This is a genomic window from Rhodococcus sp. MEB032 (assembly GCF_030208925.1).
Classification (GTDB): Bacteria; Actinomycetota; Actinomycetes; order Mycobacteriales; family Mycobacteriaceae; genus Rhodococcus_F; species Rhodococcus_F qingshengii.
Genome location: NZ_JARVSY010000013.1, coordinates 1 through 57671 on the forward strand (window position 1 = coordinate 1; position 57671 = coordinate 57671).

A 57671-nucleotide genomic window follows, 5' to 3' on the forward strand; every position below is an offset into this window, starting at 1 on the left:
ACCCCATGACACTGGGTGGGCGGAGCCTCCACCCCATGACACTGGGTGGGCGGAGCCTCCACCCCATGACACTGGGTGGGCGGAGAGCGCTGTGTCCACCGATCGGGGGACAGCGATGTCGTCCAGCACTCGGACCCGTAGGTGGACAGACCCGAAGGGATTTCGGGGCCATAGTTGTCTCATCACAGAAACACACGGTCACCGAGACCGACAAATCGAGGAGAACATGATGAGCACCAACACAATTCGACCTGAAGCACTTTCCTTCTCCGGCCTCAGCATGGCAGCTCTGGTTGCCCGCTCCGCCGGTGCGAACACGGTGAAGTCGATGACCGACACATCCGTCACGACGGCGATGATCAGCAATTCGGGTCGCGGGGCCCTGTATCTGGTCCACGCGTCCAATCCGAACGGCGACTGGGTCGTCCCGCCGGCGGACTACATCCTCCCCAACATGAACGTGAACGTTGTGGCCACGAGCAAGAACCAGAACGACTTCCCCATCGTGCTCACGTACCGCTCCGACGACGGTGGGGTGTTTGTCTTCAGTGCTACCAACTCGAAGACCAGGGCGGATGCCGGAGGTACGTACGCCCCCGACAGCCACGACGTCACGGTGACGATGACCTCGGGTTACCCGGCCATGAACGTCACGTACGTGCTTCGGTGACGCTTGCTCACTCCAACAATCCCTGCCGCATTGCAGCGGCGACGGCGGCGCCTCGATCGTTGACTCCGAGTTTCTCGTAGAGGCGCTGCACGTGAGTTTTGACGGTGGAGGGCGCAAGAAAGAGTTGTGAGGCGATGACCGGGATGCTGGCGCCCTGCGCGATCAATCCGAGAACCTCACGTTCGCGGGCGCTGAGCGTCGGACCGGACGGTTCACTACGACGCCGAACCTCTCCTACCAATCCGGCGGCGATACTGGGCGGCAACACATCTCGTCCCGCAGCACAGTCGAGCACGGCACTCACGATCTCGGCGCGAGTGGATTCCTTCGGCAGGAATCCGGCAGCACCGGCTTGCAGGGCCTGGTACACGACAGACGATTCGTCGTGAGCGCTGAGCAGAAGCACACGCGTCGGAAGCTCGTCTCGAACGACTGCGGCGGCGACCTGAGTTCCATCCAGGTGCGGCATCCGGAAGTCGAGCAGCGCGACCTGCGGGCGTAGTTCGCGGATCATTGCGAGCGCTGCTGCGCCGTCGTCGGCCTCGCCCAGGACGTCGATGCCGTCACTGCCGGTCAGAGCCCGAACCACGCCCTCACGGAACAGTGGGTGATCGTCGCCGACCACCACGGAAACCTTGCCGGCCAGCGGCTTCGTGCCTTCGCGCATTGCTCACTTTCTCACGCCCGTACCAGCAATGCGAGCACTTACGCCTCCCCCGATCGGGGGACAAGAGATTCAACCCCGCCACGGCCCCGTCGGCGGACATACTGCAGCACTCATTCGCGACAAGATTGATTCATCGCCGAGAACGGCAACCACACACCATCCCAGGAGCAGACATCATGCGTACCAACACCACTCGCTTCGTAGCAGTCACCGCAATCGCCCTCGCTGTCGGCGGAACCGCACTGGGAACCGCAGCGATCGCCAACGCCGGCACCATGCCCACCGACGGCCCGACGGTTGCCATGACCATCACCAACAACACCGACAACCCGATGCTGCTGGACAGCGCGTCCAACCCCTACGGACAGTGGATCAACGGCCCCCGCTCCTACCTGGCCCCGCACACCACCGAGATCGTCACCGCCTACAGCAGCGATCCCCGCGGTATCGGTGTCGACGTCACCTACAACGTCGCCGACGGCGTCCAGACGGTCATGGCTGCCAACAACTACGCCGGCAACCCCACCCTCGACGGGACTCGCATCATCGGCGACCCGACGCACGTCATCCTCACCGACTACATGGCCACCGGCTACCCCACGATGAACGCCTCCTACGACGTCTTCACGCAGAACTGAACCAAGCGTTGATGCAACCACGAACTTGATCCGCTACGGCCCACGACCCGGTATCCGCATGGATGTCGGGACGTGGTGTGCGCTGACCAGCTCAGACGCGTTCGACCAACACGCAGCGGGCGCCACTGAAGATCGTGGGCATGCACTTGTTGCAGTGGATGCACAGTGATTGGGTATCGGATTCGGCCGCGATCCGATTGATCAGATCCGGTTCTCTGAGCAGCGCCCGTGCCATGGCGACGAACTCGAACCCTTCCGCCATTGCGGTATCCATGCCCGCTTTGTCCGTGACACCCCCGAGCAGCACGAGCGGCAACTTCACCGCAGCACGAATCTGCCGAGCCTCTTCCAGCATGAACAACGGCTTGTACGGATAGGTATGCAACATGCTCTTCCCCACCAACTGCACACCGAGTCGAACAGGTTGCGGCATCGCCGCGGCGAACTCGCGGATCGGCGCATCGCCCTTGAACAGGTACATCGGGTTGAGCAGTGAACTGCCCATCGTCAACTCGAGCGCGTCGACGCTTCCGGATGCTTCGAGCCACTGCGCCACCTGGATTGCTTCGTCCACCCAGAATCCGCCTGGCACACCGTCGTCCATGTTCAGCTTGGCCAAGATCGCGACCTTGTCACCGACGGCATCGCGCACACTGCGTGCAGTTTCGAGTACGACGCGAGCCCGGTTCTCCAGCGATCCGCCGTAGGAGTCCTTACGACGGTTGAGTTTCGGGCTCAGGAACGAGCTCGCGAAATAGTTGTGACCGAAGTGGATCTCGACGGCGTCGAATCCTGCCTCGACGGCAAGTCGCGCAGCGCTCCCGTGCGCGGCCGCAATTCTGGTGATGTCCGCTGTCGTGGCAGTGCGAATCATCCTCATGCTCAACGGATTGAACGAACTCGACGGTGCCAGCGCGGGCAGTCCGGTCGACTTCTGATTCGCCACGGGACCGGCATGGCCGAGCTGCGCCGACGCAGCAGCACCTTCGGCGTGAATGGCATCGGTGAGCCGCCGAAGCCCGGGGAGGGCATCGGGCCGCATCCAGAGCTGGCCGTATTCGGTGCGCCCTTCCGGTGCGACGGCGCAATACGCGACGGTGGACATCCCGACTCCGCCGGCGGCTGGGCGACGATGGAACTCGATCAGCTCGTCGGTGACCAGGGCGTCGGGAGTTTTGCCTTCGAATGTCGCGGACTTGATGATTCGATTTCGAAGGGTCACCGGGCCGAGCTTCGCCGGGGCGAGCACGTCGGGAGCAGTGGTCATCGAGTTTGCCTCTCGCGGGAGTTGTTTGCAGGACGGTAGATCGATGGCCCCGAGCCGGCTAGGGCCCGTGCCACGGAGCGGGAAACGGCTTCAGCCCGGCCGAGGTGGCCGGGCTGAAGCCGTCATTGCAGTTCAGACGCGTCCGAAATACGCATCCTTGAGCACTGCCAGGTCGTCGATGTCCTTGGCATCGGCGTCGAGAACCACCTTGCCGATGTCGAGGACCGTGACATGATCGGCGACGCTCATCGCGGCCTCGACTGCCTGCTCGACCAGTAGAACAGCCAGGCCGGTTTCCTTGAGTTGTTGGACGCGGTCCATCACCTCACCGACGATCACGGGAGCGAGACCGCCCGAAGGTTCGTCGAGAAGGAGCAACCTAGGCTGCGCCATCAGCGCTGCGCCGATCGCGAGCATCTGCTGCTGACCGCCCGACATGGAACCGGCGGGAAGCGAACGCTTCTCCCCCAGGATCGGAAACATCTCGTACATCGATTCGACGGATTCCATAAGCTCGCCGCGCTTTGCCTTGCGGGTGTACCCGCCCAGCAGGAGGTTCTGCTCGACGGTCTGCTTGTGGAAGACCCGCTTGCCCTCCTGCACGTACGCCATCCCCTGTCGTACCCGTTTGTGCGCGGGGACTCCGGTGATGTCGGCGCCGTCCATCTCGACGGTTCCGGAGGCCACCTTGTTGAGGCCGGACAGGGCACGGAGCGTGCTCGTCTTGCCTGCGCCGTTGCGTCCGAGCAGGGCGGTCACCTGACCGGGATAGACGTCGAACGAGACATCCCAGACGACGCGCAGATCGCCGTACCCGGTCTGCAAGTTTCGGACCTTCAGAATCGGTTCCATCACTTCACCTCACTGGTCTGATGGTCTACCGCGCCGATTTCTTCGAGAAGTGCTTCTTCGTCACCGGACTTGACTCCGAGGTACTCGCTCAAGACGCGTGGGTGATGTTCGATGGTTGCCCCATCGCCGGTGGCGATCACCTGCCCTTGCGCCAGCACGACTATCTCGTCGGCCAGCGAGAGGACGAGGCGGAAGTTGTGCTCCACCAACACCACTGTCGCCCCGGCATCTCGCAGTACCCGGATCAGATCTGCCAGGCGTTCGAGTTCGTCCTCGTCGAGGCCCGAGGCCACCTCGTCGAAGAGGACGACCCTCGGTTCGGCGATGACGGCGCGAGCAACCTCGAGCATGCGACGCATCCCCAGGGGCAGCGACGTCGCGATCTCGTTGCGCAAGTGCGACATCCCCACGAGTTCGAGGACACGCTCGGCCTCGACGATGTCGGCCTTCGCGATCCTGCGGAAGCTGGGCAGGCGAAGCACAGCCGACGCCATCGACGCTCGGTGCACCGAATAACGTCCGGATGCAACAGCTTCCAGAACCGTGATGTTTTCCGGAATCGTCGGAGTTTGGAAGGTGCGCGCCACACCCACGCGCGCCACCTTGTGCGGCGACGACTGCGAGACCACCGTGTCACCGATCGTGATCACGCCCGCATCTGCGGTGTAGAAGCCGCAGATCATGTTGAGCATGGTCGTCTTACCCGAACCGTTGGGCCCGATCAACGCGGTGACCTTACCGGCCTCTGCGGTCAGGGTTGCCGCATTGAGCGCCTGGTTGCCACCGAACGCTTTGGACACTCCGTCGACCACCAACCGTGCTCCGTTGATCGGCGCCAGTTCCGGTGTCCCACCGCTGTTTTCCTTTGCGGTGACTACGCCCAGGCCGGCCTTGCGATCGAGTTTCGAGACGATCGCTCGCCCGACCTTGGTCAAACCCCCGGAGAGAAGCACACCGCCGATGATCAGGAAGCCGCCGTAGAAGATCAGCGAATACTCCTGGAACGCCGTCGACTGGTTGGGACCGAGCTGCATGATCGCGGCACCGACCACGGCGCCGTACACACTTGCCGCACCGCCGAGGATCGACGCCGCCAGAACTGCTGTGGCAAAGGTGAACCCGAAGGCTTCCGGCGAGATGAACAGGTCGGTGTTGGCGAACAGCGCACCCGCCAGACCGGCGGGGAACGCACCGATGGCATAACCGAGCAGCTTCATCCGGAACACCGATACACCCTGCGACGACGCCAGAACCGGCGACTGCTTGAGCGTGCGGAACGCGATGCCGTGCCGCGAGACCACCAGGTTACGCATCACCGCGAACCAGAGCACGGTCACGACGACGACCACCATGTAGTACTGCTGGGTGTCTAGTTCGGAACCGAAGAACGTCGGCGGCTCCATACCGGTGAGGCCGTTTCGGCCGCCGGTCTTGCCACCGAAGATCGCCAGTACGTCCGGTACCAGCAGAACCAGGAAGAACGACGTCATCGCCAGGGACCAGTTGCCCAGGCGCAGACCGGGAACACCGGTCAGGATTCCGACCGCCAGTGCCACTGCTCCGGAGGCAGCAAGCTGAAGCAGAATGTCGGTGTGACCTGCCTGGGACATCAGACCCGCGGTGTAGGCACCGGCCGCGTACATCGCTGCCTGGCCGAGTGCCAGTTCACCGGCAAAGCCGAGGCTCAAGTTCAGGCCACTGACCACAAGTGCCAGGATGCAGGCCAATTGAATCTGACGTGATGTCGACAGGTCGAGTCCCATCACGGGCAGCAGCAGGATCACCACGGCCAGGACGAGTGGGATGATCCAGCTCGGTAGGGAACGGAAAGTCCGCCACGCACTTACCATCTCACACCACCCGTTCTCGGACATTGCCGAACAGTCCAGCCGGTTTGACCATCAAGATGACGATCAGCACCGTGAAGACGGCGATATTGCTGTACTGACTTCCCGCCCACAGGGCGGTGAACGATTCCACCAGGCCGACGGTCAGACCGCCGATCAAAGCGCCAGGCAGAGAGCCGAACCCGCCGATCGCCAACGCCACGAATCCCTTGAGGGCCAACGCTGCACCCAACGTCGCAACTGCAAACGTCTTGGGGCCGACGAAGAGTCCGAGGACACCGGCCAAGGCACCCGAGAAGGCAAACGCTCCCAGTGCCAACCGTCGTACGTTGACTCCTCGCAGCATCGCCGCTTCACGATCCTCGGAGATGCCGATCAGAGCCAGACCCGTCATCGTTTTCTTCGAGACGTAACTCAACCCGACGACCAGTGCGATCGCCGCAACCAGCAGAGCGATCTCGACCGGGTAGGTACGGCCGCCGAGCAGGGTGATCGGTTCGTTCGATCCGAAGAACGGAACCGTGAGAGGTTCACTACCCCAGATCAATTGAGTGGCGCCGTTGAGCAGAGTTGCGACACCCAACGTCGTGACCAACTGGTTCTGGTGATCGGCCACCGGTCTGATCGCGACGATCTCCTCGACCGAGGCGAGGAGCATCACGGTCACGGTAGCCATGACGGCCACCACGAGAACGGGGAGTTTCAGGGTCACCAGACCCGTGTAGGCGACAAAGGTGCCCACCATCATCAGCTGAGCTTGAGCGAAGTTGAATGTGTTGGAGGAAACGAAAACGATGTTGTACCCGATGGCAACCAGCACGTAGACCGCGCCGAGCGCCAACCCGGACCACAGAATGGTCATGACGCAGCCGGGTTTCCGAACTGACCGTTGAGGATCTTCGTCGGACTGATGAACTTCAGCTCGCTGGTGTCCGGGTTCGGGCCGTGGTTGTCGGAGCTGAAGTTGTAGCGCGAGAGGAATGCGGTCTTGGCATTCTCCTGGACCTCAGTGGTTTCCAGTGCTTCGGCGAGCTTCTTCGGATCGGTCGAACTGCCGACCTTCTCCGCTGCCGCCGCGACGAGGGGGAAAGCGTCGTAGTTGTCCGCGAGGATCAGCGTCGACGGGATGGAGCCCAGCGAAGCCATCGTGTCCACCATCGTGTTGACGAGTGCGTTGTTCGGATCGAATACCGTGCTGCTGAACACCTGCGTCACCAGGTTCTTCACCTGCGGGGTGCCGAGCACACCGGCCGGCGGATCATTCGCGATCAGGTTGGTGGCAGACACCGAGGTGTTTCCGACCAGCGGCACGTCCCAGCCGAGTCGCTCGAGGCTTTGCAACACGTATCCGAGAGGAGCGCCGTACGCATCCAAGGCGATTGCCGCGGCACCCGAATTCTTGAGCGACTGCAACTGCGCCGTCATGTCCAAAGCGGCGGCGTCGTACTCCTCGTTACCGGCGGCCTTCAGACCTGCGGATTGCAAAGCACTGGTCATTTCTTCGCCGAACAGCTCACCGTAAGCGGTGCTGCCGTACAAGACTCCGACGCTGCTGTAACCCTTGGACTTCGCGTACTCGGAAATTCCGCGAGCGGTATCGGTCGCACCCGGAGCCAGATCGAAGTTGAGCGGGAACTTCGAGGGGTCCGTCGAATCGGGCGAGGGAGCCATGCTCATCGAGAGAATGTTGTTCTGCTTGAGGATCGGCAGAACCGCAGCCGCGATCGACGACGGACCCGAGTTCAGGTAGAGGTCAGGCTTGTTCCCCGAATTGATGGCTTCGCGCAGCTTGGTGACGGCGATGGTTGCGTCACCCGCGTCGTCCACCGTAGTGAGCTCGATCTGACGGCCACCGATCCCCCCGGCTTCGTTCTGGACCTGAACGCCCGCCTTGGTGGCGAGCAGCGAGGTCTGCGAATTAGCCGCGAGGACTCCCTGTGCACTGATCCCGCCGGTCAGCAGCACACGGTAGGGCGAGTCCGCACCTCCGTCGGACTCCGAAGAACCACTGCACCCTGCAAGAGCCAGAGCCGTCACGGCAACTGCCGCAACAAGAATGGGCCGACGATTCATGTCTGCACTCCTAGAACACATGTATGCACCGAACGTCAGGCGAATACCTGACGAAAGAATGATCGGCCGGTGGACGTGCCTGATTTCGAGCACCAGCCAACCAAGCACCCGCTTGATGATCTAGCAAGCAGTTGCTTGGGATGGAGCATAGAATGTGATCTGGATAACGTCAAACGCTGAAAAGTGGAGTCATGGAAGCGGACGCTATGCACATTGAGGCGGCGTCGACAGATCTCTTCCCGCTGGGTGGAAACGCCGAAACGGCTCCACGCCCTGGCGGATTCGACGAAAGGAATCCGACAGGGCGTGGAGCCGTTTGTGTAAAGGTCCGACTATCGCTGGTTGCGGGGCTTCCAGACCACCAACGCGTTGTTGCGCGGAATCGGCACGAGATCCCGGCGATAGCCCGCATGGACTTTCGCGATCTCCTCGGCCAATTCGCGGACGCGATGCTGCAGAGCCTCGACCTGGTTGGTCAGTTCGATGATTCGTTTGATTCCGGCAAGGTTGACTCCCTCGTCCTGCGAAAGCCGTTGTACTTCACGAAGAAGCGCAACATCGCGCGGGGAGTAGCGTCGTCCGCCACCGGTGGTTCGATGCGGGGTGACCAACCCGAGTCGGTCGTAGTTACGCAAAGTCTGCGCGTGCATTCCGGCCAACTCGGCTGCCACCGAGATCACGAAGATCTGAGCGTCAGGATCGACCGTCGCATCCCATTGATTCTGCGGTCGCTCTGTCATCATGCACCGGCCCACCCGGCCCGTGGATCGAACCCGCTCGCCTTCTCGGCTTCGAGATAGGTTTTCAGCGCTTCGATCGCCGGGTCGTCCAACTTCTGCGGAACGGATACCTTGACCGTGACCAGAAGGTCACCGGCACCGTCCGGCCGCTTGGGGATACCGCGTCCGCGAACTCGCAGAATGCGTCCGTCCACCGTTCCAGCCGGAACCTTCACTCCGACACGGCCTTCCAAAGTCGGCACGGACAGTGTCGTTCCCAGCACCAGCTCGCCGTAGCTCACCGGAACCGTCAGTGTCAGGTCGTCGCCGTTGCGTCCGAAGACACTGTCCGGCTTGACGCGGATGTTGACGAACAGGTCGCCGGCCGGAGCGCCGCGGAGTCCCGCTTCGCCCTTGCCCTTGAGTCTGATCTTCTGACCGTCGCTCACACCGGCAGGCACGCGAACCGTGATGGTCCGTGTGCGATTGGTGACGCCGCTACCGTGGCAGTCTTCACACGGCGAGTCGATGATCGAGCCGGTTCCCCGGCAATCGTCACACGGCTCACTGAATCCGAAGGCGCCCTGGTTCCGGCTGACCACGCCGGTTCCGTTGCAATGTGGGCACACTCGCGGGCTGGTGCCTGGCTTTGCGCCGCTGCCGTGACACGTGGTGCACGACGTAGGGCTGGTCAGACGAAGAGGGACGGTGACACCGAGCGCTGCTTCACGGAAGGCGAGCGTCGTCTCGGTCTCGAGATCCTTGCCTCGACGCGGGCGGTTGGGCGCAGCTGTTCGCTGGCCCGCTCCCCCGCGGTTGAACAATCCGCCGAAGATGTCTCCGAGACCCGAGTCCTGCCCACCGGCCCCGCCGCCGAACAGGTCGTTGATGTCGAAACCACCAGCGCCGGGGTTGAATCCGCCGCCGCCCTGCGCGCGGGGGCCGAAGCCGCCGCTGGCAAAGAGGCGCCGAGCCTCGTCGTACTCCTTGCGCTTGTCCGGATCAGACAGAACGGCATGAGCTTCACTGACGGACTTGAAACGCTCTTCGGCCTTCGCATCGTCAGGGTTGGCGTCGGGATGAAGATCCCGAGCCAGCTTGCGATACGCCTTCTTGATTTCGTCGGCCGTCGCGGTGGACGAGACGCCCAGCTCCTTGTAGAAGTCCTTCTCGATCCACTCCCGTTGACTCACTGGGCGTCTCCTCCTCTCACTCTTACTTCGCTTCTTGTTCTGAACCGTCTGCAGGCTTGTCGCCTACCCGGTCCGTCACGGCCACCATTGCGGTCCGAAGGACCCGGTCGCCGAGCTTGTATCCCTTGCGCATGACCGTCCCGAGTACCGGGTCGTGGCCTTCGCCTTCATGCTGCACCGCTTCGTGGAGTGCGGGATCGAAATCGTCACCCTCGCTGCCGAAGTCGGTCAAACCCAGACCCGTCAGGGTCGTGTTGAGTTTGTCTGCGAGTGCACGCAGTGGACCCGATTCGAGGTCACCGTGTGCCCGAGCGCGATCCAGGTCGTCGAGAATTCCGATGAGCTCGGTGATGACCGAAGCCCGCGCGGTTTCCTTGATGACCTGCTTGTCACGCTCGACGCGACGACGGTAGTTGGTGAACTCCGCCTGAAGTCGCTGCAGATCCGCAGTCCGTTCGGCGAGCTGATCGGTGGCGGATGCTTCCTCCACGATCGACTCTGCTTCCTGAACTACCCCTGTGTCTTCCGAGTCGAGCGGCGGCAGGGATTCCCCCGCCGCCTCTCCCTGTGCACCGGTCTCGGGGTCGACCGGGTTGTTCTCGGGGTTGTCCGAGGTCACTTCTTGTCCGAGTCGGTGGGCTCGTCGACAACCTCGGCGTCGACGACGTCGTCGTCATTGCCTGCGCCGTCGGTGTTTCCGGCCTCGTTTGCAGCGGAAGCCTCGTAGATGGCCTGGCCCAGAGCCTGCGACTCGGTGCCCAGCTTCTCCACTGCGGTCTTCACTGCAGCGATGTCGGTGCCTGCCAGGGCGTCGTTGACGTCCTTGACCGCTGCCTCGACCTTGGTCAGGATCTCCTCAGAGACCTTGCCCGCGTTCTCACCTTCACGCTGCTCCTTGACGAACTTCTCCGTCTGGTGGACCAGCGACTCGGCCTGGTTGCGAACCTCTGCCTCTTCGCGACGGGCCTTGTCTTCCTCGGCGTGAGCCTCGGCGTCCTTGACCATGCGCTCGATCTCTTCCTTGGACAGACCGGAGCCGTCCTGGATCTTGATCGTGTTCTCCTTGCCGGTGCCCTTGTCCTTCGCCGTCACGTGCACGATGCCGTTGGCGTCGATGTCGAAGGTGACCTCGATCTGCGGAACGCCACGCGGGGCGGGCGGCAGATCGGTGAGCTCGAAGGAGCCGAGCAGCTTGTTGTGCGAAGCGATTTCGCGCTCACCCTGGAAGACCTGGATCTGCACCGAAGGCTGGTTGTCGTCAGCGGTGGTGAAGGTCTCGGAACGCTTCGTGGGGATCGTGGTGTTGCGCTCGATGAGCTTGGTCATCACGCCACCCTTGGTTTCGATGCCGAGGGAAAGCGGCGTGACGTCGAGGAGCAGAACATCCTTGACCTCACCCTTGAGCACACCGGCCTGGAGTGCGGCGCCGACGGCGACGACCTCGTCCGGGTTGACGCCCTTGTTGGGCTCACGGCCACCGGTCAGTTCACGAACCAGATCGGAGACGGCCGGCATACGGGTGGAGCCACCGACGAGCACGACATGGTCGATGTCCTTGACGGCGATTCCGCTGTCCTTGATCACTGCCTGGAACGGCGCACGGGTGCGATCGAGCAGGTCGGAGGTGATCTTCTGGAACTCGCTGCGGGAGAGCTGCTCGTCCAGGAAGAGCGGGTTCTTGTCCGCGTCGACCGTGATGTACGGGAGGTTGATGGAGGTGCTCTGCGAGCTGGAGAGCTCGATCTTCGCCTTCTCCGCAGCCTCACGCAGACGCTGCAGGGCCATCTTGTCCTTGGTCAGATCGATGCCGTTCTGAGCCTTGAACTTGTCGACCAGCCAAGCGACGACGCGCTCGTCCCAGTCGTCGCCACCGAGGTGGTTGTCACCGGAGGTTGCGCGAACCTCGACGACACCGTCGCCGATTTCGAGCAGGGAGACGTCGAAGGTGCCGCCACCGAGGTCGAAGACCAGAATGGTCTGCTCGGTGTCACCCTTGTCGAGTCCGTATGCCAGTGCAGCCGCGGTGGGCTCGTTGACGATACGAAGGACGTTGAGGCCGGCGATCTGGCCGGCTTCCTTGGTTGCCTGACGCTGTGCGTCCTCGAAGTACGCGGGGACGGTGATGACGGCGTCGGTGATGTCTTCGCCGAGGTAAGCCTCCGCGTCACGCTTGAGCTTCATGAGCGTGCGGGCGCTGATTTCCTGCGGCGTGTACTTCTTGCCGTCGATTTCCACGTTCCAGTCAGTGCCGATGTGGCGCTTGACGGAGCGGAGGGTGCGGTCGACGTTCGTGACTGCCTGGTTCTTCGCGGGCTGACCGACGAGAACCTCGCCGTTCTTGGCAAATGCGACCACCGAGGGGGTGGTACGTGAGCCTTCGGCGTTGGCGACCACTACGGGCTCGCCGCCCTCCAGCACTGCAACTACCGAGTTGGTCGTACCGAGATCGATACCGACTGCACGAGCCATAGTGTTCCTACCTTTCGTTCTGCGGTTCTCTGCCCGAGTGGTTGATCTCGAACATGACCGCGAGTTTTTCGCTTGGTGAGCGTCCTCCGCTCAAGTTTGCCTCCGACCGTGGCCGGGAGTCAACTTGAAGTTGAGCCGAGGGCGCTCAAGCTTGTCGAAATGGTCAACTACAGCCCACGTAGATTTGTTCCCGCCTTCCCCGAAAAGCCGGAAAAGTGCGCCACATCACTTCCGTATCTCTCCGAATGGCTACGATCGGCCGGTGACCGATCCCGACAATTCTCCCGCGCGACCTCCTCGCCCGTCACCTCCACGCCCGGCACCCGAGCGACCCGACGTCTCGGTTCGGCCGCTCCGACCTGCAGCGAGCGACGAGACACCCAAAGCCGTGACATTGTCCACCTCTGCCTGGATCGGCTCGTTCGTCGTCCTGGCCGGAATCGCCGGAGTGGTAGTCACCAGCCTCGACGACGTCCGGTCGGCTCTCGAAGAATCGACTGCGCGCGACAATCCCGGATACTCGTCCACCGACATCTCCGATGCCGTGACCGTCGTACTCGCCGGCAGCGGCGGCGGCGCTCTCGTCCTGGTCCTGCTCGCACTCATGAGCCTTCAACTCCTCCGCGCACGCAAGAACGCCGGGCGGGTGATGACGGCGATCGTGGGAGTCGTGAGCATCGCGGCCGGACTCGGCTTCATGTCTCTGGTCGACGGCGCAGCAGACATCGGCGCCGGAGTTCTGAGATGGGGTCCGATTCTCTACTGCGCCCTGGTCGCGGTGGCGGCGATCGCTCCGTTCGCTCCCGGTGTCAGCACCTGGCTGCGGGGACGCCGATGAAGGTTCACGTACAACTGGACTCCGCGCCGGGCGCGGGCGCTGCTCGTAGCCGTGAACTCGCGGAGACCGGCGCCGGTGGCCTGTTCACGTTCGAGGGACCACACGACGTGTTCTTCCCGCTCGTCGAAGCAGCATCGGCCGTCGACCTCGACCTGATGACCAACGTCGCCATCGCATTCCCCCGCAGTCCCATGCATCTGGCGCATTCGGCCAACGACCTGCAGTTGCTCAGTCGCGGCCACTTTCGACTGGGTCTCGGATCGCAGATCAAACCGCACATCGAAAAACGCTACAGCGCAACATGGTCGCGTCCGGCGGCCCGCATGAAGGAGACGGTCGCAGCGGTCAAGGCGATCTTCACTGCGTGGGAGAACACCTCGACGCTGAACTTCCGCGGCGAGTTCTTCACCCACACGTTGATGCCTCCGACGTTCGATCCCGGCCCCAACCCCTATGGGCCGCCGCCCATCCTGATGGGTGCGCTCGGACCGGTGATGACCAGGACGGCTGCCGAGGTGGCCGACGGACTACTGGTCATGCCGTTCCACACGCAACGTCATTTCCTCGAACGAACACTTCCGGCCGTCGATGCCGGTCTTCGCGAATCCGGCCGCACCCGAGACGAATTCACGATCATCCCGCAGGTCATCGTCGGCGTCGGCCGCGGCGAGGATCAACCTGCCGCGGCCGCCAGAGGCGTCCGAGCCCTGCTCTCGTTCTACGGTTCGACGCCCGCATACCGTCCGGTGCTCGACGTCGAAGGGTGGGGCGAGGTCCAACCGGAACTCAATGCCCTGTCGAAGCGAGGTGGCTACACCGAGATGGCGTCGCTGATCACCGATCCGATGCTGACCACACTCGCCGTCGTCGGCACTCCCGAAGAGTGCGCCACCGAGATTCGGCGGCGGTTCGGCGAACATGCCGACGAAGTGTGCTGCTATTTCCCCGGTTACGACGTAGAACCGTCAGACGTGGCGTCGATGATCTCGTCTCTCACCTGAACCCGGTCGAACTTCTTGATCAGGCTCCCAAGGTACGGGCCAGCTCGGTCAACGACTCACGGGCAGCACGCAGGCTCGCGTCACCCTGCTCGACCAGAGGTGCCATCGCCGGAATACGTTGCGCCAAAGTCAGTTCCGCGGTGATGACGGAGACATCCATTCCCATCGACACCCCGAGCACCTGAACGAGTGGCGGGACGGTGTGATCGTTGGCCTCGTTTCCCGAGCCCGGCGCATAGGTGTTTCCGCGGCTGGAGACGATCACCACCGGCTTACCTGCCAGAGGCTGAGTACGCGTGTCGAAAGGGACCGTAGTCCCCAGGACGTGTACGTAGTCGATCCACGCCTTCAACGTGGACGGGATCGACCAGTTGTACATCGGCGCACCGATCACGACGACGTCTGCAGCGGTAAGTTGCTCGATGACCCGAGCCTGGAGTGCTTCCGCGGCGGGATCCGGAATCTCGCCCTCGACTCGCAAGCGTGGTGCATAGTGCAGGGCCGCGTCCGCGAGGTGCGGCAAGGGATCCCGGTGCAGGTCCAACGTCACCGTCGTGTGATCCGGACTGTTCTTCGACCACTGCTGAGCGAACAGTGCGGTCAGATCACGTGAGGTCGAGTGGTGGAGTTCGGCGGACGAATCGATGAGAAGTAGCTGTGGCATCCCTCATCACTACCAGAGCGCGCTCAACTCTTCTCCGCGGCTAGATCGGATTCCGCCGCGTACTGCGCCAGCAGGACTCGTTCGCGCTCGCGACGCGGATAGAAGAACGTCACCACCGCGGCACCGGCACACACGATGATGATCGCCGCGATGTAGGCGTTTGTATCCCCGTCCAGGAAGGCGTTTTTGGCGGCGGTCATGATTTGGTCCGCGTATTGCGGGTAGCGTTCCGCGAGAACTTCGGCGCTGGAGAAGGATTTGGTGAGCGCGGCCTGAGTTTCGGGAGTCACTTCGGATGCGTTCGGCGAGGACGAGATCGCATTTCCCAACGATTTTGCGTACCCGGCCGTGAGTATTCCGCCGAGAATCGACTGCATGATGGCGCCGCCCAGGTCGCGTTGCAGGTCCGAGGTTCCCGACGCCATACCAGCGCGGTGCACGGGAACGGATCCGGTCAGCGAACGCGATGCCGGTGTGCCGGCCAGACCGACGCCGATGCCGACAAGCGCATAGGCCAGCGCGACCTGCCAATACTGTGTGCTTTCGTTCCACAGGAACAGCGCGACGAACAACCCGAGAACCACGAACAGGTAGCCGACGAGCAGCGTGACGCGGGCGCCGTACCTTTCGATCATGGTCGCCGAGCGCGGCGCAACGATCACCATCGCCAGCGCAGCCGGAATGATCGCCGCACCGGCTGCCAGCGTCGAGTACCCGAGGACGTTCTGCAGGAACTGCTGGCCGATGAACATCGCGCCCATGAGCGAACCGAACACGACCAACCCACCCACCGCCGCGACCCAGAAGGTCGGGCGCGCAGCTACGTGAAGATCGAACAGCGGATTGGCCGCGCGTCGCTGTTGCAGGAAGAACCCGATACCCGCGACAACTGCTATCGCCCCGAGCACCAGAGCCAGTGTGCCCGAACCATTCACCGGCGCAAAGTTGATGGACAACACCAGCGCCCCGATGAAGACGATCGACACTATGCCGCCGAGGTGATCGACTCGCTCGGTCGTCTCGTTGACGTGAGCGGGAACCAACACCAGGGAACAGATCAGTGCCACAAGGGCCAAGGGAAGGGTGACGAAGAAGACCGAACCCCAGTGAAACTGCTCGAGCAGCGCCCCCGAGACGATCGGACCGAGTGCTGAAATCGCGCCACCGATTGCCGACCACATGGCAATCGCCTTGGTTCGTGCCGGTCCGGCCCACAACGCCGTGATGATTGCCAGCGTGGTCGGGAACGCCAGACCTGCCGAGACGCCTCCGACTATCCGAGCGAGGAACAGCACTTCGAAGTTCCCGGCGAATCCCGCCACGATCGACGCCGGAATGGACAGCGCCATGCCGGTGACCAGCAACATCTTGCGGCCGTATCGGTCTCCCAAGGCCCCCAGGTAGAGCACCGTTCCGGCCAGGCCCAGCGAGTAGCCGACCGCGATCAGGTTCAGTTGCGTCTGACTGGCGTCGAAAGCCCGCCCGATATCGGGCAAAGCGACATTCGCGACCGAGAGATTGAGGTTCGCGACCGCAGCGACCAGGATGAGCGTCCCCAGGACGAGGGTGGCTCGATCCGGTGAAGCGGACTTGATGTCACTCGCCATGCGCGTGCTCCCATCGAGGTGGGACCCGAACCTGGGAGTTATGTCCGGATCATCCCGAACTCAAGATAGAACCCTCGTCCGGCGCTCGCATAGTGAACGGGTCCCTATTCGGGCACAATTTCAGCCAGGACGCCCTCGGCGCTGCGGGCGGCGACCAGGCAGGCGCGCGAGGTGAACCTGTCGAAGAGCGGATGTCTGGACAACTCGCGCCATCTGCGGACAGCCGCCGTGGCCCGCGCACGCTGCACCTCCGGCGATTCTTCCGGTTCGCAGCCCAACCGGTCACTTGCCCGGATTCCGTAGCCGCCGATCAGTCTTTGCAGTTGTGCCAGGTCGTCGGGTGGCAGATCCGTGTGTACCGAACGAAGACGCCCGAGCAGGCGAAGTTCGTGAAAGCCGTGAACATCGGCAAGCAACCGTTGCGCCTCCGCCGCGATCTGATCGCCTTCCTCGCTCGGATCGGCTTCGAGGATTCTTCGCAGCGTCACCAACGCCGTGTGCGATTTGAGCTGATCTGCCCGCTGCCCGAATTGAACGTCGATCACCTGACGCAGTTCGTCCAGGCCGCTGCGCTCCAACAATTCGGCCGCCAGGGACGGTGAATCGGTCGCCCCCAACTTGATCGACGTCACGGCCAGGCGAATTCCGAAGAGCCCGAACCGATCGGCCAATTGCGCCCGCATCGCCGCATCGACCGGCAGCGGACTGTCCTGCCTGGCAAAGCGATCCGCGGAGAGCAGTGCAAGGCTCAGATCCTCGGCCGGAACCTGCGCGAGCGCCGAGAAGGCCGCGAACTCGCTCTGCCTCATCGTCCGAGCAGCGAGCGCGAGTAGACCTGCCACCGGAACCACCGACTGGCACAGGCCGGTTCGCTCCAACTCCTCGGCGAATCGCGCCGCGACGTCCTTCGCCGAAGACAACGCGTCGAGCCTGCCTGCGCCGACCTCATCGGCACGCGAGAGAACTCCGATCACTCCGAGTGGCCCGGATTCTCCGCCCACGTGATCCGCGATCTTCCCGAGGAACTGCATGTCACTGGCGTTGAGAGCCCGCAAGAGGTAGACCACTGCATCCGCGCCCGGTGCCTCACCGTCGGGAACGAGCATGTCCCAGGTGCGGGCCGAGACCTCGGTCGAGAGCGACGAGGTGCCCGGTGTGTCGATGATCGTCGTACGAGCCAATGCCGAAGACGGCCAGTCGACGTCGATGCGGTCCACCGAGTCTGCGGTGTACTCGCCCAGATCGAACGTGAGCCTGCCGTCGCGGCGCGTCACCGGCACGTTGAACTCGGCACCGTTCTCGGCCGTCGCGGTCACCTGCGGCGTCGTCCCGTTCCGATACCAGGTGACGACGCGTGTGCATTCCGTCGCGTCGGTAGGCGCTATATCCTGTCCGACAAGCGAATTGAGCAGCGTCGACTTACCCGCTTTGAGGGAGCCGGCGAGCGCCACCCGGAGTGGCTCGTCGAGCCTGGCCGCACATTCTTCCAACTGGGCGCGCGTCTGCGGCTGATCGGCGTAGGCACGTCTGGCGTGGTCGATCAGGGCGTGTGCCGACTCCACTGCGGTCACGGTGGTCGTGGCATTCATGCGTTGGTCACCTTTGCCGAGGCAGGAGCGGGAGTTTCGCCGATCAGCGTTCCGGCAACGGCGTCGAGCTCCGCGACGACGCGCATGTCGGTCTCCAGACGCTTGATCCGAGCGGCATGTTCACTCGATTCCAACTGCGCGGCTTCCTGAGTGGCGCGGAGGGATTCGTTGATCGAGCGCAACGCCTGCTCGGCGATGTCGGTGAAGTGATCACGCAACAGTCGCTGCACCAGGCGTAGGCGGTCCTTCGACTCCTTGCCCACCTGGAAGCTGACGTCGTCGGCAAACCGTCGGATAGCCGCTTTCGCCTCAGCGCGACGCTTGAGCACCTGAGCCTGCTTGTCTTCACGATAAGCCTTGGTGCCCAGCAGAACCCCGGCGCCGATGGAGATCGGGTTGACCAGAGCCATGCCCATCATCGTGGTGATCAAGCCGAACATGAGCACGCCGCCGTACGAGCCGCGCATGCCGACCAGGACTTTCTGAGTGATGCCGATTCGGCCGGATTCGAGGTCCGCCAATGCACCGACCGGTTCCAGGAAACCGTCGGTGTCGGCGACGTCGAGATGCGGGAGCGCGACGTCACCGGTCTCCGCAAAGTGCTGCGCCACAACTTCTGCCAGCCACTGTGCGCGATCATGCGCCCACACGAAGTTGTCACCGATCGCGGTGGCGATCTCCTGTTCGAGCCACTCCCCCACGACGTCCCAGTCCTTACCGGGATCGCCTTCGTCGACCGTCTCCTCGGCCTGGCGGGTCACCCGGCGCAACCGGTCCCGGAGGTCGTGATCGATGTCGGCGGCGAGGTCTGCGATGCCGTCACCGAGGCTCTGCTGCCACAGTGAGGTCTTCTTGTGCAGTTCCTCGGCCGCTGCCCGGGCACGCTGCAGTCCCGCGACCGCTGCCTGAGCGGTCGACGGATCCTTCAGCGCCGCAAGCTCACTGCCCATCTCCAACGTCAGATGCGCTGCCGCAGAACGCACATCCATCGCAACTGCGCGTCGAGTATTCGATTCGGCACGCGCAACGACGTTGTCCCGCAAGAACTGATAGAGGTCCAAAAATCCGGATTCCGCTTCGAGTTCCTTGTCCCCCAGCCTCAGCGCGTGCGAGCGCAGTACCGAGGAGATCGGAATGAGCGGCAGATCCAACCCGGCACGCTGGAGATGTCCGCGATCGGCGTCGAGGATCTGCCGCCAGTGCGGGTACAGATCGGTCTTGCTGATCAGCCCGGCTACCGCAGGACACAGATTGACGACCTGGCGGATGAATCCCAGCTCCGGTTCGGTGAACTCCTGGCTGGAGTCCGACAGAACCAACACTGCATCGGCCGCAGTGATCAATCCCAATGTTCCTGCAGCATGAGGATTTCCATGACCGCCGACACCAGGGGTGTCGATCAGAACCAAACCGTCGGCCAACAGCGGACTGGGAACACCCACTTCCACACGCAGAACCTCACGCCCTTCGGCGCGAGGCGTGGCCGGGGTGATCCCCATCAGTTCCTCGAGCGGGAGGGGCACCCGAATGGGCGCCGCACCCGGATCGGCGAGAATCAGTTCGGCGACCGCGGTCTCCGCGTACTGAACTACCGTCGCCACGGCCGTGGTCTCGTCGTCACCGACCGAGCACACGTCGATGCCTAGCAGAGAATTGACGAACTGGCTCTTGCCCTGCTTGAGGGGTCCGACCACCACGATGCGAATACGCGGGTCGTTGACTCTCACCTGAGCGTTCTCGAGTCGGCGCACCAGATCCGTGCGCCCGAAATCCTTCGCCACGACGGCTGTTCGTTCGAGCAACGACGCCGTCGACGACGCGACGCGCGCCTTCCGGCTGCTTACCTGACTCGCTGAATCACTCATGAGCTACGTTGACCCGCAATTCTTCCCGACTCGAATATCCGGCCCTGCGAACGCATAGCGCGCGCAGGGCCGGATTTGTTACATCAGGTCATTTTGACCGATTTCAGTTCCTGCGTCAGCAGATCAGGGATGCAGGTGATCGACAACCGCAACCGGGTCGATGTGATCGACCGGCGCTGCAACCGAATCCTCGGCGAAGAGCGAGTGTTCGGTATCGGCGCTCAGACCCGAAGTGGAACCCGAACCGAAAGCATCGGTCGCATCGATCGACGACCACGGGTTCAGCGCACCGGTCAACGAACTCGTCAGGTCCGACACTCCGCTCACTGCTCCACCGAGAGATCCGCCCAGGTCAGCGACTCCACCGCCGCCAACGGTACCGCCACCGTCGACTGTGCCACCGGCAGCTGCGGCTGCGTCGGCACCGATCGAACCGGTCACGTCGGTGACTGCTCCGACAGCCCCGCCGAGCGATCCGCCGAGATCGGTGACGCCGTTCAGTGCGCCGCCGAGCGACCCACCCAAACCAGCCGCAGCGTTCGTGGCCGCGTCGAGACCTGCTGTTGCGTCGAGACCTGCGGTTGCGTCCAGCGCGCCGCCCACAGTTGCTCCGAGGTCGCCGGTCACACCGCCGAGGTTCAGGCCTTCTGCCGCGATGCTTCCGAGGTCGACGGAAGGCAGTTCAGCGGAGATCGGGCCGAGGTTCACAGCGCCGAGGTCGACGGAGGGCAAGTCGGCACCGATCGAACCGGTGTCGATTCCGCCGAGGTTCAGTGCCGTGTCCAGCGCTCCACCGAGTGCACCTTCGGCACCGAGAACGCTGTCGAGAGAGCCCCCCAGCCCGAGGCCCGCGCCCAGCGCACCGTCCAGCGCGCCGGTCAGGTCCGTGCCCACGGAACCGACAGCACCCAAGCCGCCTGCACCTGCGAGGGCGGTGTCGAGAGCCGCAGCGACACCGGCTGCCAAGCCTGCTTCACCGCCCAGACCGAGTGCACCACCGAGGTCGATTCCGGTAAGTCCGCCTGCGCCCAGCGCTGCGTCGAGAGCGCCGCCGAGACCGCCCGCGAGCCCGGCATCGACGCCGAGTGCCGAACCGAGAACACCCTCGAGGGCCGTCGACAGATTCGCGCCTCCGCCCAGAGCTGCCGCGAGGTCTGCGCCGAGACCACCTTCGAGGTCGAGTGCTCCCCCGAGCAGTCCACCGAGTGCGCCACCCAGGTCGGCTCCGACCGTTCCGCCGGCACCGAGGGCGCCGGAGAGTGCCGCGCTGAGCTGCGCGCCGAGGTCTGCGCCGCCGCCGAGTACGGCGTCGAGGTCGAGTCCGCCGCCGAGACCCAGTGCTGCGTCGAGTGCGCCGCCCAATGCAGTTTCCAGACCGCCGCCGACGCCGAGTGCTCCGCCGAGGGCGCCACTCAGGGCAGCACCGAGATCGAGGCCGCCCGCGATATCGGTGAGAACGCTGACATCCGTGATCGCGCCGAGGACGCCGCCGAGCGATGCACCCAGATCGGCGCCGATCGTGCCGCCGGCTCCCAGGACGCCCGAGAGCGCGCCGGACAATGCCGTGCTGAGGTCGCCTGTCAGAGCGCCGGCAAGATCCAGGCCGCCGCCGAGTGCAAGAGCGGATTCCAGTGCGCCGGTCAGGCTCGCGCCCAGTTCGCCGCCGATGTCAAGGAGACCGCTGAGGTCTGCTGCGCCGCCGAGGAGTCCACCGAGAGCCAGGCCGAGATCGGCTCCGAGGTCACCACCGATGGCGAAGACGGGTGCGAGAGCTCCGCTGAGCCCTGCCGTCAGGTCGAGTCCGCCGACTGCGCCGATCGCGGCGTCGAGGGCTGCTCCCAGCTCCGCAGTCAGGCCGCCGGTCACACCGAGGGCGCCGCCCAGAGCCGCGCTGAGCTGTGCGCCCAGATCGAGAGCTCCTTCGAGATCGAGTGCGCCGCCCAAACCGAGACCGGCTTCGATCACAGCGCCGAAGGCTGCGCCGAGTTCGGCACTGATCTCGCCACCGATGGCAAGCGCAGCGCTGAGGGCTGCTGCGAAGTCGCCGACCAGGTCGAACTGGCCGCCGAGGGCGCCTCCGACTCCGATTCCTGCACCTGCGCCGAGACCCAGGCTGCCGCCGAGGCCACCACCGAGACCACCGGTGAGTCCACCACCGAGACCACCGCCGAGTCCGAGACCGCCGCCGATTGCACCGGCAGCGGACGCACCGGCGTTGACGATCGCGGACAGGTCGGCGCCGCCACCGGCAAAGAGTCCGGACTCGGCGACCAGCGGAGCGACCGCGACGATGTCGGCGGGGCTGACGTCGCACAGACCGGCAGCATCGAGTGCCGCGGTCGGGTTGGCGCAGTAGTTGGCAGCTGCCTCGTCGTCACGAAGTAGCCCGAGGATGAATTCGAGTACGGCGTTCGTTGCCATGGCGGGTTCTCCTGAAGTTCGTTGACCGGGTTGTTGCCGGTGGGTAGTTGCCGGTGGTCCGGAAACTGGTGCGCTGCCAGAGGTAGCGAGTGGAATCAACGCTAAGAACTTTTGCGACTGGGGCCAACGGGGAGCACCCCCCTCTTCTCCAGGGACAGGTGGGGAAGCCCCCCATTGGGCTACGCCCGGTCGGAATAGGGGATTTGCCCCGATTAGGGGATCGGTCCCCTACTTCGTCGCGACTCCTCCGATCCGGTAACGATCTAGGTCCTGAAACCGACATCGCAGACAACCGCGACAGTCCTTCTGTCGCCCACGACCAGGGGAGTTCGTTCATGGCGGCAGGGCTCGGCATCAGCATCGGTTCGGCCACTCTCGTAGCTGTCACCGACGGCTCGACCGGTGAAACGCAACAGGTCCGCCTACCCAGTGCGCTGCAATTGGAGGACGGATCCGTCATCACCGGATTTGTCGAGCGCGTCGGAGACCCGATTCCGATACTTGCCGCCGACGGTACCGAGTACCGCGGCGAGGCTCTCGCGGCGACGGCTGTCGGCGCACTGGTAGACCAGGCAGGCGGCAACGAAGGGCCAACTGTCGTCCTGGCTCACCCGGTGGGGTGGAACCGCCACACAGCACGCACCATGGAGTCCGCTCTGGACGACGCCGGGGTTCACGGGGCGACTCTCGTCGCCGAACCCGCAGCCGTCATGGCGTGGCTCGCCGCTTCCGGAACTGTCGTCAGCGACGGTCTGACCGTCGTCTACGACCTCGGTGCTCGCTCGCTCGACGTCACGATGATGTCCACGACCGACGGACGAAGCGAGATATTCGGTAAGCCGCTGCGCAGCGAGGACATCGGCGGCGACGAATTCGATCACCTCGTCACCGTTCACCTGCTCGATGCGGTTTCCGACCAGTTCGCAACCCTTGATCCCTTTGCACCCGAGACGATTGCAGCGCTGGAAACTCTGCGCGAGCATGCCCGCGCAGCCAAGGAGGAACTTTCCACCGAGACGGAAACCGTTGCCCGCGTGGCGCTTCCCGGTGCCGTCAGCGACGTTCGACTCGTTCGTTCCGAACTCGAAGATCTGATCCGGCCCGCCCTCACCGAATCGGTGGCATTGGTTCGCGAAAGCCTGCGATCTGCCGGCGTCGAGTCCAGTGACGTCAATCAGGTTGTCCTGGCCGGCGGAAGCTCGTCCATTCCCCTTGTCGCCGAACTACTGTCGGCGGAGCTTCGTGTCCCGGTGATCGCCGACGCCGATCCAGCGTCGTGCGCGGCGTCCGGCGCCGCGGCCCTCGCACTCGACGCCAGAGACTCGCAAGTGCCGGCCGCTGCCACTGCAGTGATTCCCGCCGAGCCGTCTCGCAAGCCCGCACCGGTTCCCGCCTTCTCCACTCCGTTGCTTGCCGAGCCGACCGAAGAAGAGAACACGGCGACTCGACGCTCGTCGAGGGTCGGCGTAGTTGCTGCAGTGGTGGGAGCATTCATCGTGCTCGCCGCAGGCGGGCTCGGAATCGGAACTGCCATGGACAAGATCAACGTTCCGTCCAGTTCGGCGAACACCACCAGCGAGTCCACCTCCTCGACCGCTTCGACCACCGCGGGCTCTACTCCCGGCAGCACCACGGCAGCGGAAGCGGCAGGCACCGGATCCACGACTGCGAACAACGGCACTCAAAGCAATCAGCCCGGTTCTCCTGCTGCCGCAGGCGGCTCGACGACGGCGCCGGGGGCAGTTCCGGTTGCCGGCGCACCGGCGGGATCCTCGCCCGCACCGGGCGAGACCGCTCCGTCGGCGCCTGCACCTGCCGCACCCGGCGCCCCGGCGCCCGCACCTGCTCCCGCCCCGGCACCAGCACCCGCACCCGCGCCTGGAGCCGGCGTCGGGACCGGTGTCGGTGACGCTGCGACCGGCATCGGAAACGGAGTCGGCGGTCTGGTCGACGGTGTCGGCAACGGAGTCGGCGGCGTGGTCGGAGGTCTCGGTAACGTCGTCGGTGGTGTCGGAAACGTGGTCGGTGGTGTCGTCGGCGGCGTCACCGCACCGATCCGCTGACCGGCGGTCTTTCGATGAACCGTGACAACGGCACCGAATCGTCTTTCATCGCAGGACTTTTGCGCGACGTCGACCTGACTGCATCGCCACTGCGCCTATTCGTCACCGGGACCGATGCCAGCGCTCGGCCCCAAGTGACGAGGGTTGTACGGAAGCGAATCGAATCGGGTGACAAGCCCGTGGTCACCGCAGTCACGCATGACGTCCCCGCCGACGCGATTGTGGTGATCGCGGACGCGCAAGCTCTGACCTCCGATGAAATCCGTGCCCTGAAAGAGCTTGTCCAACGTGACGACCTCGGAGTTGTCGTAGCCTCCGATCGGATCGATCCACCACTCGCACCGATCTACTCGAACATCTCGAGTTTCGGCACCGTGTTGCATCTGAACCCGTTGAACCGAAACGATATTCGGAAGATCGCGGCCGAGCGAAGAGTCTCGCTCGACGACCGCGCCGTGGTGGCGCTCGAGCATCTGTCCGGTGGTTCCTTCGGGGCGATCGAAGCGTACTTCGCCGCCGCCTCGGCAGGCCGCCTGGAAATGCCGAACGCCATACGCACACACATCCTCCACCAGGTCACCGCTCTGCATCCGATCGAGCGCGAGATCCTCGAAGTTTCACTCGCCGTCCCGGACATCGACGCCTTCGAGCTCGATCTGGGACAGGAGAAGTTCAGCCTCACAGCTGCATTCGACCGGGCACTGGCGACCGGACTGTTCGGTTCGCGATCACCACTCGTCGCGAGCGTGCTCGCCGAGTCGACGAGCACCGGGCGCATCCGCAGCGAGCTGATCAGAATCGTCGAATCACGCGCACACACGAGAACCCTCGATATCGACACAGCACGAAGACTTTTCGACTCCGGAATCCGCCACCGCGATCTCACGGGTGTACTACGAGACGCCGTCGAGGCGAGCACGCCGGCGGTCGCGGCAGATCTCTTTCGCCGCGTGAATTCGATCGAGCCTCTCGGCGTGGCCGACACGCTGCTGTACGCCCAGGTCTCGGCTCGCAGTGGTGACCTCGACACTGCCTGCCGTCTGGCCGATTCCGTCATCGCCGCACCCGATCTCGACGACGCGAGATTGGCTGCGGCGGTGCGAATCCGCGCAGCTTCGTCCGCAGCATGCGGCCAACTCGGCGCCGCTGCAGATCTCTACACCTGGCTGGGGCCAGGGCGCACCGGAAACGAATCCCCCTTCGCCGCAATCACTTTCCTCGGCATCGGCAAGGTCGATGACGCGAACGCCGCGCTCACCGGACACACAGGATCACCGTCGAGCTCGACGGTCGGCGCTACCACACTGGCCAACGGACTGATGCAATCGGTCACCGGGAGCGCGCCGAGTGCGCTCAACACGATGTCGCGCGCACTCTCGCTCCCCGGCGGAGCCGACACATCTGAATTCCAGCCTGATTCCGCCCCGGCGCTGGTAGCTCTCGCACTCCTGCACAACGGCGCCCATGAACGGGCCGCCGCTGTCGTCACGGCCGCGATCGCCGCCGACGACGCAAGCAGCCACACGTGGGCGCGACTTCACCTTCTCGGCGCCTGGATCGCGATGGTCCGCGGGCAGGACGCGATTCTCGAAGACCTACCGCAGGAGGTAGTCCGCGGCCCCCTCCGTGAGCGTGACGCACTGTTTCTGCATGCTCTGATCGTGGGTCTCGCTCGGCGTTCCGGCGATCTCGCCCAGCTGCGTCGAGCTTGGTCGGGCGCGGCAGGCACCCTCTCGTCCTGCAGCGTTGATCTGTTCAATCTGCTTCCCATCGGCGAACTGTGGCTCGCGGCAGTACGGCTCGAGGAGACCGAGCAGGTCGAGCATCTCGTCGACGACGCGCGCTCACTCCTCCGCGCGCTCGGCGAGCCGCCGCTGTGGTCGTCGCCGCTGCATTGGTACGGCGTCCAGGCGTCGATCCTCTCGCAGTCGCCGGCCGATCTCCTCCCACACGCCCATACACTCGCCGAATCAGCCAAAACTCACACTTACGCAGCCGGTTTGGCGATCGCCGGACGCCAGTGGCTCCTACTCATGCAAGGCAACGTCGACGCAGACGATGTCGAAGCCGCCGCACGAACGCTCAGTCGGATCGGACTCCCGTGGGACGCCGCTCGCCTCGCCGGCGAAGCAGCGCTGCGCACCCCGGACACCAAATCGGCCACGGCACTGCTCCACGTTGCGCGCTCGCTACGCACAACGTCGACGGCCGAGACAAGTGCAACCGATACCGCCACAAGTGCGGCGCCACCGTCGGTGTTGACCGAGCGCGAACAAGAAGTTGCCGAACTCGTCGTCGTCGGACTGACGTATCGGGAAATCGGCGAACGCCTCTACATCTCCGCTAAAACCGTCGAGCACCATGTCGCACGCATCAAGCGGCGCGTCGGGGCGCAGTCTCGTTCGGAACTGCTCACCATCCTTCGCAGCATGACACCGTCGAACAAGTAGTTAGCTGCATATTGTCCAGAGGGTTGCGTATATCCGTTTAAGTGATAGTTTTCACAGGAATCAGGACATGCCTGCCGAGCAAAGTTCGGTAACTGTGAAACGGGGATCGCTATGAAGTGGGGAGTCGGACTCGCCGTCGGCAACAAACGAAGCATTGCTGCGATCGCGAGACCTGACTCGGAGCTGGTGACCCTCGAACGCGAATCGGTTCTGCACCACGCCCCCGACGGCACCGTGCAGCTAGGCGGAACCGCGGCGGGGTCCACCGGGTTGCGCGGGTTCCTCGACAGGGTCGGCACCGACGATACCGACAACTTCTCCGAGCACATGACGCGAGGGGAGGAACTGGTAGCGACAGCAATGTATTGCCTGGTCAAGGAAGTCCGAACACTCACCGATCAGAACCTGAACATCTCTGCGGTGATCCCCGCAGGTTGGTCGAGCGATTCCGTCGACGTACTGCGCGGCGCACTCGACAGCATGAATCTCGACGGCGTCGAACTGATTTCAGAAGATGAAGCCTCTGCGGCTTGGCTCGCGGATCCTGACGCCGACGACCGTGCTGCTCGCGGAGCCGCAGCGTTGGCCGCACCCTTCTCGATCACCTCTACCTGTCCCGAACCCCAGCCAACCGATTTTGCCGAGCCAGAGGACACCCCCGAAGAGTTTCCGCCGTTCGTTCTGATCGAACCGGAGCCGGAATCCGGCGTGGAGGCACCGGTCACGAAAGAACCGAGCATCGACGGTTGGCTGAATCGCCAGTGGCGGTCGGAGCGCCGACCGATCATCGCCGCAGCAGCCGCCGCAGTCTTTCTGACGGTGTCGGGTTGCGCGGCAGCGGTCATCATCGGACACACTCCGACCATTTCAGCACCCAGGATTCTCGACGCACAATCTTCCCTGTCCCCCGGGACGGACACAGCTGCCACCCCGACGAGTTCATCCGGGACAGGCACGCAATCAGCGACCTCACCCCCACCTGAAGTACCCGCTCTCGGCGCGCAGCCGACGGCGCAGTCGTGGGCATCCGAAGCGGAATCAACCTCATCCGAATCCCAGCCCATTCCGGTGAGTCCGGGCACCGGTACAGAGAAATCCACTACGGCGAACGTCCCCGCGCAACAGGGATCGCCGATCACCATCCAGATCGATCCCCTTCGGATCGAGAACCTGCCGCCGGTCGTCGGACCGCTGGATCCGGTCGATCCGGATACCCCGGACACTCCCGCCGTGACCGCCCCCACTGATACACAGACAACGCCGACGCAGCCGTCCAACCCGACCGACACAACCGATCCGGTGGTTCCGAATCCCGACATGCCCGTCATGCCATTGGCCCCGAGACCCGGAATGCCAAGTTAGACAGAATAATTCGACTTGCCGACAACAGGCACATATTCCTCGTCGAAACTTTTCCCCTATGGTGGGTGCGGTACCTACCGGCTCGGTGCCGGGGACTTGAAGGGATTTCATGCGTAACTCGTTGGCGATCCGCACCGCTGTGGTCGGCGCCTCGGCACTACTGCTCGCAGCTCCATTCACCACGACGGCATCGGCAGAGCCCGCCTCCGACACGCATGTCGAACAGCTCGGGGCAGATCAGCTTCCGGCTGAGCTGATCGAGGCGATCACACGCGATCTGAAGATCTCCCCACAGGAGTATCTGGACCGCGCTGCCAAAGCTCAGGAACTCGGTGCATACGCCCAGGAATTCAAGTCCGAGCGCCCTGGCGACTACGCCGGCTCGTGGATGGGACTCGACGGTCAACCCGTCGTAGCCGTCACCACCACCGAAGCTGCACGCATCGCGGCCGACGACGGTTACCGCACGCACGTCGCCCCCGTCTCCGCCGACACCCTCGAGAAGACGCTGGCCGACGTCAACGGATGGATTGCCGGGCTGCCCAAGGAAATCTCACGCGCAGTCAATTCGGCGACTATCGACGTCCTGAACAACCAGGTCGTCATCGACGTCGCGAACAGCCCCGTCGGGCAGGCGCTCAATCTTCCGACCCTGCTCGAGAACACCAAGATCGTTCTCAGCCCGGATGGCGGCGGATCGGTTGATCCCGGAGCACTCGGCGGCGACACCTACATCACGTCGACAGGCCCCATTCGCGAGACACCGACCGAGAACATCTCGGTCTGCTCGTTCGGGTTCAACGCCGTCGACGATCAGAACAATGCTCTCAATATCAGTGCCGGACACTGCAATCCGGCCGAGGGTTCGAAGTCGCCCGTCTACCTGCCGAATCACGCGAACGTCGACGACAGTCAGTTGATCGGAGCATTCTCACAGTCTTCCGTCGGCAACAACGCCGGCGATCTCGATTACTCGGTCATCAAGTTCGACCAGTCCGGCATCGACGCGGGCCTCGACCGTGCTGCCGTCCGCGGTGCCAACGGGACCACCCTCGCGATCACCGGAACAGCACGTCCCGTGATCGGCGCTCCCATCTGCAAGTCCGGCCAGACGTCGTCCTTCACCTGTGGTGTCGTGGCAGCCGATCGCGTCGAAACTCAACTGGTCATGGCGGACGGTGATTCACGAACCGTTCGCGGATTCGCCGGCACCGCGTGCACCCTCGCCGGGGACAGTGGCGGCGCCATCGTCTCCGGAACCTTGGCTCTGGGCATCACCAGCGGCTCCAACAGCAGCGGAGCACCCAGTTGCAACGAAGCGAACCTGGTACTGGCGACCTCCGGTGGAACCTCGAATCTGGGTATTCCGGTCGGAGACATCCTCGACGCGGCAGATCGCGCTTCCGGTGGCGGTGTCGGTGCCGGAATCCGCGTCCGCACTGCAGGTTGACCAACCACTGATTCACGCACTGTGCCCGCCGATCCGTTTCGCGATCGGCGGGCACAGTGCTGTTGTCGGTCGGGGTCAGCGCTGTCTGCTCATGTAACGGGTGGGAATAGCGCGTTCGAACCCATATAGTCATGGTCGACTGTGATCGGCTCACCACAAGTCCGTGAGCCGTATCCGTGTGCTCCCAGGGGGGTGGTACGCGGTCAACGAAGTGGAAAGGCCCACATGCGAAGCTCCATCGCACGTCGCGCCGCAGTGTTCGGTTCGGCCGCGCTGCTGCTCCTCGGACCGATTACCGCGGTCGCGAACGCAGAACCGAACGAATCCGGGGTATCCGATCAGGCAGCCCATCTGCCCGTCGAACTCGCCGAAGCCCTACAGCACGACTTGGCGCTGACGCCCGACCAGTTCGTCTCGCGTTCCGAACTCGCGCAGAAGCTCGCGGAGTTCGCCGCCATCGCGCGCGTCCAGTTTCCCGACTCTTTTGCCGGAGTGTGGCTCGACGACCTCGGCAAGGGCATCGTCGCTCTCGCTGACGGTCGCGACAAGGATGCTGCCCGCGAGGCCGCCGAGAAGGCCGGTTTCGAGGTCAAGGACGTCGCGCAGAGCGAGCAGGCTCTGCAAGGTCAACTCTCGGCACTCAACACCTGGCTCGATTCGCAGCCTGCCGAGGTCGCAGACCTCGTGCGTGGCATCGCCGTCGACGTCGTCGGCAACGGAGTCGCCCTCACGGCCGATCCTGCCGCCGGCATCGAATTGCCTGAATTCCTGAAGCGGACCGTCGTCCATACCGCTGCTCCGCTACTGGTTCCCCCGATCGTCGCGGACCTCATCCCCGCAACCGGATCCGCAACCGGCGACGCTGCACTGGGCGGAGACGCCTTCGGCGCAACCTCCGGTAACACTGGACTGCGTTGTTCATTCGGCTTCAACGGCACCGACGGTTCAGGACGCACAGTCAACATCAGCGCCGGTCACTGCGATCCCAACCGTGCCGCTGCCGGCACCTCGAACTCCAGCCAGGTCTTCCCAATGGTGAACAACCAGACCGGGCCCCGCGTCGGGTACTTCGCCAAGAGCAGCTTCGACGGGCGCGACTACTCGATCATCAACATCGACGACAACGCGAAGTACCGCTTCGAGAACAACAGCGTGCGGGTCCCGTTCAACCGCTCGGTCAACATCACCGGTACCGCCGATCCTGTCGTGGGCGCCCCGGTCTGCAAGGCAGGATCGACCACAGGCTTCAGCTGCGGCGTCGTCACCGGCGTCAACCGCGTCGCAAAGGTTTTGGATCACACCCTCGACAACGGCTTCACCACCAACATCTGCGTCCTGCAGGGTGACAGCGGTGGCCCGATCGTCTCCGGAACGTTGGCAGTGGGCATCACGAGTGCGTCCAACGTCGCCACCTCTCCCCTGTGCGAGATCGCTCAGGCAGAGACACTGTTCGGGCAAGAAGCCCCGACCCAGTACGCGACGCCGATCAACGACATCCTCGCCGCCAACCCAGGCCTGAAGGTTCGCGACTACTGATCACACGCATTACTCGAGACAGCAAAACGGGCGCCACACCTTCTGAAGGTGTGGCGCCCGTTTCGGCGTTCGTGACGTTCTACTGGAAGAGAGTTGTTCCAGCCGGAGCGTTCAGAACCTTGATCAGGTCCAAGCCCGCGACGACGGCAGTTCCGCCGCCGGCGAGGATGGTACCGGCGACTCCACCGATACCGGCCCCTGTGACCATGCCGGGCAGGCAGCCGACGACCAGGCCGGGCAGACCCACGATGCAACCGATGACCGCCCCGACGATCGTGCCGGTGAGGCTACCGATCTGCGTGGCAAGCCCGAGCTGTGACTGGAACTTCTCGATTGCCTTCTGATCCTCGTCAGGCGAAGCAACCGGGGTGAACTCGGCAGCGACCGGCTTCGGCTTGGAGCTGGCCGGGTCCAGGTTCGGCTTGAGGGTGAGGGTCTTGCCGTCCTCACTGACGGTCTCGTCGAACGGGAACTGAACGTCGCCGAGGTTGAACGCGAGCGGAAGGCTCACGAGAGTTGCGCCCTGGCTGTTCTGCAAGTCGACGTGAGTTCCGTCGCCCGAGACCCGGAATGCTCCGGCGTCGATGGTGGTGACAACGGCCTGGTCGACGACCTCGGCGGTGTACGAAACGTCGGGTGACGTCTCCGGAGCTGCGTAAGAAGTACCTGCAGCGATGCCCGTAGCGGCAATGGTCATCGCTGCGACGGCCGCAGCTTTTCGAATGAACATTTTTGATCCTCCCCGGGATCGGGCGGGCGTCAGTCGATGACTCACACCACCCGTTTCCCCTGTGCGTGACGGGCGTAACGATAACAGCCGGTCGGTTGTTCTCACCTGCCCGGAACCCGAGTTAGGGCTGCCTGACAGATGGACACCTGACGGGCACCGCCTAACGTGACGACCAGACATGTCTGCGTCTGGCCCAGCCCGTCCGACGCAGAAGATCGATCTCTCCAGGCCACGAGCGGTTACCAGCCGGTACCTACAGGCTGGTAATGCTAGTTACTGGCGGGTAACATAACGCAGGTTAGTATCAGTGGGCTGTCCCGAGGTGGCCGACGCGTCGCCCTGAAACGAAAGGCCGCGACATGAATGCCCTGACGATTACGTTGGGCACGATTGGTGCTCTGCTGAGCTTGGTGTGTTGGTACATCTTCCTCTCAGGCGCGCTGAGGATGTTCAACACCGTGCGCATCGGCCAGTCGGCACCCGATCGATGGCGCCCGTTCTTCCCTCGCTTCAAGCAGATGATCATCGAGTTCATCGCGCACACGCGCATGAACAAGTTCCGCAGCGTCGGCTGGGCCCACTGGCTCGTCATGGTCGGCTTCCTCGGTGGGTTCCTGCTGTGGTTCGAGGCCTACGGCCAGACGTTCAACCCCGAGTTCCACTGGCCCATCTTCGGTAACACGTGGGCGTGGCACCTGTGGGACGAGATCCTCGGCCTGGGCACCGTCATCGGTATCACCACGCTGATCGTGATCCGTCAGCTCAACCACCCGCGTCTGCCTGCACGCCTGTCCCGTTTCGGCGGCTCCAACTTCAAGGCCGCCTACGTCATCGAGGGCATCGTCCTGCTCGAGGGCCTGGGCATGATCATGGTCAAGGCAGGCAAGATCGCGACCTACGGTCACGCCAACCCGTGGACCGACTTCTTCACCATGCAGGTCGCGAAACTGCTTCCCGCCAGCCCCGTCATGATCTCGGTGTTCGCATTCGTGAAGCTGATGACCGGCATGATCTGGCTCGCGATCGTGGGCCGCAACATCACCTGGGGCGTCGCGTGGCACCGCTTCTCGGCGTTCTTCAACATCTACTTCAAGCGTGAAGACGACGGCACCGTCGCCCTCGGCGCGGCAAAGCCCATGATGTCCAAGGGCAAAGTCCTGACGATGGAGAACGTCGACCCCGACACCGACACTCTCGGCGCCGGAAACATCGAAGACTTCTCCTGGAAGGGCTGGCTGGACTTCACCACCTGCACCGAGTGCGGTCGTTGCCAGTCCCAATGTCCCGCGTGGAACACCGGAAAGCCGCTCTCGCCCAAGCTGCTCATCATGTCGCTGCGTGACCACGGCTACGCCAAGGCCCCGTACCTGCTCGCTGGTGGACGCAAGGACATGGGCGGCGACGAGATCGGTCTCGTCGACAGCGAAGGCAATGTCAAGGAAGGCGCCCTCGCAGCCATCCCCGAGGCGGCACGCCTCGAGGCCGACCGCAAGCTCGTCGGTGAAACCGTCGAAGGCGAGATGGCCCCGGTCATCGACGCCGAAACCTTGTGGAGCTGCACCAACTGCGGCGCCTGCGTCGAACAGTGCCCCGTCGACATCGAACACGTCGACCACATCATCGACATGCGTCGCTACCAGGTCCTGATCGAATCGGAGTTCCCCTCCGAGCTCGCCGGCCTGTTCAAGAACCTCGAGAACAAGGGCAATCCCTGGGGTCAGAACTCCAAGGATCGCCTCAACTGGATCAACGAGATGGACTTCGAGATCCCCGTCTTCGGCAAGGACGCCGACAGCTTCGAAGACTACGAGTACCTCTTCTGGGTCGGCTGCGCCGGCGCCTACGAAGACCGTGCCAAGAAGACCACCAAGGCTGTCGCCGAACTCCTCGCCACCGCGGGAGTGAAGTTCATGGTCCTCGGCGCCGACGAAACCTGCACCGGCGACTCCGCACGTCGTGCCGGCAACGAGTTCTTGTTCCAGCAGCTCGCGATGCAGAACATCGAGATGCTCAATTCGGTCTTCGACGGTATCGAGCAGAAGAAGCGCAAGATCGTCGTCACCTGTGCGCACTGCTTCAACGCCCTCGGCAACGAGTACCCGGAGGTGGGCGGCGACTACGAGGTCGTGCACCACACTCAGCTGCTCAACCGTCTGGTGCGCCAGAAGAAGCTGATCCCGGTTGCGTCCGTGAGCGAAGACGTCACCTACCACGACCCGTGCTTCCTCGGACGCCACAACAAGGTTTACGACGCTCCCCGTGAACTCATGGAAGCCTCAGGCTCCAAGCTCGTCGAAATGCCGCGTCACGGCGAACGTTCCATGTGCTGTGGTGCCGGTGGTGCTCGCATGTGGATGGAAGAGAACATCGGCAAGCGCATCAACGTCGACCGCGTCGACGAAGCGCTCTCCACCAACCCCAAGAAGATCGCCACGGGTTGCCCGTTCTGCCGCGTCATGCTCACCGACGGCGTCACTGCCCGCCAGGAGCAAGGCCAGGGCGAAGGCGTCGAGGTCGTCGACGTCGCGCAGCTGATGCTGAACTCCGTCACCCGCCTCGATCCCGCCCAGCTCGGCGAGAACATCAAGGTGATCCCGCGCGAGAAGGCACCGGTCGCTGCTGAGGCAAAGGCTGAGACCGTCGAGCAGGATCGGGTCGCCGAAGTCGAGGAAGCTGCCGCGACTCCGGAAGCCAAGGCTGCACCGGCAGGCAAGGGTCTGGCCATGAAGGGCCTCGCCAAAGCACCAGGTGCAAAAGCTCCCGGTGCCAAGGCACCCGGCAAGGGGCTCGGAATGGCCGGCGGGGCAAAGGCTCCCGGCGCCAAGAAAGCGGCTCCCGCCGCAAGCGCGGAAGCTCCCGCCGCCGAAGCTGCTGCACCGGCCACACCTGTGGCAAAGCCCAAGGGTCTCGGTCTTGCGGGCGGAGCCAAGGCTCCCGGCGGCAAGGGACTGCAGATGAAGGGCGCCGCCAAGGCACCCGGAGCAAAGGCCGCTGCCGCGCCGGCAGCGGAAGCTCCGGCTGCTGAGGCTGCTGCACCCGAAGCTGCTGCACCCGTCGCCAAGCCGAAGGGTCTGGGCCTGGCGTCCGGCGCCAAGGCACCCGGCGGCAAGGGACTGCAGATGAAGGGTGGGGCCAAGGCTCCTGGTGCAAAGGCTGCTCCTGCTTCTGAAGCACCTGCTGCTGCTCCGGCAGAGGCTCCGGCCGCCGAGGCGGAAGCCCCGAAGGCTCCGCCTGCTGCCAAGGCCGGCGGACTCGGATTCAAGTCGGGCGCAAAGGCTCCCGGTGCCCGGAAGGCAGCTCCCGCTGCGGCCCCGGCGCCGGCTGCAGAGGCCCCGGCTCCCGAGGCCGAACCTGTGAAGGCAGAACCCGCTGAAGCGCCTGCTGAGGCGTCCGCACCCGCGGAAGCTCCGGCGCCTGCTGCCGCGCCGCCCGCCCCCAAGGCAGGCGGACTCGGATTCAAGGCCGGCGCGAAGGCTCCTGGCCGCAAGAAGTAAGCGCACCACACGCGAATGCCCTCACCGTCACGGTGAGGGCATTCGTGTTTGTGCGGGAGCCTTTGCCGACCGAGCACCCTTTCCCTCGACCCAACACACCGTCCAGCACACGGAAACCGGTGCTCGCCCTATGCAAGTGGTGCTCACTCCCCCGCCAACTCGAGGCCGGCGTGTCAATCGGCGACAAGCATCACCGCACCGCGCGCACGCCCGACGCCCCTTTCATGCTGCCGGCCGATGACGTATCGTCCCGGAGCGATGCCGGTCGCGCCGTGCTCCGGGTGGATGAGGTACGCGGTCACTCGGGTGTCGAGCATGCCGAGTGCAAGGCCCCGAGCATCTTTCACCGGCGTCGACCACGTGCACTCCCCTTCGTCTGCAACCAGACTGTGGGGGTTCCCTCCCGCCGCACTTCGCAGCAGTTCCACGCCGGAGAGCGGCACTCTCACAGAGCGTGTCCATGGCAGGGGCGCCACGATATTTGCGAGCAGCGAAAACGGGATCACGATGAGATCGCCTTGCGCCTGGAGTCCGTCGATCACAGGAATGGACACTTCCTGGTCCAGGTAGTCGAAGACATCGAGGCCGGTGAGGGTGGTGAGAGCGGACAAGGTCATGTTCGAGTTCATAAGTATCACCCAGGGCTTGAGGATTGAGGGTTCGAGGATTGAGGGTTCGGGATTCAGGTTCGACGAACGAGACGGGAATAGTCGGTACCGGTGATGCCGTAAGTCCATCCGGCGGCATCCAAAGCGGAGGTAAACCATCCGGGTACGTGAAGGCCGTATCGACGCCGATGCCCGTCGCGTTCGAGAGAACCGTTGACCGCGAGGAGAATCCGTCCACTTCGACCCCAGCCCTCCGGCGACGCGTAGAGCTGCAGCAGGCAACCGGCGTTACCGGGATCGTCGGTTTGGTCGACCAGTGTCAGGCCCGCCAGCTCGATGTAGGAATCCCAGCCGATCCGCTCGATTGCACATCGACGGATCTCGACGTTGCGCTCGTGCGCGATGCGTTCGGCGGTGGGGTCGAGCACTACCCACTCTGGAACGATCGCTCCGTGTAGAACGAACGCCGTTGTACCGTCTACGAATTCGATTGCGGGGGAATCAGAATGATGCAAGCGCCGTGCTCCCTGCGCGCTGCCCGGAATCGGTTCGGCATGTAAGGCGGTGGGTCGTTCCGCCATGATGCACACGTCGTCGAACGCCCACCACCACCCGGTCGAGTCGGCCAGTGCGGTCTGCACGTCGAGGAGTTCACGGTCTTCCGAGCGGAAAGTCGCAAGACCGAATCGATGGAACGTGTCGTAGTACGCGATTCGATGGGCGTCCTGCTGCCCGTACCAGGTCACTTCCCCGGCCACCGGGGTCGACATCGTTCGTATCGCAGCTGCGACGCCGTCGAACAGCGTGGTGTGCAACGATTCCCAAATGGACGCCCTGATCAGGCGCTCCCCCTGCCGGCGTTCCATCTGCCAGCCAGTTCTCCGACATTCGATTCGCGCGTCCATGCGTCGGCGCGATGCCGCAAACATGCTCGCGATATACCCGGAAGCGCAGTCGAGGCCGGTGCCGTCCAATGACATCTTGGTCGACAGTCCTTCGGTGACGATCAGGTCCGAACCAGCAGACGGCGACGGGACCCAGACGAACTCCGGTTTCGGGAGCCCGGAGCGTCGATACAGTTGCGCGACAGAGGCTTCTGCGGTCTTTCGATCAGCAGGACGAGTACACAATCCGCGTTCGAGCCACACGTCGCGGATCTTTTCCAGGGCCAGACTGTCTTCATCGAAGAGATTGAAGTTCTCGGGCAATGTCGCTCGATGTGATGCCGACGAGCGAATCGGTGCGGCGCTCACGAGACGGTGGCGGTGTCCGCCTTTCCTGTAGTCATAGTTGAACAGCCTGGCACGCGAACGCTCAGGACGCAAGGGATTCCTAGAGCGCGACACCGGGAACCTGCCACCGTTTCCCATACCGAACACCCTCTCCAGCGACGCGAAACCGGTTCGAGCTGTGGACAAGTGGTGTTCACTCACGGCTATCCACACCCCCGGGGTCACGGCTTCCTTTCCAGCGCCGGGCACAGCAAGATCGATCGACATGGGGGAACAGACACATATCATCCGCAGGCCGGACCAACTGTCGATCGGTCGCACCGATGCCGAGATCCGACAGGCCTGCGCTAGTGGAACCTGGGCCAGAATCCATCGTGGTGCGTACGTGGACAGCGGCCACCTGTCCCGCCTCGACGCATACGGACGACATCGATTACGGGCAGGGGCCGTGGCCTGCGCCGCTTCACCCGGTGCCACTGTCAGCCACGTCTCGGCTGCGGTTCTGCACGGTTTCGAACTCTGGAACACTCCGCTCGAGGTCGTTCACCTGTCCCGGAACCGGCGAGGTGGTGGCCGAAAGTCCGCCCGACGTCACGTGCACTCGACATGGCTGGCGGACAACGAGATCACCGAAGTCGATGGGCTGCGCGTCACGACTCCGGCACGAACAGTTGCGGATCTCGCGAGGACACTCACTTTCGAACAGGCTCTCGTCGTGGGCAATTCAGCGTTGCACCGTTCAAGGTTGACCAAGGACGCGGTTGCAGCCTCGCTGGCACTCAGCCCGAACCATCCGCGCCATCGACATGCGCTCCACGCGCTCACCGCGATGGACTCCCGTATCGAAAGCGTCGGTGAATCACGGAGCCTCGCATTGTTCCTGCACGAACACTTACCGCTCCCCGAACCCCAGGTCGACATCCACGACGCTCGAGGGTTCGCCGGCCGCGTCGACTTCCTGTGGCGTGAGCAGCGCACCATCGGAGAGTTCGACGGCCGCATCAAGTACGGCCGACTGGTGCCCGCCGGTCGCAGCCCCGAGGACGCGCTCTGGAACGAGAAGCTCCGCGAAGACCGACTCCGTGACGCAGGGTGGGAGGTCGCGAGGTGGACGTGGGCCGACCTGTCGACCCCGTCACTGGTGGCAAGTCGGATCCTGGCGGCCTTCGCGCGCAGCCACGGGGCCGTCAGCTACTGATCGCAGGCTTCCACAGCTCGATCGTCGGAATGCCGGGTGGAGTGAATCCGAGCACCTGCCCGTAGAAGGACAGCTCGGCGTTGCGCGAGCTGATGATGGTCGACTGCTTGCGGAATCCGTGAGATTCACCCTCGTAGGCCAGGTACGCGTGCGGAATGCCCTTGGCCACCAGAGCATCCCGGAATCGCTCCGCCTGCGAGGGTGGCACGATCGGATCGTCGAGACCCTGGAGAAGCAACACCGGGCAGTTCAACCCGTCGACGTTGTTGAGTGGAGCACGTTCCGCGTACAGGTCGGCAGATTCCGGCAGCGGGCCGATCAAACCGTCGACGTAACGCGATTCGAAATCGTGAGTTTCCTGCACGAACAGGTCCAGTTCGGCCACGCCGAAATAGGAAGCACCACAAGCGAACACGTCGGACGTCGTCAGTGCGGCCAGAACGGTCCAACCACCGGCGGATCCGCCTTCGATGGCAAGGCGGGCCGGATCGGCAAGCCCCTGCTCGGCCAACCCGTTGACGGCGGTGACGACGTCCTGCACGTCGACGACACCCCACCGACCACGCAATCGATTACGGTACTCACGTCCGTAACCGGTCGACCCGCCGTAGTTCACGTCGACGACGCCGATTCCGCGGCTGGTGAAGAAGGCGTAGACGAGGTTGAGGGCCGGTGCGACGTGCGCCGTCGGCCCACCGTGAACAAACGCGACATACGGCGGTCGTTCATCGTCGAGCCCTTTGTATCGCGGACTGCGCGGCGGATACGCAACGGCGTGAACTTCTCGCCCGTGTCCGTGAGCCACGACGGCTCGCGCTTCCGGAAGGTAGGCAGACTCGGGCAATTCTTCGACCGACGAACGGATTTCGGTGAGTTCGCCGGTACCGAGGTCCAGTTCACGTAGCGCGCCCGCCAGTTTCGCGCCTCCCGAGATGAGCAGTAACCGATCGTTGCGAACTTGCATGAGGCCGATGCTGGTGACACCCGGGGTCGCGATGTCGCGCAGTTCCCCCGACGCCGGGTCGAGTACCGCCAGCGTGTCGGTTCCGACGGTGCGTGCGGTGAGAAGGTGCCCGTTGCCGAGTTCGACGAACCAGCGCCCACCGAAGCGCCACTGCGGGCCACCGAAATCCGCGTTCACCGGGCAAATCGGGCTAATCTTGCCGCCGACGCGATAGATGTTCCACCAGCCGCTGCGATCGCTGATTGCGTAGAGTTCGTCGTCGGTGATCCACTCCGGCTGCAGGACGGACTCTTCAAGTCCGCCGATCAGCACGGAATACGCCTGAGCGACGCCGTCGACGAGTGGAGCTACCCGCAGTTCGGTACCGTCCCAGGGCATTTGCGGATGGTTCCATGCGATCCAGGCGATCTTGGTTCCACTCGGCGAAAGCCTCGGTGACGAGAGGAAGTCCGAGCCGCCGACGATCGAGCGGATGTTGCCGGAACCGTCCAGCGGAATCGCGCAGATATCGCGAGTGATCGCCCCGTCCTCCGCGTGCGCTTCCCGAACCGCCCACACCTCGCCGTTCACGATCTGCAGGTCTGCGTATCGCCACGCGGCCGGCGACGCCGGTTCGGGCGTCAGAGCCCGTGGAGTGACTCCTTCGAGGATGTACACCCGTTGATCGGAGAATTCACTGAAGACCAGTTTTCCGGACTCGGTGACCGTCCAGGCGCCACCGCCGTACTCGTGAACCCTGGTACGCGCGTTCCACGGCGCGGGGAGGATGTCGACGGGTTGGTTGTCGAGACCAGATCGACGGATCGAGGTCCGACCACCCTCGGTCGGACGAAGTTCAGCCCACCAGATCTCGTCACCGACGTATCGTCCACCCTCGACAGGGTGCCCACCTGCAGCCAGATCAGCTGCTCCGATCGGAGAAGTCCACGATCCGTACGGGGCTGCAATCTGCTCGCTGGGGGTCATCGCTCGACAATAGCCAACGGGGCGTGCGACACGGTCCCCGACAATGCACTTGCACAGTGGTGGAATCATGTAACTCGTGAGCACACCAGAACCCGTCCGCCACCGTCAGCCGCAGCGCGAGCTGGAGCAGTCGTCGAAGCTCCAGAACGTCCTGTACGAAATCCGTGGACCGGTGCACGCGCATGCCGCCCGGTTGGAGGCGGAAGGACACCGGATCCTCAAGCTCAACATCGGCAACCCGGCACCGTTCGGATTCGACGCCCCCGATGTGATCATGCGGGACATGATCGCCGCCCTGCCCTATGCACAGGGCTATTCGGAGTCGAAGGGCATTCTGTCGGCGCGGCGCGCAATCGTGACGCGTTACGAGCTGGTTCCCGGCTTCCCCGAGCTCGACGTCGACGACATCTACCTCGGCAACGGTGTTTCCGAGCTGATCACGATGACCATGCAGGCCCTCCTCAACAACGGCGACGAGGTTCTGATCCCAGCACCGGACTACCCCCTGTGGACTGCGATGACGAGCTTGTCCGGAGGCACGCCCGTCCACTATCTCTGCGACGAGGCCAACGACTGGAATCCCGATATCGCCGATATCGAATCCAAGATCACCGACAAGACCAAGGCTCTCCTCGTCATCAACCCGAACAACCCCACGGGTGCGGTGTACTCGATGGAGGTTCTGCAGCAGTTGGTCGATCTGGCACGCAAGCATCAGCTTCTGCTGCTCGCCGACGAGATCTACGACAAGATCCTCTACGACGACGCCAAGCACATCTCGCTGGCAACACTTGCCCCTGATCTGCTGTGCCTGACGTTCAACGGCCTCTCGAAGGCCTACCGCGTCGCCGGCTACCGCTCCGGCTGGGTGGCGATCACGGGCCCGAAGGATCACGCGGCCGGCTTCCTCGAGGGACTCGATCTCTTGGCGTCGACCCGTCTGTGCCCCAACGTCCCCGGACAGCACGCCATTCAGGTCGCCCTCGGCGGTCACCAGAGCATCGAAGACCTGATCCTGCCCGGCGGCCGCCTGCTCGAGCAGCGCGACGTCGCTTGGGAGCGATTGAACATGATTCCGGGCGTTTCGTGTGTGAAGCCTCGCGGCGCGCTCTACGCGTTCCCTCGTCTGGATCCGAACGTCTACGAGATCCACGACGACGAGAAGTTGGTTCAGGACCTGCTTCTCCAGGAGAAGATCCTGATGGTTCAAGGCACCGGGTTCAATTGGCCGAATCACGATCACCTTCGGATCGTCACCCTTCCGTGGGCCCGAGATCTCGCCGTGGCCATTGAGCGATTCGGCAACTTCCTCACCAGTTACAAACAGTAGATTCTCACGCTGAATCCGGCTGAAATCGAGTAAACAATTCGTTGTACAAATGCCCCGTAAACGTAAAACTGCGGGGCATTTGTGCGACCTTGGTCACATTTTTCGCAAACCATGCGGTTTGATTGACTCTTTAACTATTTAGTGACCTGCCCCGATGTGAAAACGGTCCAACCGGTACGTGATTCGTTGTGAAATTGGTAGTTGGACAACGCGCCAAATCGGTTTGAAATTGGGTACATTAGTTAGCAGCACTTCGGTGCCGCGAGCACCTGGTATCCCTCCCCCCCCTGTGGATACCAGGTTGGTGGCGGGGACAACCCCCCCTGTTCCCCGCCACCCAGCTCGACCAATCCCAGTTTCACAACCCCTCATCGGTAGCACCGGTTTTCGCCGACTCTGCCTTGCGGCGACACTGCCTTTCACCGACACTGCCGTCAGAAGCTGACCATTCGCTTCGGAGCCGATAACATTGCACCGGTGCAAATCCCCAGTCCGACACTCAGTTTCCGATGAGTCACGGCCATGGCCACGGTGGCCCCATTCAGATCGGCCCCACCGCATCACGCGTCGTCATCGGGTTGCTCGTCGTCATCGGCATGGTCGTCGTCGCGGCAGCTGTCGCACTGTGGCCGGACAAGAACACCATTCCCGTCCCACTCCCCTTCCAGAATGCCGACGGCAGCTCGGTGGAAACCGAGGCGGGCACCGTCACGATGCAGGATCTCGGCGACTGCGGAAGTTCCTCCGCCGGAAGGGTATTCGTCGGTGCCCCGCAACCGCCGCCTACCTCCGCCTACCAGTGCCAGCGAAGTATCGTCGATATCGAATCCGGGCCGAATGCCGGAACGAAGACATTGCTCGAGGTCATTCCGGGCGCCGGTCAGCCGGACCTTCGCGTGGGTGACCACATTCGGCTGGTGCGTCAGACCGACCCGAACGGAAACACGCAGTACTCCTTCGAAGACTATTCGCGTGGGCTCCCGCTGGCGTTGATCGTCATCGCGTTCGCCGTCGTCATCATCGCAGTCGCACGGTGGAGAGGGCTGCGCGCACTCGTCGGCCTGGTGATCGCCTTCGGCGTAGTCGTCGGGTTTCTCCTACCCGCTCTGCTCGACGGCAAGCCTGCGATACCGGTTGCGCTGGTCGCCGGGGCGGTGATCTTGTACGCGGTTCTCTATCTGGCGCACGGGGTCTCACTCAAGACCAGTTCTGCTTTGCTCGGCACCCTTGCCGCCATGGTGCTCGCCGCGGTTCTCTCCTACCTCTGCATTGAACTGACACACCTCACCGGTTTGTCTGAAGAGCAGAACACCAATGTTCAGACCTATATCGAGCACATAGACATTACCGGCCTGCTGCTGGCGGGCTTCATCATCGGCTCGCTCGGCGTTCTCAACGACGTCACCATCACCCAGGCATCCTCGGCATTCGAGTTGGCCGAACTCGACAAGCATGCGTCTCGTCGAAAAGTCTTCAGCGGTGCGATGCGGGTCGGACGTGATCACATCGCCAGCACGGTCTACACCTTGGTTCTCGCGTACGCGGGTGGGGCGCTGCCACTGCTACTGCTCTTCAGCGTCAGCGGGCGCCCACTTCAGGACGTCCTGGTCGGCGACGCCGTCGCAATCGAGATCGTAAGGTCCGCTGTCGGCGGAATAGCCCTGGCGCTTTCGGTTCCACTCACCACTGCCATCGCCGTGATTCTCGCCCGTCCGCCCGGTAGCGCGGTCAAGGCCGGCCCCACGTCAGGTGGCCGACACTCCAAGCGTTGACACCAGCTGTTCAGCGAAGCAGACGGGAAAGTATGCTCCCACGACGCTTGAACCTGACGCAGTCACAGAGGGCGCAGTCGGTTCCCGCACGATGATGGCTGTGTGCCACCTCTGCATGACCGCATGCACATACTTCGCCCTCGCCATTAGCCACGGCGCCATCGTACTGGACTGCACAAACCCGACCAGTCGGTCGCATCAGGCAAATCGCTCGCACATGGAATTTCACAATTTGTTCGCGCTATCACCCGCCTTGAAGTGCAACGATTCTCAATAGAGCAATTTTGACCGACCCGTCGACATGCACAAGTTAACTACTGGCAAGTAGCATCGGAAGATCGACTTCCGAAAGTGGACATGACGCACTCATCACCGGTCACAACCGTGGCATCACCAGAAACGCCAGCTACAGACAAGCGCAAGTTCGAGTACGACTCGATCGCCGTGTTGATCTCGGGCGCCGTCACGGCAGTACTCGGGCTGGTGTTCTGGGCAGTCACAGCTCGGATGTATCCGGTCGACGTTGTCGGCCGGGCATCTGCGGTGATCAATTCGGCGGTGGTACTGTCCACTCTGTCTACGTTGAGCCTCGGATCGATGTACGAGCGATTCCTACCTTTGGCAGGAAGCCGTGCCGGCGCACTGGTGGCGCGCGGATATCTCCTCGTAGCGCTCCTCGCGACAATCCTCGCCACCGCACTGTTGATGTTCGGTCCACGTGAAAAACTGTTCTCCTCGGGGTGGGCCATGCTCTCGTATGTAGGGCTCGTCGTTACCCTCGCGCTGTTCGCCCTCGAAGACCAGACCACCAACGGTCTTCGAGTTGCGAGGTGGTCAGCCGCGAAGAACATCGTTCATGCCATCGCCAAACTAGCTCTTGTCGCGTCACTGGCATTCACAGCGCATGAACTTGCTGTCGTCGGAGCCTGGGGTGGGTCGGCGGCGATCGCGGCCCTGGTCCTCGGTGTTGCGATACGTCGGAAACTGCGCACGCGAGGTGAGTCCGCGGCCCAACCGGCACTTCCCCCTGCACCTGAACTGTGGTCGTACTTCGGCCACTCGTACGGCCTCATGACGCTCGGTTCCCTTGCCCCGCTTGCAGTGCCGCTCGTTGTCATTTCACTTCTCGGCGCGGAGGAGAATGCATACTTCGCGATAACCTGGGCATTGGTGAGCGCCCTGTTCGTACTCTTCTACATGCTCATGGGCCCATTCGTCTCAGAGGCGAGCGCCTTTCCGACGCAGATACAGTCACTGACCCGTCGATTCATCGCACTACTGTCCGGACTCGCCGTTCTCGGTGCAATCTTTCTCGCACTCGTGGCACCGGTTGCGCTGGGATCCGTCGGCGATCACTATCGGACAGAAGGCACGACCCTACTTCGTTTGTCTGCGATCATCATTCCGATATCCGCACTCGTCGTTCTACACAACGCACTCGCCAGGGTGTACCAAAGAATGGGCTCGGCTGTTGTTGCGCAAGTACTCAACACCATCGTGGTCATCGCCGGATCAATTGTCCTGACACCTCACATCGGCATAGCCGGTGTCGGCTGGTCCTACCTCGCGGCCGAAATTCTCTCCGCAGCAATTGTTTCGGTTCCACTGGTCGGAATGTTGCGACGCGCCGCACGTACTCCGACTCAAATCGAATCCAACGAATCGACGGTCGATCACCAGCCGGGGGCATAGACGCTCACCCAATCGATTTCGACGTTCGAGACCGCAGGCGTACCCGCAGATGGACAGGACCCCACTCCCCACGCCACTTTCCGCGCGCAGGCCCCGGACTCGGTTTGCAGTCCGAGCCACATCGGCGTCGCCGGAACCTTGGTTGCAGATTCGAACGTAGTCCACACGCGACCGTTGAGAGTGCCGCGAACAATTCCTGGCCCCCACTCCACTCCCACCGTATTCCAGTTGCTGAAGTCGCCTGTGATGTCTGCTTGCCCCTGACCGAATCCATCTGTCGGTGTATTCCAGTGTACGAACGCCGACATCGACTTCCGGTTTCCGTCAACAGTTTCCGCAATGTCGATCTCGGGTGGCCATATTTCATTCTTCGGCCACAACAGAAGATGGAAGCTGATCTCGTCGGACTTGTCTGCTCTAAATCTCATTTCCCATTTGCCATACTGCTGCGCGCGGGTGAAGTTGGAAACCCCACCCGTGAGCCATCGACCATCTACTTGTTGCGCACGAAGCTGCAGCTTGCCACCGTCGAGGCGAACCATCGACGGATCCCACCAGCTCGCCGAATTGCCACCTGGTGCACCATAGTAAGGACCCCAGTCCCCGCCCAGCGAACACCGGTCGAAGTTGTCGATGAAGATCTGGCGCCACTTCGGCCAGGTCGAAATATTCCCGACCGGAGCAGGTTTGGTACCGGAGCTCGCTACCGAAGAACACAGCGGAGCTGCGCTCACGGTTGCCTGCGGCACTATTCCCACAAGAACAGACAGAAGAAGAAGATTGAGCCAACCGAAGAACCGCTTCGAAACACGCTGCCGTGGATTTACCATCATGCCACCGTCTAGTCGCAGTGAATGTTCATCTGCTACCAGAGCATAACGCACCAATTGGGACTAAAGGTATAAATTTTCAGCGACAATTAATCCACAGCTACTACCGACGTGGAGTCAGTTCGATCAGTTCGAGATCAGTACTTCGCGCAGACTCGACAGCCGCCAGAGCCGCGAAATCGGGCGAGTAGACGCTGACCCAATCGATATCGATGTCAGCGATTGCCGGCGACCCCGAAACCGGGCAATCCCCCGTTCCCCACTCCCTCTGCTTGTCACATGCCCCGGCTTGCGCCTGAATCCCCAACCACATGGAAGTCGATGGAACAAAAGATGATTCGAATTCAGCCCACTCACTATCGTCGACAAGGTATCGAACAATTCCCGGGCCCCACTCCACACCGACGGTATGCCATTCGTCGAATCGACCAGTTGTGTCCGCTTGTGCGAAGTGATGCTCACCTTCGTCGGACCAATGAATGAAAGATGACATCGACTCACGTCGACCCGACACACTTTCCGCGATGTCGATCTCTGGCGGCCATACCTCGTCTCGCGGCCACAGCAACACATGATAGCTGATCTCGTCCGATACCCCCGCCCGCAGACGAACCATCCATTTCCCATAAGTTTGCGACACTGCACTGTTAGAAACACCGCCAGTGACCCACTGGTCGCCATCCTGCTGCGCACGCAGGCGCAAAACCCCCTCGGTGACACTGACTTGCTCAGGCTCCCACCAACTGTGAGGATCACCCCCAGGTTGGCCGCTGTACGCCCCCCACATTTCTCCCAACTCGCAGCGATCGAAGTTGTCCACGAATACTTGCGTCCACCCGCGCAGATCCCCTGTCGGCGCATTCGTGGTGCCTGGCGCGCTCGGTCCTTCTTCACATGCGTCGGTTGGCACGTCACCCGTGACCGAACACCCCACTGACAAGCACAAAGCGACAACTCCACCGAGGGCCGCTATTTTGTTGAACAACAATGTGTTTCACTCCTGACTCGAGATCAGCGCGATCTGGTCGAATCGTAAGAACACCACGGCGACTGCACACAGGACCAGGACGACCCCGAGAACGGTAAGAGCTCTCGCAGCCTTCCCACGGCCGATGGTGCCGAGGTCCGGCACCTGCCGTTCCCGCGTCACCGTAATCAGAGTGAGCACAACGAACAACAATCCGAAGATGCATGCTCCCAACAGATTTGTCATCGCTGTTCCAGGTCGATCTCGGGGGCACCAGCGCGACGCAGCACGGTGACATCGGCATTCTCGACGACGATCTCGAAATTGCCGGACGCGAGCATATCGGCGATGGCATCGTCGAACATTCCCGCAGGGTATCCGTATTGAAGGGATATCTGGGAGGAAGCCTGCTGCGCAACGAATACGTAGTCCGGATCTCGATCAGCGACACATGTATCGAAGTTGTCCAGGCAATCGATCGAATCAACTTGAGAAACCGTCACTCCGGTGAGAATTCGCGGGGAGACCAGTTGCGCGGACGGTCCCCACGCCATGATCGTGGCACCGTCCGGTACTGACGCGAGGAGTGCATCACCAATCCGGATCTGATAAGGCGACGAGTGCTCGAATGAGGTGTTCAACCCTCGAGTAGCGGTGAGAATGACGGAGAGAACGAGAATCGACAGCGACGCCATGACAACACGCGGTATACGCCCGCCACGCCGTCGTCTCGAATTCATCAGAACGTTCCGAAGCGCAGCGGCACTACGCACAATTGTCACGGCGCCAAGTGGAGCCAGGATCGGAGCTGCCATGACAAAACACCGAATGACCACTTCGCCGCCGTAACTCTGTACTACCACCAATCCGAAGGGAACCACACACAGCACTCCCGACATCAACCACGTCTTTCGTCCACGTGTCAGAACCCAGCCGAGGAACCCGAGCAATCCCATGAAACCTGTAGCTGCGAGCCGCAGATATTGCATTGCTTGGTAGGTCGGCCCGGAGCCGATGCGTTTGCTGACACCGCCTTGCACCGCGCCGCTCACCTGCCCGACATCCGACAGCAACGCCTGAAGGTGGCCTTTCCAGTAGTCGACTGCGCCGTAGCTGAACCAGACGAGAAAGAGCGCGCCGGCGGCCACCCACAACAACCGATAGCGAGTCGATCCCGTCAGCGTGAACATCAACAGTGCACCGACCATCACCATCGGCGTCAACTGGTGTGTCACAACCATCGCCGCCAGAATCACAACCAGAATCGCCTCTACGGCGAGGGTCTGCGCCGAACTCTGTCCAGGCACACGCCCCGGAGTGCGACGAGATGCGCCGACAGTTCTCGCCACCAACCCTCCCTCGACCACGGGGAGTGGAGCACGACGCAGTTGCCACAAGAGCACTGCAATCACGCTGGTGTAGAACATCATTGCGGTTGGTTGTGGCGCAAAGTAGTCCTGTTGGTACCAGTTGAAAAGCAAATAGACAAACACGCCCAGCCATGCCACACGTCGACTCCGTGATATCGACAACCCGATCGAGTAGATCGGCAACGCGATCATCGCGTTGAAGAACACGGGTGCCCAGATGAAAATGGCGGTGAAATCGGTAATCCCGTAGGCGGTACTCATTTGGGCGCTCCCGGAGAAGAATCCAGCCCAACTGAAGCGCGCGTCGGAGGGTGGTGGAAGTTCTCCGAAATGGACGAGTATCTCGATGAGACCACGATGTACGTAAGCTGTGGGGATTGATGTCACCCCGTCTGCAAGGCTTACCAGCAAAGTCGTGAATGTGATCAAAGTCAGTGCTGCGACAGTCAGCACTACTGCGTCGAGTCTGCGCGAAGTCAGTGCGATCCCGGCTACGAGTGAGACCAGGAAAAGCGCAACGTAGTACGCCCACCCGATTTCTGGAATGATTCCTGCGGCGCCTGCGGCAGCGGTGTCCAGAGTTCGAACTGCCACCGCGAAGAAGAGCACTGCAACCGTGATCGTCACACCGGCGAGCATTCGCCGACGCCCTACCCGCGGCGGTCCGATCTCTCGATAGGGCATAACCTTCCACGCCACCGCACAGGAGAGGAGGGACAGCCCGCACAGCACTGTCTGAATCAAGGTCGGATGAAATGCGCCGATAACGAACTGAGACTGCGCAACAATGATGTTGACCGAGAGTGAGAGGCTTATCCCCACTGCCGTCGTGATCACTGGATCCGGAATGCGAACCATGAGTGCAATAGGCACACCAGGAACCAGAACCGTCGTCGCGACCCCGATCAACACGCGCAGTGAGAATGGAACTCCCTCCCCTCCATCGCGGCGAACAAGCAACGCGAGAATCAGCGCGGTACAGGTCAATACAGCGATTGCGATGAGGACGACATGATCGAGTCCCAGTTGTGCGGTGCGAGTGGTTCCGCCGTCATCGAGGTCACCTCGATGACGACCTCGCTTCGTTTCCGCGTCCCCCTTAGTCGACGCCTGTCCGACGATCATCGGGACAACTGATCCGCCTGCGCCCGCCTACGACGCAGGCGTAGCTTGCTGGAAGCGTACAGATAGGGGCCGGCCAGATACCCGGCCAGTTCCACTCGCTTGAGATCGCCGGGCATCGTTGTACTTCTGTCACCGAAACGCGCAGTGTCGGGAACGAGAAGCATGCGCACACCTCGGGGCACGACCTTCAACAAACCCAGAGCAGTCCGGTCGCCGCCCGAAATGATCTTGACCAAAACCGCGGACATTCCCGTTCCGTAGCCGTACATCTGGTCCCGCAACTCCGCGACACTCGCGCGGTGATGGTGTCCTACTGTTGCCTCGGGGGCGTAAACCAGCGTCGCTCCAGCAAGAACTACCCGCCGAAACAGGTCGAGGTCTTCGCCTCCGAGCGTCGGTGTTCCGGGTCCGAGTGCCTCGTCGAACCCGCCGAGACGTCGGATGCTTTCGGTGCGGAAGGCCATGTTGTTGCCGCTACCGAGTTCGCCTGCCGTGTAGGGGAAAAGCGGTGAAGTCCCCCGCTGACCCAATCCGATCGAAGCAATTTTCGGCGTCTCCATCGCCCACAAGGTCGTGGTATCGCCCTTGTCGAATATGCCCACTTCCTCGAACCACCGTTGTTCGGCGGTGTCGATGCCAATTCCCACAACGCGACCGGTCACCGCAGCAACCTCGTGGGAGGCGTCGAGCACGAAGACGTCCAAAATCTTCTCGATCCACAATGGGTCGGGCTCCGCGTCGTCGTCGGTGAAGGCCACGATTCGCCCGTTCGCGTGGTGAAGTCCGAGATTACGCGCGGCAGAAGCACCTTTGACTGGTTGTCTCAGTATCACGCAACGCTCGTCGTCCATCGCCGACAGGACCTGGTCCACGCGATCGGTATCAGGTTTGTTGTCGACCACCAGAATTTGCAGATTGTGGTGGCTCTGACCCAACAGAGCGTCCAGTGTCCGAGCGAGCGAATCACGGCCGACGGTGGCCACGACCACAGACACCAGTTCATCGGCGTTTATGTCGTCGCAGTCGTCAACCAGGTGCTCTCCACCGAATACGGTTCTCGCCGAAAGGAACCCGAGCAAGGTGGCAAGGAACCCGAAAATCAGAGCTGCCGCGCGGGCTGGCGCGAAGCGATCGCCTCGAATCGAATCCTTGGCTGCGGTGAAGATTCCACTGCTCAAGACACCGACGACGTACGCCCGTTCGTTGGACAACCCGTCCGCGCTCCCCACCGCTTGGGTGAGAATTCGCTTGGACCGACCTTCGTAGAAACAACGTCGACGAAAATAGCGAAACTGCTGGCGGTCGGCAGGAACAAAATGATCGACTGCGAAATCACAGACTCGCAGTATCTTGGCAGTGCGATCCCGCTGGCGGATCTTGATTCCCATCAGCGTCTCCTCACAACCGACCGGCAACGTGCCGACCCGCCCGAGTTCGCTCGAGAACCCGCCGATGGACTCGAGCGCGGTGCGCCGAACCGCCATACATGCGCCGATCGGATTGCGAATCTGTTCTCCGTCTGGTGGGAGGCCGCGGTAGTCGCAGCCGACGACCCAGCCGTATTCCTCCGGAAACCACCGAGCCTTAGACCCCTCGTACCGTGCGTGCACTGCCCCTCCGACTGCCGCAATCGTGGGATCTGCACTCATCGTTGCTCGGATCGCGTCGATCCCGCCAGTTCGGAGGATCGCATCGTCGTCGAGAAATGCCACCAGATGACCGTTGCCTGCACTGATTCCGCAGTTTCTCGCGCCGGACAAGCCCTGCTCGGCAGTGTTGGGCACCACCCGGACCCCCGTTGGTACGTGTGCACGAACATGAGCAAGCATGGACTCGTTGTGATCGATGACAACAACGACCTCGTCGCCTGGGCCGTTTGCCTGGACAGTGGCGGCATCAACCGCAGCGAGCAGCATCTCGAGCCGACTCATGCTGTACGCGCAGATCACCACGGATACCGAACATGTTGTCTTGTCGAGGAATTCGACCTTCGAAACCGGCGACGAAGACATGATCACCCCTGCCCGTTCGAATCGAACCTCGATATTCGCCTCCGCCGTCCTGCGTCACGGAGCAGAGCTCTGTACGTGGTGGCGAACGAATCTGCTCGTCGCTCGATGGACAGGTCGTCTCTGGACCGGCCCAACGCCTCGGCGGCGATTCGGGTGCATAGTGCGGGATCGCCGAGAAGCCGTTGTGCGGCAACGGTCAAAGAATCGACGTCCCCTGTCCGGAAGACCACGCCGGTCCTGTTGTCGTGAACGAAGTCGCGCAATCCTCCACTGTCACTGGCTATCACCGGGACTCCGGAGGCTTGAGCTTCCAACGCGATCAGCCCGAAAGGCTCGTCGTGAGACGGGCACGCGAGGACGTCGACGGCACGCAGAATCGACGGAATGTCATTTCTGGGCGACAGGAACCGATGGGCGCCCGGCATCGATGCCCGCGCCAAGGTGTGCAACGCGTCGACAAATGCAGCGTCATTCTTGGCCGGTGCGCCGACAACAGCCAGATGTACGTCAACTCCCGATCGACGCAACGACCCCAGTGCCTCGATCAACTCGCCGATGCCCTTCTCTCTGTCCAACCTCCCCACCACCGCCACGAGCAATGCTCGGGGATCTGCTGACAGCTCGGCGCGAATCGATGGATCGGCCACTCCCGGACTAAATCGAACAGAGTCGACACCTTGATGGACGACCCGGGTCTTCCTCCGTGCCAGCGGGCCCAACTGCTCGAATACAGCCTCGCTCACGGCGACTGCTGCGTTTGCGGTGGACACCGCGCTACTCATCACCAGCCGCCCACCACCTGGGGGCACGATGTCGTGCAACTCGAGCAACGACGGCCTTCCTGCTAGTCGCGCGGCGAGCACGACGTCCACGTGAGTCATCAAGTCGTTCGAATGGACGACATCGAAGGAACGAACCTTCCCGATCAAAGCCTTGACCGCGCGCATACTTTTCGGGACTTGCGAGAAAAAGTCATACTTGGAGTTGAAGCCTTCCCCGCTTGTCGGACGCAATCCAACTCGTTTGGGAATTTCCAGCGGAACATATTCAAGGTTCGATTCTGTCCACCAGCGCCGGGTCGGGGTATCTCCGGACGGGCCTGCCAGCGACAATTGAATACCTTCCGAGGCAAGAACGAGAGCTAGATTTCGGAAGCTGTGATCGGTTCCGCCGACATTCTCCGAAAGCGTCACTCCAAGCACTTTGATAACCTCGCTACGCGTCACTGAATTAGCATACCAAGAAAGAATCACGCGCCATGAGGACACAATTTCCGAAATGTCGCATATCTCCCCACTTTCTACTATTAGAAAGGCCTCACCGTGCGAAATGAGATTCAGCCCACGCGCTACAAAGTTACCGATCTCGACGTTGCCATGGTTGAAAACTGGACATTAGTCGCAATGGGGCCAATCGACCATGGAGGTGTGGAAGGAGTTCGCGCTGCGCTCCGCACGATCGCGTCCGCGGGCCCACACGCGCGAGTCGGACTGATCCCGAGCAGTCGAACTCGGAATTGGGTGTTCGAACCGGACTCACTGCAGCGCGGCGTGCACGAAATCCCTGCTGTTCACACACAAGACCTACCTGCCACCCTCGCCGCTGCGGTCCGCCTGGCCGACGTGTCGCTGCCTATTGCGGTGACGGTCTGCGGCCGATACCTGATCGTGCGACTTGCACACGGAGTGGGAGACGGCCAGACCACAGTCAATCTCACGCGCGCGCTCGCTGACCCTGCGACGCGTACCGGCAAAGTCCCACAATGGTGCACTGCGCTACAACCGACACGATTCCCTCTGACGGCTGCCTCCTGGAATCTTTATGCGTCGAGCCCCGGCAAGCTTCTCCGCAGCGTGACCGCAGGGAGACCGAAAGAGGTTTCTTCACAACCAATTACAGCGAAGTGGCAACCTTCCCATCACGTCGGATTCGCAACATCGTCACCCCCTGCGCTTGGCGATCTCGCGGCTTGGAGGAAAGCAAACGCCGTTCCCGCGTCGTTGTCGTCGATCTTCTTCGCCTCCATAGTGCGCGCACTTCGAGAGGAAGGTATCAAGGTGGACAACACCGTGAAGGTCCTGTTCGACGCCAGGCGGTACCTCCCCGAGAACCACCGGACGCTCTCCAACTTCGCGGCAGGCCTGGACTTGTCATTCGACGATGCGGGCTCACCTGCATCCGTCGGGGACGGTATCTCCGCTGCGGCCGATTCGGGTCGACCGCTGCTCAATCTCGCCGCCACTTCAGTAAAGTCCCGACTCGGTCGCATTACGCGCAGGCCGGTGGGAGACGCTGTGACGAGCGCTCCGGCACACCCTCGTGCGCGCATCGCTTACAGCGATATGTCAGGCGCTCCGCAGTTCAAGAATTTTCCATTGACCGGCACCCCGAAAGAATCTGTCTATATCGCGACCTTGTTACCTGAAAGTCCCGAACATATCGTGATTGCAGTCGGACGACTGGGAACCTTGAACAATGTCTCGTTTTCGTTTCACGACAATGTATTCGACGCCGAAAGAATCGGATCCGCATTCGAGAATGCATGCAAAAATCCACTGAAGTTCTTCAGAGAAGGAATCGCTGAATGATCCACTTGGACTACAACGAAGAATTCGTCGCAAACAAAGGAAACGGCAAATCCTCGCACATTATCGAGCTGTTCGCCAGATACGCGTGGATTTCGACATTCCTGTTTTTTGTGTGTGAATTCTTGACCGCGTGGAGCTGGCGAGGAAACTACTCGCGCCGCAATCAATTCGTAAGCGAACTAGGTGTTCGTGTCTGCGACAGTCGTGCGGGCGTGTGCAGTTGGTACTGGTTGATGAACATTTCTTTCGTGACCACTGCACTGGGAATATCTGTCGGCACACTATTGTGGTGGAAGTCGCGAGTCGTATCGCCTACAGAAGGCTCCTTTCTACTCGTGTCGGCAAGCGGTTTGATCCTGATCGCCGTGTCGTCCCTCGACCGCGGATCGATCCTCCATGGAATCGGTGCAAACATGTATTTCGTCTTGGCCAACACCGCCGTGATCATGATCGCGACCTCGTCCCGGACGCTCCGCAGACCGTCGGCAGCAAAATGGGTCGCCCTCGCAGCCGGAGTACTCGGACTGAGCGCCTACTTCATCCACACAGTCGGCGGTCTCGGCATGCTCGGGCTGGGCACGATCCAAAGGTTCACGGTGTACCCCTCACTGATCGGCCTGATCGCGCTGGCGACGGTCCTGGGCTCCGAACCGGCAACCAGACGCGAACAGGAACCGATTTAATGTGCGCTCCAACCTGCTTCAGCTGACGATCGACTCAGGCAACGTCAATTTTTGCGGGTCGAGAGGGATGGAACGACGCGAGGTGGCGCCCCTGCGCGCGCTGCGTCGGCGGCGCCACTCCATCCCGATGATACGCAGCACGCGCATTCCGTCAGAGAAGGCATTGAGGTTGCTGACACCGTGAATTCGATCGGCCTCGAAGCTTCCGACTTCCGCAATTCCCAATCCGGCGGCAGCTACACGAACATTGATCAACGTCTCGATCTCGAATCCGTCACCCCACTGAGCTGCAGCAATGCCTGTATCCGGGAGCTGCATGACGTCGAGTGCATTGCGCCAGAACGCGTTGTACCCATAGCAAAGGTCTGTGAAATGCGTACGAAAGAGGATATTCACCAGGGAATTCAGGCCGTAGTTGCCTAGCCGCCGCAACTTTGTGATGTCCGAACTTCCACCCCCTGCGATAAATCGCGAACCCTTGGCGAAGTCGGCCCCATCCACGAGTGCCTGCACGAAGAGCGGAATCTCGCCGGGGTTGGTGGACCCGTCGGCATCGATCATGACAATTATGTCGCCGGTCGCCGCCTCGAACCCGCATGCGAGGGCGTTTCCTTTTCCTTTGCGCGTTTGTGTGATCACCGTGGCGTCGGGCCACAACATCGTGGCGACCTCGACGGTGTCGTCAACCGAATTTCCATCGACGAACACGATCTCGTCGATTCCCTTCGGCATCTGAGCAGCCACGTGAGGCAGATTCTTCGCCTCGTTCATCGCCGGCACGATCACCGTGACACGGGGGCGCATCGTCGCCGAACGCATACGCTCGTCTGCCGCAGGGGCGTCGTTGTCCATGATGTGCTTCCTTCGGTCGTGTGCCTCACAGTGATGCTCAATCGATACAGATTCATCGAATCGCTACCAATCAGCAAATCGAAACCTACACGAATCTGCGCCGAATGCACGGGATAGTCATCCGTCTGAGCGCAAACCATGACCTCGTTTGTATAAGCCAAATCGTCGCAAGATACTGTTCGCAAGGCGAATAATTACAGCTCAAAGGGGGAATTGCCTGAATTTTTGGGCGAAAAGAGACCAACAACCCGGTTATTGGAACACGAAAGCAAAGAAATTCGGCACCAAAGTAAAGTAGCCAGAAATTTGCTCATCCAGCCTTCGGGAACCCTGTGAAGTCGATCACCGGACCTGCTTTGCGAAGGCCGCGCCGCCCGTCAGGAACAGCCCAACCGGCCCCAGAGTCCACGAATCGGCGACTCAAGGTCCAGGAATCAACTGCTCAGAGTCCGGGAATCGGTGGGAGGACCGGCAACAGAATCGGCGGAAGCCCCGGGATGTAGATCGCCGGCGGTGGCGGCGCGGGCGCGGGCGCGGGAGGCACGTAAGTGTCCTGCACGACTGGCGGAGCCTCGACGACCGGAGGGGCTTCCTCCGTCGTCGTCGGGGGCGGGGTCGTTGTGGTCGTAGGCGGCGGAGTAGTCGTGGTCGTCGGTGCCGTCGTGGTCACCTCGGTTGCCACGGGTCCGGCGTCCTCGGAATCAAAGACCTTTCCTCCGTAGCCCAATCCCAGCCCCACGATCACGATCGCCGCGATCACACCGGCGCCGAGGCCCGCGAACCGTAGCGGGTTTCTCGGCTCTTTGGATGTCGATTCAACGGGTTGTGTCCCGGCGAGCCAGGACGGGTGTGCGGTTCCTGCCCCGGGTCCCTCGCCTTCGTACATCGCCGAGTACGCCTGGGCGTCAACCATCACGGCCTCGGTGTCTGCGTCACGTTCTGTGCCGAATCCGTCCGTGGCCGGGTCGCTGTCGGCGACCACGAGATCTGCGGCCGGATCGAATCGTTGCTCGTGTCGGTTCGGTCGCGGCTGAGGCAGTTCCGCCGCGTAAGGGCTCGGCACCTGTTCCTGCGGAACGGACTTCGTACCGGAAGCGGCTTCGGACAAGGCATTCGGCCGCTCCGATTCCGCGAGCGTTGCGACCCCTCCGTGGCTGAACGCCTGAACCGGAACGGGTACCTCCGCCGGGGTGTGGATCGGATACGGCGCAAAGATCGGCGCTACAGCCGGAACTTGAACCGGGGCAGATACCGCGCGCGCCGATGGCGTCATCGACGACTCCGCGATCAGCGCAGCGCCTTGAGCAGTCACGAGTTCCGGCTGCTCGGGCGCGATGAGGGGGCACTCCAGCCACGCGGCGAGGGTCGCCCGCACGATCGGAATGCGTGCACCGCCACCGATCAGGAGAATCGCGTCGGGGTTACGGCCGGACGTTGCGATGACCTCTCGTATCTCGCGTGCGAAGGCCTCCACCGACGTGACGACCAACGAATCGAAAACTTCCCGCGACAGCAGGAGAAGCCCGCCGGGGCCGGGCAGGCACACCGCACTTCGTGAGGACAGCTGTTCCTTCGCGAGTCGGCATCGCGCCTGCAGTTCGGCATCGCCGCCCGGGTCGGCCGGCGTAGCTATACGGCGACGCACGGTCTGATCCGAGTAGACGAGCTCGTCGAAGTGATCTCCACTGACCCGCGTCGACCGGGCGGTGACGACGGTAGACCGCATCTGCCTGTCCACGATGCTGATCGTCGATCCAGAACTACCGATGTCGACGACGACGAGTGTGCTCTGGTCGGTCAACGCACCGGACTCCTCGAGCATTCGAAGCGTCGCGACTACTTCGGGAACCAGCTCGAAGTTGTCGATGCCTTTCTGTTCGAACGCTGCTTGGAGTGCTCCGGCCTGTGCTTGATCCCGGTAGGCGACGACCGTATTGCTGCCGAGGTCGGCATTCTCGGTCAAGGCCACGCCGGTTGCCTCCGCTGCGACTTCCTCCGGAATCTCGCGGCCTCGATC

General features: G+C 62.6%; 43 protein-coding genes (1 of these 43 running past the window's edge). 16 read left to right on the forward strand and 27 right to left on the reverse strand.

From position 1 onward, the window contains the following. Positions 1-229: 229 nt before the first annotated feature. Positions 230-670, forward strand: coding sequence for a hypothetical protein (locus QRN54_RS15570; RefSeq protein WP_039972735.1), 441 nt, complete (start codon positions 230-232; stop codon positions 668-670). Between the two features lie 7 nt (positions 671-677). On the opposite strand, the gene QRN54_RS15575 is transcribed toward QRN54_RS15570, so the two are convergent. After that, positions 678-1337, reverse strand: coding sequence for a response regulator (locus QRN54_RS15575; RefSeq protein WP_063314849.1), 660 nt, complete (start codon positions 1335-1337; stop codon positions 678-680). A gap of 176 nt (positions 1338-1513) precedes the next feature. Between QRN54_RS15575 and QRN54_RS15580 the strand changes: the two genes are divergently transcribed. Next, entirely contained in the window at positions 1514-1975 is a 462-nt protein-coding gene (locus QRN54_RS15580; protein ID WP_003944388.1) for a hypothetical protein, read from the forward strand. Positions 1976-2066: 91 nt separating this feature from the next. Here QRN54_RS15580 and QRN54_RS15585 read toward each other — a convergent pair whose 3' ends face one another. The 9 genes from QRN54_RS15585 to dnaK all read right to left on the reverse strand — a co-directional run bounded on the left by QRN54_RS15585 (position 2067) and on the right by dnaK (position 12395). After that, entirely contained in the window at positions 2067-3242 is a 1176-nt protein-coding gene (locus QRN54_RS15585) for an NADH:flavin oxidoreductase (RefSeq protein ID WP_054827517.1), read from the reverse strand. A gap of 132 nt (positions 3243-3374) precedes the next feature. Further along, positions 3375-4094 carry an ABC transporter ATP-binding protein gene (locus QRN54_RS15590; RefSeq protein WP_003944438.1) on the reverse strand — a complete coding sequence of 240 codons (720 nt, stop codon included), beginning with the start codon at positions 4092-4094 and terminating at the stop codon, positions 3375-3377. Beyond that, positions 4094-5944, reverse strand: coding sequence for a branched-chain amino acid ABC transporter ATP-binding protein/permease (locus tag QRN54_RS15595; protein WP_285182432.1), 1851 nt, complete (start codon positions 5942-5944; stop codon positions 4094-4096). The genes QRN54_RS15590 and QRN54_RS15595 overlap by 1 nt, the downstream gene beginning before the upstream one ends. Before the next feature lies 1 nt (position 5945). After that, entirely contained in the window at positions 5946-6803 is an 858-nt protein-coding gene (locus tag QRN54_RS15600) for a branched-chain amino acid ABC transporter permease (protein ID WP_007726703.1), read from the reverse strand. Beyond that, complete coding sequence (locus QRN54_RS15605) at positions 6800-8014, reverse strand: ABC transporter substrate-binding protein (RefSeq protein WP_285182396.1); 1215 nt, start codon at positions 8012-8014, stop codon at positions 6800-6802. The genes QRN54_RS15600 and QRN54_RS15605 overlap by 4 nt, the downstream gene beginning before the upstream one ends. A gap of 332 nt (positions 8015-8346) precedes the next feature. Then, positions 8347-8757, reverse strand: coding sequence for a heat shock protein transcriptional repressor HspR (locus QRN54_RS15610; RefSeq protein ID WP_003944355.1), 411 nt, complete (start codon positions 8755-8757; stop codon positions 8347-8349). Then, complete coding sequence (gene dnaJ, locus QRN54_RS15615; RefSeq protein ID WP_003944329.1) at positions 8754-9926, reverse strand: molecular chaperone DnaJ; 1173 nt, start codon at positions 9924-9926, stop codon at positions 8754-8756. Before dnaJ ends, QRN54_RS15610 begins: the two co-directional genes overlap by 4 nt. A 22-nt stretch (positions 9927-9948) precedes the next feature. Beyond that, complete coding sequence (grpE, locus tag QRN54_RS15620) at positions 9949-10545, reverse strand: nucleotide exchange factor GrpE (RefSeq protein ID WP_003944430.1); 597 nt, start codon at positions 10543-10545, stop codon at positions 9949-9951. Further along, entirely contained in the window at positions 10542-12395 is a 1854-nt protein-coding gene (dnaK, locus tag QRN54_RS15625; protein WP_019749384.1) for a molecular chaperone DnaK, read from the reverse strand. The genes grpE and dnaK overlap by 4 nt, the downstream gene beginning before the upstream one ends. 262 nt (positions 12396-12657) lie before the next feature. On the opposite strand from dnaK, the gene QRN54_RS15630 reads away from it, so the two are divergent. Continuing rightward, complete coding sequence (locus QRN54_RS15630; protein WP_039972689.1) at positions 12658-13233, forward strand: hypothetical protein; 576 nt, start codon at positions 12658-12660, stop codon at positions 13231-13233. Further along, on the forward strand, positions 13230-14234 hold the full coding sequence (locus tag QRN54_RS15635; protein WP_285182397.1) for a TIGR03617 family F420-dependent LLM class oxidoreductase: 1005 nt from the start codon (positions 13230-13232) through the stop codon (positions 14232-14234). The genes QRN54_RS15630 and QRN54_RS15635 overlap by 4 nt, the downstream gene beginning before the upstream one ends. A gap of 19 nt (positions 14235-14253) precedes the next feature. On the opposite strand, the gene QRN54_RS15640 is transcribed toward QRN54_RS15635, so the two are convergent. The 5 genes from QRN54_RS15640 to QRN54_RS15660 all read right to left on the reverse strand — a co-directional run bounded on the left by QRN54_RS15640 (position 14254) and on the right by QRN54_RS15660 (position 22380). Further along, positions 14254-14898, reverse strand: coding sequence for an FMN-dependent NADH-azoreductase (locus QRN54_RS15640; RefSeq protein WP_054827513.1), 645 nt, complete (start codon positions 14896-14898; stop codon positions 14254-14256). 23 nt (positions 14899-14921) lie between these two features. Beyond that, positions 14922-16505: an MFS transporter gene (locus QRN54_RS15645; RefSeq protein WP_285182398.1), complete on the reverse strand. Its 1584-nt coding sequence runs from the start codon at positions 16503-16505 to the stop codon at positions 14922-14924. 104 nt (positions 16506-16609) lie between these two features. Then, positions 16610-18094 carry a dynamin family protein gene (locus QRN54_RS15650; protein WP_285182399.1) on the reverse strand — a complete coding sequence of 495 codons (1485 nt, stop codon included), beginning with the start codon at positions 18092-18094 and terminating at the stop codon, positions 16610-16612. Further along, a complete protein-coding gene (locus QRN54_RS15655) occupies positions 18091-19959 on the reverse strand; it encodes a dynamin family protein (protein WP_007726689.1) in 1869 nt (622 codons plus the stop codon). Before QRN54_RS15655 ends, QRN54_RS15650 begins: the two co-directional genes overlap by 4 nt. A gap of 123 nt (positions 19960-20082) precedes the next feature. Then, positions 20083-22380, reverse strand: a complete 2298-nt coding sequence (locus QRN54_RS15660) for an IniB N-terminal domain-containing protein (protein ID WP_042452232.1) — start codon at positions 22378-22380, stop codon at positions 20083-20085. A 335-nt stretch (positions 22381-22715) separates the two neighbouring features. Here QRN54_RS15660 and QRN54_RS15665 point away from each other — a divergent pair, with 335 nt between their 5' ends. The 5 genes from QRN54_RS15665 to QRN54_RS15685 all read left to right on the forward strand — a co-directional run bounded on the left by QRN54_RS15665 (position 22716) and on the right by QRN54_RS15685 (position 31241). Further along, complete coding sequence (locus QRN54_RS15665) at positions 22716-24443, forward strand: Hsp70 family protein (protein WP_285182400.1); 1728 nt, start codon at positions 22716-22718, stop codon at positions 24441-24443. A 14-nt stretch (positions 24444-24457) separates the two neighbouring features. Further along, a complete protein-coding gene (locus QRN54_RS15670; RefSeq protein ID WP_285182401.1) occupies positions 24458-26893 on the forward strand; it encodes a LuxR C-terminal-related transcriptional regulator in 2436 nt (811 codons plus the stop codon). 111 nt (positions 26894-27004) lie between these two features. Continuing rightward, positions 27005-28255 carry a hypothetical protein gene (locus QRN54_RS15675; RefSeq protein ID WP_047269499.1) on the forward strand — a complete coding sequence of 417 codons (1251 nt, stop codon included), beginning with the start codon at positions 27005-27007 and terminating at the stop codon, positions 28253-28255. Between the two features lie 109 nt (positions 28256-28364). Then, positions 28365-29705: a S1 family peptidase gene (locus QRN54_RS15680; RefSeq protein ID WP_054187118.1), complete on the forward strand. Its 1341-nt coding sequence runs from the start codon at positions 28365-28367 to the stop codon at positions 29703-29705. Between the two features lie 225 nt (positions 29706-29930). Next, complete coding sequence (locus QRN54_RS15685) at positions 29931-31241, forward strand: S1 family peptidase (protein WP_054187117.1); 1311 nt, start codon at positions 29931-29933, stop codon at positions 31239-31241. A 79-nt stretch (positions 31242-31320) separates the two neighbouring features. Here the strand turns inward: QRN54_RS15685 and QRN54_RS15690 are convergent, their stop codons facing one another. Then, positions 31321-31971: a DUF8020 domain-containing protein gene (locus tag QRN54_RS15690; RefSeq protein ID WP_003943407.1), complete on the reverse strand. Its 651-nt coding sequence runs from the start codon at positions 31969-31971 to the stop codon at positions 31321-31323. Between the two features lie 359 nt (positions 31972-32330). Between QRN54_RS15690 and QRN54_RS15695 the strand changes: the two genes are divergently transcribed. Further along, positions 32331-35465, forward strand: coding sequence for a (Fe-S)-binding protein (locus tag QRN54_RS15695; protein WP_256520461.1), 3135 nt, complete (start codon positions 32331-32333; stop codon positions 35463-35465). Between the two features lie 173 nt (positions 35466-35638). Here QRN54_RS15695 and QRN54_RS15700 read toward each other — a convergent pair whose 3' ends face one another. After that, positions 35639-36094, reverse strand: a complete 456-nt coding sequence (locus QRN54_RS15700) for a DUF8820 family protein (protein WP_285182402.1) — start codon at positions 36092-36094, stop codon at positions 35639-35641. Positions 36095-36147: 53 nt separating this feature from the next. Next, positions 36148-37326, reverse strand: coding sequence for a DUF6745 domain-containing protein (locus tag QRN54_RS15705; protein ID WP_285182403.1), 1179 nt, complete (start codon positions 37324-37326; stop codon positions 36148-36150). A gap of 244 nt (positions 37327-37570) precedes the next feature. Here QRN54_RS15705 and QRN54_RS15710 point away from each other — a divergent pair, with 244 nt between their 5' ends. Continuing rightward, on the forward strand, positions 37571-38503 hold the full coding sequence (locus tag QRN54_RS15710; protein ID WP_285182404.1) for a hypothetical protein: 933 nt from the start codon (positions 37571-37573) through the stop codon (positions 38501-38503). Here QRN54_RS15710 and QRN54_RS15715 read toward each other — a convergent pair. Beyond that, complete coding sequence (locus QRN54_RS15715; protein ID WP_285182405.1) at positions 38493-40433, reverse strand: S9 family peptidase; 1941 nt, start codon at positions 40431-40433, stop codon at positions 38493-38495. The genes QRN54_RS15710 and QRN54_RS15715 overlap by 11 nt on opposite strands. Before the next feature lie 76 nt (positions 40434-40509). On the opposite strand from QRN54_RS15715, the gene QRN54_RS15720 reads away from it, so the two are divergent. The 3 genes from QRN54_RS15720 to QRN54_RS15730 all read left to right on the forward strand — a co-directional run bounded on the left by QRN54_RS15720 (position 40510) and on the right by QRN54_RS15730 (position 45227). Next, complete coding sequence (locus tag QRN54_RS15720; protein WP_003943683.1) at positions 40510-41763, forward strand: pyridoxal phosphate-dependent aminotransferase; 1254 nt, start codon at positions 40510-40512, stop codon at positions 41761-41763. A 509-nt stretch (positions 41764-42272) separates the two neighbouring features. Beyond that, positions 42273-43535 (forward strand): YibE/F family protein, encoded by a 1263-nt coding sequence (locus tag QRN54_RS15725; protein ID WP_285182406.1) that lies wholly within the window; start codon positions 42273-42275, stop codon positions 43533-43535. Between the two features lie 384 nt (positions 43536-43919). Then, complete coding sequence (locus QRN54_RS15730) at positions 43920-45227, forward strand: lipopolysaccharide biosynthesis protein (protein WP_285182407.1); 1308 nt, start codon at positions 43920-43922, stop codon at positions 45225-45227. Here the strand turns inward: QRN54_RS15730 and QRN54_RS15735 are convergent. The 6 genes from QRN54_RS15735 to QRN54_RS15755 all read right to left on the reverse strand — a co-directional run bounded on the left by QRN54_RS15735 (position 45209) and on the right by QRN54_RS15755 (position 52799). Further along, positions 45209-46057, reverse strand: a complete 849-nt coding sequence (locus tag QRN54_RS15735) for a glycoside hydrolase family 16 protein (protein WP_214514601.1) — start codon at positions 46055-46057, stop codon at positions 45209-45211. The two genes, QRN54_RS15730 and QRN54_RS15735, sit on opposite strands and share 19 nt — an antisense overlap. A 103-nt stretch (positions 46058-46160) precedes the next feature. After that, entirely contained in the window at positions 46161-46844 is a 684-nt protein-coding gene (locus QRN54_RS33615) for a glycoside hydrolase family 16 protein (protein ID WP_082893210.1), read from the reverse strand. Positions 46845-47051: 207 nt separating this feature from the next. Next, entirely contained in the window at positions 47052-47270 is a 219-nt protein-coding gene (locus tag QRN54_RS15740; protein WP_007726658.1) for a hypothetical protein, read from the reverse strand. Continuing rightward, positions 47267-49519 (reverse strand): serine/threonine protein kinase, encoded by a 2253-nt coding sequence (locus tag QRN54_RS15745; protein WP_285182408.1) that lies wholly within the window; start codon positions 49517-49519, stop codon positions 47267-47269. Before QRN54_RS15745 ends, QRN54_RS15740 begins: the two co-directional genes overlap by 4 nt. Continuing rightward, positions 49516-51531 (reverse strand): glycosyltransferase family 2 protein, encoded by a 2016-nt coding sequence (locus tag QRN54_RS15750; protein WP_047269050.1) that lies wholly within the window; start codon positions 51529-51531, stop codon positions 49516-49518. Before QRN54_RS15750 ends, QRN54_RS15745 begins: the two co-directional genes overlap by 4 nt. A 2-nt stretch (positions 51532-51533) precedes the next feature. Then, the gene (locus tag QRN54_RS15755; protein WP_080961027.1) at positions 51534-52799 is read right to left on the reverse strand and encodes a glycosyltransferase family 4 protein; all 1266 of its coding nucleotides are present in this window, start codon (positions 52797-52799) and stop codon (positions 51534-51536) included. A 159-nt stretch (positions 52800-52958) separates the two neighbouring features. Between QRN54_RS15755 and QRN54_RS15760 the strand changes: the two genes are divergently transcribed. Next, positions 52959-54119, forward strand: coding sequence for a type 1 periplasmic-binding domain-containing protein (locus QRN54_RS15760; RefSeq protein ID WP_285182409.1), 1161 nt, complete (start codon positions 52959-52961; stop codon positions 54117-54119). Next, complete coding sequence (locus QRN54_RS15765; protein ID WP_285182410.1) at positions 54116-54802, forward strand: DUF998 domain-containing protein; 687 nt, start codon at positions 54116-54118, stop codon at positions 54800-54802. The genes QRN54_RS15760 and QRN54_RS15765 overlap by 4 nt, the downstream gene beginning before the upstream one ends. 18 nt (positions 54803-54820) lie before the next feature. Here the strand turns inward: QRN54_RS15765 and QRN54_RS15770 are convergent, their stop codons facing one another. Together QRN54_RS15770 and QRN54_RS15775 are read right to left on the reverse strand one after the other, a co-directional pair. Further along, positions 54821-55654 carry a glycosyltransferase family 2 protein gene (locus QRN54_RS15770; protein WP_054826884.1) on the reverse strand — a complete coding sequence of 278 codons (834 nt, stop codon included), beginning with the start codon at positions 55652-55654 and terminating at the stop codon, positions 54821-54823. A gap of 442 nt (positions 55655-56096) precedes the next feature. Next, positions 56097-57671: the 3' portion of a DUF7159 family protein gene (locus tag QRN54_RS15775; protein WP_233405664.1), read on the reverse strand. It continues 102 nt past the right edge of the window; the window shows 1575 of its 1677 coding nt (coding positions 103-1677); its start codon lies beyond the right edge, outside the window; it ends in the stop codon at positions 56097-56099.

Excerpts from the sequence above, each read along its gene's own strand:
- QRN54_RS15570 (WP_039972735.1), top strand. The coding sequence starts at position 230 with ATGAGCACCAACACAATTCGACCTGAAGCACTTTCCTTCTCCGGCCTC.
- QRN54_RS15575 (WP_063314849.1), bottom strand. The coding sequence starts at position 1,337 with ATGCGCGAAGGCACGAAGCCGCTGGCCGGCAAGGTTTCCGTGGTGGTC.
- QRN54_RS15580 (WP_003944388.1), top strand. The coding sequence starts at position 1,514 with ATGCGTACCAACACCACTCGCTTCGTAGCAGTCACCGCAATCGCCCTC.
- QRN54_RS15585 (WP_054827517.1), bottom strand. The coding sequence starts at position 3,242 with ATGACCACTGCTCCCGACGTGCTCGCCCCGGCGAAGCTCGGCCCGGTG.
- QRN54_RS15590 (WP_003944438.1), bottom strand. The coding sequence starts at position 4,094 with ATGGAACCGATTCTGAAGGTCCGAAACTTGCAGACCGGGTACGGCGAT.
- QRN54_RS15595 (WP_285182432.1), bottom strand. The coding sequence starts at position 5,944 with ATGGTAAGTGCGTGGCGGACTTTCCGTTCCCTACCGAGCTGGATCATC.
- QRN54_RS15600 (WP_007726703.1), bottom strand. The coding sequence starts at position 6,803 with ATGACCATTCTGTGGTCCGGGTTGGCGCTCGGCGCGGTCTACGTGCTG.
- QRN54_RS15605 (WP_285182396.1), bottom strand. The coding sequence starts at position 8,014 with ATGAATCGTCGGCCCATTCTTGTTGCGGCAGTTGCCGTGACGGCTCTG.
- QRN54_RS15610 (WP_003944355.1), bottom strand. The coding sequence starts at position 8,757 with ATGATGACAGAGCGACCGCAGAATCAATGGGATGCGACGGTCGATCCT.
- dnaK (WP_019749384.1), bottom strand. The coding sequence starts at position 12,395 with ATGGCTCGTGCAGTCGGTATCGATCTCGGTACGACCAACTCGGTAGTT.
- QRN54_RS15635 (WP_285182397.1), top strand. The coding sequence starts at position 13,230 with ATGAAGGTTCACGTACAACTGGACTCCGCGCCGGGCGCGGGCGCTGCT.
- QRN54_RS15640 (WP_054827513.1), bottom strand. The coding sequence starts at position 14,898 with ATGCCACAGCTACTTCTCATCGATTCGTCCGCCGAACTCCACCACTCG.
- QRN54_RS15645 (WP_285182398.1), bottom strand. The coding sequence starts at position 16,505 with ATGGCGAGTGACATCAAGTCCGCTTCACCGGATCGAGCCACCCTCGTC.
- QRN54_RS15650 (WP_285182399.1), bottom strand. The coding sequence starts at position 18,094 with ATGAATGCCACGACCACCGTGACCGCAGTGGAGTCGGCACACGCCCTG.
- QRN54_RS15655 (WP_007726689.1), bottom strand. The coding sequence starts at position 19,959 with ATGAGTGATTCAGCGAGTCAGGTAAGCAGCCGGAAGGCGCGCGTCGCG.
- QRN54_RS15660 (WP_042452232.1), bottom strand. The coding sequence starts at position 22,380 with ATGGCAACGAACGCCGTACTCGAATTCATCCTCGGGCTACTTCGTGAC.
- QRN54_RS15665 (WP_285182400.1), top strand. The coding sequence starts at position 22,716 with ATGGCGGCAGGGCTCGGCATCAGCATCGGTTCGGCCACTCTCGTAGCT.
- QRN54_RS15670 (WP_285182401.1), top strand. The coding sequence starts at position 24,458 with ATGAACCGTGACAACGGCACCGAATCGTCTTTCATCGCAGGACTTTTG.
- QRN54_RS15675 (WP_047269499.1), top strand. The coding sequence starts at position 27,005 with ATGAAGTGGGGAGTCGGACTCGCCGTCGGCAACAAACGAAGCATTGCT.
- QRN54_RS15680 (WP_054187118.1), top strand. The coding sequence starts at position 28,365 with ATGCGTAACTCGTTGGCGATCCGCACCGCTGTGGTCGGCGCCTCGGCA.
- QRN54_RS15685 (WP_054187117.1), top strand. The coding sequence starts at position 29,931 with ATGCGAAGCTCCATCGCACGTCGCGCCGCAGTGTTCGGTTCGGCCGCG.
- QRN54_RS15690 (WP_003943407.1), bottom strand. The coding sequence starts at position 31,971 with ATGTTCATTCGAAAAGCTGCGGCCGTCGCAGCGATGACCATTGCCGCT.
- QRN54_RS15695 (WP_256520461.1), top strand. The coding sequence starts at position 32,331 with ATGAATGCCCTGACGATTACGTTGGGCACGATTGGTGCTCTGCTGAGC.
- QRN54_RS15700 (WP_285182402.1), bottom strand. The coding sequence starts at position 36,094 with ATGAACTCGAACATGACCTTGTCCGCTCTCACCACCCTCACCGGCCTC.
- QRN54_RS15710 (WP_285182404.1), top strand. The coding sequence starts at position 37,571 with ATGGGGGAACAGACACATATCATCCGCAGGCCGGACCAACTGTCGATC.
- QRN54_RS15715 (WP_285182405.1), bottom strand. The coding sequence starts at position 40,433 with ATGACCCCCAGCGAGCAGATTGCAGCCCCGTACGGATCGTGGACTTCT.
- QRN54_RS15725 (WP_285182406.1), top strand. The coding sequence starts at position 42,273 with ATGAGTCACGGCCATGGCCACGGTGGCCCCATTCAGATCGGCCCCACC.
- QRN54_RS15735 (WP_214514601.1), bottom strand. The coding sequence starts at position 46,057 with ATGGTAAATCCACGGCAGCGTGTTTCGAAGCGGTTCTTCGGTTGGCTC.
- QRN54_RS33615 (WP_082893210.1), bottom strand. The coding sequence starts at position 46,844 with ATGTGGGGGGCGTACAGCGGCCAACCTGGGGGTGATCCTCACAGTTGG.
- QRN54_RS15740 (WP_007726658.1), bottom strand. The coding sequence starts at position 47,270 with ATGACAAATCTGTTGGGAGCATGCATCTTCGGATTGTTGTTCGTTGTG.
- QRN54_RS15745 (WP_285182408.1), bottom strand. The coding sequence starts at position 49,519 with ATGATCGTCGGACAGGCGTCGACTAAGGGGGACGCGGAAACGAAGCGA.
- QRN54_RS15750 (WP_047269050.1), bottom strand. The coding sequence starts at position 51,531 with ATGTCTTCGTCGCCGGTTTCGAAGGTCGAATTCCTCGACAAGACAACA.
- QRN54_RS15765 (WP_285182410.1), top strand. The coding sequence starts at position 54,116 with ATGATCCACTTGGACTACAACGAAGAATTCGTCGCAAACAAAGGAAAC.
- QRN54_RS15770 (WP_054826884.1), bottom strand. The coding sequence starts at position 55,654 with ATGGACAACGACGCCCCTGCGGCAGACGAGCGTATGCGTTCGGCGACG.